The sequence below is a fragment of the Streptomyces sp. NPDC101132 genome (assembly GCF_044759225.1).
Taxonomy (GTDB): Bacteria; Actinomycetota; Actinomycetes; order Streptomycetales; family Streptomycetaceae; genus Streptomyces.
This window is the reverse complement of record NZ_JBIVYX010000002.1, coordinates 1-54,820: the sequence shown is the minus strand read 5'-3', so window position 1 is coordinate 54,820 and position 54,820 is coordinate 1. Positions and strand designations below refer to the sequence as shown.

At 72.8% G+C, this 54,820-nt stretch carries 57 protein-coding genes and 1 rRNA gene (1 of these 58 cut by a window edge); 28 read left to right on the top strand and 30 right to left on the bottom strand.

What is annotated here, in order from left to right:
• Nucleotides 1–88, top strand: the 3' portion of a protein-coding gene (locus tag ACIQUR_RS04545; RefSeq protein ID WP_403658193.1) for a hypothetical protein. The gene continues 563 nt to the left of window position 1, outside the view; only the last 88 of its 651 coding nucleotides appear in the window; the start codon falls outside the window, past its left edge; its stop codon occupies nt 86–88.
• Nucleotides 89–111: 23 nt separating this feature from the next.
• On the opposite strand, the gene ACIQUR_RS04540 is transcribed toward ACIQUR_RS04545, so the two are convergent.
• The 3 genes from ACIQUR_RS04540 to ACIQUR_RS04530 all read right to left on the bottom strand — a co-directional run bounded on the left by ACIQUR_RS04540 (nt 112) and on the right by ACIQUR_RS04530 (nt 3,097).
• Nucleotides 112–909, bottom strand: a complete 798-nt coding sequence (locus tag ACIQUR_RS04540; protein ID WP_403658190.1) for a putative protein N(5)-glutamine methyltransferase — start codon at nt 907–909, stop codon at nt 112–114.
• Nucleotides 910–962: 53 nt separating this feature from the next.
• Nucleotides 963–2,213, bottom strand: coding sequence for a GNAT family N-acetyltransferase (locus tag ACIQUR_RS04535; protein WP_403658187.1), 1,251 nt, complete (start codon nt 2,211–2,213; stop codon nt 963–965).
• Nucleotides 2,214–2,491: 278 nt separating this feature from the next.
• Entirely contained in the window at nt 2,492–3,097 is a 606-nt protein-coding gene (locus tag ACIQUR_RS04530) for an ABC transporter substrate-binding protein (RefSeq protein WP_399939035.1), read from the bottom strand.
• Between the two features lie 124 nt (nt 3,098–3,221).
• Here ACIQUR_RS04530 and dtd point away from each other — a divergent pair, with 124 nt between their 5' ends.
• Nucleotides 3,222–3,647: a D-aminoacyl-tRNA deacylase gene (gene dtd / locus ACIQUR_RS04525; RefSeq protein WP_399939033.1), complete on the top strand. Its 426-nt coding sequence runs from the start codon at nt 3,222–3,224 to the stop codon at nt 3,645–3,647.
• A gap of 50 nt (nt 3,648–3,697) precedes the next feature.
• On the opposite strand, the gene ACIQUR_RS04520 is transcribed toward dtd, so the two are convergent.
• The 14 genes from ACIQUR_RS04520 to ACIQUR_RS04455 form a co-directional block, all read right to left on the bottom strand.
• Entirely contained in the window at nt 3,698–4,666 is a 969-nt protein-coding gene (locus ACIQUR_RS04520) for a YgfZ/GcvT domain-containing protein (RefSeq protein WP_403658183.1), read from the bottom strand.
• 10 nt (nt 4,667–4,676) lie between these two features.
• A complete protein-coding gene (locus ACIQUR_RS04515; RefSeq protein WP_399939028.1) occupies nt 4,677–5,114 on the bottom strand; it encodes a Fur family transcriptional regulator in 438 nt (145 codons plus the stop codon).
• A 78-nt stretch (nt 5,115–5,192) separates the two neighbouring features.
• Complete coding sequence (locus ACIQUR_RS04510; protein ID WP_403658180.1) at nt 5,193–5,765, bottom strand: FABP family protein; 573 nt, start codon at nt 5,763–5,765, stop codon at nt 5,193–5,195.
• A 299-nt stretch (nt 5,766–6,064) separates the two neighbouring features.
• Complete coding sequence (locus ACIQUR_RS04505; protein ID WP_403658177.1) at nt 6,065–6,970, bottom strand: hypothetical protein; 906 nt, start codon at nt 6,968–6,970, stop codon at nt 6,065–6,067.
• The gene (locus ACIQUR_RS04500) at nt 6,967–7,788 is read right to left on the bottom strand and encodes a hypothetical protein (RefSeq protein ID WP_403658174.1); all 822 of its coding nucleotides are present in this window, start codon (nt 7,786–7,788) and stop codon (nt 6,967–6,969) included. The genes ACIQUR_RS04505 and ACIQUR_RS04500 overlap by 4 nt, the downstream gene beginning before the upstream one ends.
• Nucleotides 7,785–8,657, bottom strand: coding sequence for a hypothetical protein (locus ACIQUR_RS04495; protein ID WP_403658171.1), 873 nt, complete (start codon nt 8,655–8,657; stop codon nt 7,785–7,787). The genes ACIQUR_RS04500 and ACIQUR_RS04495 overlap by 4 nt, the downstream gene beginning before the upstream one ends.
• Nucleotides 8,658–8,772: 115 nt before the next feature.
• A complete protein-coding gene (locus tag ACIQUR_RS04490; RefSeq protein ID WP_403658168.1) occupies nt 8,773–9,036 on the bottom strand; it encodes a DUF3099 domain-containing protein in 264 nt (87 codons plus the stop codon).
• A gap of 149 nt (nt 9,037–9,185) precedes the next feature.
• The gene (locus tag ACIQUR_RS04485) at nt 9,186–9,476 is read right to left on the bottom strand and encodes a DUF1416 domain-containing protein (RefSeq protein WP_399939012.1); all 291 of its coding nucleotides are present in this window, start codon (nt 9,474–9,476) and stop codon (nt 9,186–9,188) included.
• A gap of 50 nt (nt 9,477–9,526) precedes the next feature.
• A complete protein-coding gene (locus ACIQUR_RS04480; RefSeq protein WP_403658165.1) occupies nt 9,527–10,372 on the bottom strand; it encodes a sulfurtransferase in 846 nt (281 codons plus the stop codon).
• 211 nt (nt 10,373–10,583) lie between these two features.
• Complete coding sequence (locus ACIQUR_RS04475) at nt 10,584–10,664, bottom strand: putative leader peptide (RefSeq protein WP_365035947.1); 81 nt, start codon at nt 10,662–10,664, stop codon at nt 10,584–10,586.
• Nucleotides 10,665–10,898: 234 nt separating this feature from the next.
• Nucleotides 10,899–11,594 carry a DUF2993 domain-containing protein gene (locus ACIQUR_RS04470; RefSeq protein ID WP_403659795.1) on the bottom strand — a complete coding sequence of 232 codons (696 nt, stop codon included), beginning with the start codon at nt 11,592–11,594 and terminating at the stop codon, nt 10,899–10,901.
• 91 nt (nt 11,595–11,685) lie between these two features.
• On the bottom strand, nt 11,686–13,593 hold the full coding sequence (locus tag ACIQUR_RS04465) for a hypothetical protein (protein WP_403658162.1): 1,908 nt from the start codon (nt 13,591–13,593) through the stop codon (nt 11,686–11,688).
• A 6-nt stretch (nt 13,594–13,599) separates the two neighbouring features.
• Nucleotides 13,600–13,854 carry a MoaD/ThiS family protein gene (locus ACIQUR_RS04460; RefSeq protein WP_403658160.1) on the bottom strand — a complete coding sequence of 85 codons (255 nt, stop codon included), beginning with the start codon at nt 13,852–13,854 and terminating at the stop codon, nt 13,600–13,602.
• A gap of 46 nt (nt 13,855–13,900) precedes the next feature.
• The gene (locus tag ACIQUR_RS04455) at nt 13,901–14,731 is read right to left on the bottom strand and encodes an alpha/beta hydrolase (protein WP_403658157.1); all 831 of its coding nucleotides are present in this window, start codon (nt 14,729–14,731) and stop codon (nt 13,901–13,903) included.
• 259 nt (nt 14,732–14,990) lie between these two features.
• Between ACIQUR_RS04455 and ACIQUR_RS04450 the strand changes: the two genes are divergently transcribed.
• The 5 genes from ACIQUR_RS04450 to ACIQUR_RS04430 all read left to right on the top strand — a co-directional run bounded on the left by ACIQUR_RS04450 (nt 14,991) and on the right by ACIQUR_RS04430 (nt 20,558).
• The gene (locus tag ACIQUR_RS04450; protein WP_403658154.1) at nt 14,991–15,743 is read left to right on the top strand and encodes a winged-helix domain-containing protein; all 753 of its coding nucleotides are present in this window, start codon (nt 14,991–14,993) and stop codon (nt 15,741–15,743) included.
• 74 nt (nt 15,744–15,817) lie between these two features.
• Nucleotides 15,818–16,849, top strand: coding sequence for a LacI family DNA-binding transcriptional regulator (locus ACIQUR_RS04445; protein ID WP_403658151.1), 1,032 nt, complete (start codon nt 15,818–15,820; stop codon nt 16,847–16,849).
• 114 nt (nt 16,850–16,963) lie between these two features.
• A complete protein-coding gene (locus ACIQUR_RS04440; RefSeq protein WP_403658148.1) occupies nt 16,964–18,304 on the top strand; it encodes a S1C family serine protease in 1,341 nt (446 codons plus the stop codon).
• Between the two features lie 68 nt (nt 18,305–18,372).
• Nucleotides 18,373–19,110 (top strand): response regulator transcription factor, encoded by a 738-nt coding sequence (locus tag ACIQUR_RS04435; RefSeq protein WP_403658145.1) that lies wholly within the window; start codon nt 18,373–18,375, stop codon nt 19,108–19,110.
• Nucleotides 19,107–20,558: an ATP-binding protein gene (locus ACIQUR_RS04430; protein ID WP_403658142.1), complete on the top strand. Its 1,452-nt coding sequence runs from the start codon at nt 19,107–19,109 to the stop codon at nt 20,556–20,558. Before ACIQUR_RS04435 ends, ACIQUR_RS04430 begins: the two co-directional genes overlap by 4 nt.
• A gap of 4 nt (nt 20,559–20,562) precedes the next feature.
• Here the strand turns inward: ACIQUR_RS04430 and ACIQUR_RS04425 are convergent, their stop codons facing one another.
• Nucleotides 20,563–21,426, bottom strand: coding sequence for a phosphatidylinositol-specific phospholipase C (locus ACIQUR_RS04425; RefSeq protein WP_403658139.1), 864 nt, complete (start codon nt 21,424–21,426; stop codon nt 20,563–20,565).
• Nucleotides 21,427–21,620: 194 nt separating this feature from the next.
• On the opposite strand from ACIQUR_RS04425, the gene ACIQUR_RS04420 reads away from it, so the two are divergent.
• Nucleotides 21,621–22,412 (top strand): alpha/beta fold hydrolase, encoded by a 792-nt coding sequence (locus ACIQUR_RS04420; RefSeq protein WP_403658136.1) that lies wholly within the window; start codon nt 21,621–21,623, stop codon nt 22,410–22,412.
• 99 nt (nt 22,413–22,511) lie between these two features.
• Here ACIQUR_RS04420 and ACIQUR_RS04415 read toward each other — a convergent pair whose 3' ends face one another.
• On the bottom strand, nt 22,512–24,314 hold the full coding sequence (locus ACIQUR_RS04415; RefSeq protein ID WP_403658134.1) for a bifunctional metallophosphatase/5'-nucleotidase: 1,803 nt from the start codon (nt 24,312–24,314) through the stop codon (nt 22,512–22,514).
• Between the two features lie 206 nt (nt 24,315–24,520).
• Between ACIQUR_RS04415 and mshD the strand changes: the two genes are divergently transcribed.
• The 9 genes from mshD (at nt 24,521) to ACIQUR_RS04370 (ending at nt 35,831) form a co-directional block, all read left to right on the top strand.
• On the top strand, nt 24,521–25,447 hold the full coding sequence (gene mshD, locus ACIQUR_RS04410; protein WP_403658131.1) for a mycothiol synthase: 927 nt from the start codon (nt 24,521–24,523) through the stop codon (nt 25,445–25,447).
• Between the two features lie 430 nt (nt 25,448–25,877).
• Nucleotides 25,878–28,136, top strand: coding sequence for an RNA degradosome polyphosphate kinase (locus ACIQUR_RS04405; protein ID WP_403658128.1), 2,259 nt, complete (start codon nt 25,878–25,880; stop codon nt 28,134–28,136).
• Nucleotides 28,117–29,097 (top strand): CHAD domain-containing protein, encoded by a 981-nt coding sequence (locus ACIQUR_RS04400; protein WP_403658125.1) that lies wholly within the window; start codon nt 28,117–28,119, stop codon nt 29,095–29,097. The genes ACIQUR_RS04405 and ACIQUR_RS04400 overlap by 20 nt, the downstream gene beginning before the upstream one ends.
• A gap of 13 nt (nt 29,098–29,110) precedes the next feature.
• Entirely contained in the window at nt 29,111–29,527 is a 417-nt protein-coding gene (locus ACIQUR_RS04395) for an NUDIX hydrolase (protein ID WP_403658122.1), read from the top strand.
• 456 nt (nt 29,528–29,983) lie between these two features.
• Nucleotides 29,984–31,120, top strand: a complete 1,137-nt coding sequence (gene pstS / locus ACIQUR_RS04390; RefSeq protein WP_403658119.1) for a phosphate ABC transporter substrate-binding protein PstS — start codon at nt 29,984–29,986, stop codon at nt 31,118–31,120.
• 106 nt (nt 31,121–31,226) lie between these two features.
• Entirely contained in the window at nt 31,227–32,213 is a 987-nt protein-coding gene (pstC, locus tag ACIQUR_RS04385; protein WP_403658116.1) for a phosphate ABC transporter permease subunit PstC, read from the top strand.
• Nucleotides 32,213–33,295 carry a phosphate ABC transporter permease PstA gene (pstA, locus tag ACIQUR_RS04380; protein ID WP_403658113.1) on the top strand — a complete coding sequence of 361 codons (1,083 nt, stop codon included), beginning with the start codon at nt 32,213–32,215 and terminating at the stop codon, nt 33,293–33,295. Before pstC ends, pstA begins: the two co-directional genes overlap by 1 nt.
• 27 nt (nt 33,296–33,322) lie before the next feature.
• Nucleotides 33,323–34,099, top strand: a complete 777-nt coding sequence (gene pstB, locus ACIQUR_RS04375; protein WP_399938957.1) for a phosphate ABC transporter ATP-binding protein PstB — start codon at nt 33,323–33,325, stop codon at nt 34,097–34,099.
• Nucleotides 34,100–34,328: 229 nt separating this feature from the next.
• Nucleotides 34,329–35,831 carry an FG-GAP and VCBS repeat-containing protein gene (locus ACIQUR_RS04370; RefSeq protein ID WP_403658110.1) on the top strand — a complete coding sequence of 501 codons (1,503 nt, stop codon included), beginning with the start codon at nt 34,329–34,331 and terminating at the stop codon, nt 35,829–35,831.
• A gap of 67 nt (nt 35,832–35,898) precedes the next feature.
• Here the strand turns inward: ACIQUR_RS04370 and ACIQUR_RS04365 are convergent, their stop codons facing one another.
• Nucleotides 35,899–36,897 carry an anion permease gene (locus ACIQUR_RS04365; protein ID WP_403658107.1) on the bottom strand — a complete coding sequence of 333 codons (999 nt, stop codon included), beginning with the start codon at nt 36,895–36,897 and terminating at the stop codon, nt 35,899–35,901.
• 5 nt (nt 36,898–36,902) lie between these two features.
• Nucleotides 36,903–37,523 (bottom strand): DUF47 domain-containing protein, encoded by a 621-nt coding sequence (locus ACIQUR_RS04360; protein WP_028797706.1) that lies wholly within the window; start codon nt 37,521–37,523, stop codon nt 36,903–36,905.
• A 193-nt stretch (nt 37,524–37,716) separates the two neighbouring features.
• Here ACIQUR_RS04360 and ACIQUR_RS04355 point away from each other — a divergent pair, with 193 nt between their 5' ends.
• A complete protein-coding gene (locus ACIQUR_RS04355) occupies nt 37,717–38,088 on the top strand; it encodes a metal-sensitive transcriptional regulator (RefSeq protein WP_399938947.1) in 372 nt (123 codons plus the stop codon).
• Nucleotides 38,089–38,187: 99 nt separating this feature from the next.
• On the opposite strand, the gene ACIQUR_RS04350 is transcribed toward ACIQUR_RS04355, so the two are convergent.
• Nucleotides 38,188–38,355 (bottom strand): hypothetical protein, encoded by a 168-nt coding sequence (locus ACIQUR_RS04350; RefSeq protein ID WP_403658103.1) that lies wholly within the window; start codon nt 38,353–38,355, stop codon nt 38,188–38,190.
• 117 nt (nt 38,356–38,472) lie between these two features.
• Nucleotides 38,473–39,291: a hypothetical protein gene (locus ACIQUR_RS04345; RefSeq protein WP_403658100.1), complete on the bottom strand. Its 819-nt coding sequence runs from the start codon at nt 39,289–39,291 to the stop codon at nt 38,473–38,475.
• A gap of 131 nt (nt 39,292–39,422) precedes the next feature.
• Here ACIQUR_RS04345 and ACIQUR_RS04340 point away from each other — a divergent pair, with 131 nt between their 5' ends.
• Together ACIQUR_RS04340 and ACIQUR_RS04335 are read left to right on the top strand one after the other, a co-directional pair.
• Nucleotides 39,423–39,689 carry a hypothetical protein gene (locus ACIQUR_RS04340; RefSeq protein ID WP_403658096.1) on the top strand — a complete coding sequence of 89 codons (267 nt, stop codon included), beginning with the start codon at nt 39,423–39,425 and terminating at the stop codon, nt 39,687–39,689.
• Nucleotides 39,690–39,900: 211 nt separating this feature from the next.
• On the top strand, nt 39,901–40,176 hold the full coding sequence (locus ACIQUR_RS04335; protein ID WP_403658093.1) for a hypothetical protein: 276 nt from the start codon (nt 39,901–39,903) through the stop codon (nt 40,174–40,176).
• A gap of 139 nt (nt 40,177–40,315) precedes the next feature.
• Here ACIQUR_RS04335 and ACIQUR_RS04330 read toward each other — a convergent pair whose 3' ends face one another.
• The 4 genes from ACIQUR_RS04330 to ACIQUR_RS04315 form a co-directional block, all read right to left on the bottom strand.
• Complete coding sequence (locus tag ACIQUR_RS04330) at nt 40,316–41,020, bottom strand: phosphatase PAP2 family protein (RefSeq protein WP_403658090.1); 705 nt, start codon at nt 41,018–41,020, stop codon at nt 40,316–40,318.
• A gap of 200 nt (nt 41,021–41,220) precedes the next feature.
• Nucleotides 41,221–42,228, bottom strand: coding sequence for an NlpC/P60 family protein (locus ACIQUR_RS04325; protein WP_403658087.1), 1,008 nt, complete (start codon nt 42,226–42,228; stop codon nt 41,221–41,223).
• Between the two features lie 197 nt (nt 42,229–42,425).
• On the bottom strand, nt 42,426–43,214 hold the full coding sequence (locus tag ACIQUR_RS04320; protein WP_403658084.1) for a thioesterase family protein: 789 nt from the start codon (nt 43,212–43,214) through the stop codon (nt 42,426–42,428).
• A gap of 72 nt (nt 43,215–43,286) precedes the next feature.
• Nucleotides 43,287–43,895 (bottom strand): LysE family transporter, encoded by a 609-nt coding sequence (locus ACIQUR_RS04315; protein ID WP_403658081.1) that lies wholly within the window; start codon nt 43,893–43,895, stop codon nt 43,287–43,289.
• Nucleotides 43,896–43,954: 59 nt separating this feature from the next.
• Here ACIQUR_RS04315 and ACIQUR_RS04310 point away from each other — a divergent pair, with 59 nt between their 5' ends.
• Together ACIQUR_RS04310 and ACIQUR_RS04305 are read left to right on the top strand one after the other, a co-directional pair.
• Nucleotides 43,955–44,479 carry a GNAT family N-acetyltransferase gene (locus ACIQUR_RS04310; RefSeq protein WP_403658078.1) on the top strand — a complete coding sequence of 175 codons (525 nt, stop codon included), beginning with the start codon at nt 43,955–43,957 and terminating at the stop codon, nt 44,477–44,479.
• Between the two features lie 48 nt (nt 44,480–44,527).
• A complete protein-coding gene (locus ACIQUR_RS04305) occupies nt 44,528–45,346 on the top strand; it encodes a pentapeptide repeat-containing protein (protein WP_403658075.1) in 819 nt (272 codons plus the stop codon).
• 98 nt (nt 45,347–45,444) lie between these two features.
• On the opposite strand, the gene ACIQUR_RS04300 is transcribed toward ACIQUR_RS04305, so the two are convergent.
• Nucleotides 45,445–45,597: a hypothetical protein gene (locus ACIQUR_RS04300; RefSeq protein WP_403658072.1), complete on the bottom strand. Its 153-nt coding sequence runs from the start codon at nt 45,595–45,597 to the stop codon at nt 45,445–45,447.
• Between the two features lie 1,076 nt (nt 45,598–46,673).
• On the opposite strand from ACIQUR_RS04300, the gene ACIQUR_RS04295 reads away from it, so the two are divergent.
• From ACIQUR_RS04295 to ACIQUR_RS04270, 6 genes are all read left to right on the top strand, one after another.
• Nucleotides 46,674–46,982 (top strand): hypothetical protein, encoded by a 309-nt coding sequence (locus ACIQUR_RS04295; RefSeq protein WP_399938919.1) that lies wholly within the window; start codon nt 46,674–46,676, stop codon nt 46,980–46,982.
• A gap of 181 nt (nt 46,983–47,163) precedes the next feature.
• On the top strand, nt 47,164–48,003 hold the full coding sequence (locus tag ACIQUR_RS04290; RefSeq protein WP_403658069.1) for a hypothetical protein: 840 nt from the start codon (nt 47,164–47,166) through the stop codon (nt 48,001–48,003).
• Entirely contained in the window at nt 47,993–49,318 is a 1,326-nt protein-coding gene (locus ACIQUR_RS04285; RefSeq protein WP_403658066.1) for a hypothetical protein, read from the top strand. Before ACIQUR_RS04290 ends, ACIQUR_RS04285 begins: the two co-directional genes overlap by 11 nt.
• Complete coding sequence (locus ACIQUR_RS04280; RefSeq protein WP_403658063.1) at nt 49,315–50,877, top strand: SCO6880 family protein; 1,563 nt, start codon at nt 49,315–49,317, stop codon at nt 50,875–50,877. Before ACIQUR_RS04285 ends, ACIQUR_RS04280 begins: the two co-directional genes overlap by 4 nt.
• 18 nt (nt 50,878–50,895) lie before the next feature.
• Nucleotides 50,896–52,317: an ATP-binding protein gene (locus ACIQUR_RS04275; RefSeq protein WP_403658060.1), complete on the top strand. Its 1,422-nt coding sequence runs from the start codon at nt 50,896–50,898 to the stop codon at nt 52,315–52,317.
• Between the two features lies 1 nt (nt 52,318).
• A complete protein-coding gene (locus ACIQUR_RS04270) occupies nt 52,319–53,932 on the top strand; it encodes a type VI secretion protein (RefSeq protein ID WP_403658056.1) in 1,614 nt (537 codons plus the stop codon).
• Here ACIQUR_RS04270 and ACIQUR_RS04265 read toward each other — a convergent pair.
• Nucleotides 53,919–54,488: a GNAT family N-acetyltransferase gene (locus ACIQUR_RS04265; protein ID WP_403658053.1), complete on the bottom strand. Its 570-nt coding sequence runs from the start codon at nt 54,486–54,488 to the stop codon at nt 53,919–53,921. The genes ACIQUR_RS04270 and ACIQUR_RS04265 overlap by 14 nt on opposite strands.
• A gap of 78 nt (nt 54,489–54,566) precedes the next feature.
• Nucleotides 54,567–54,683: ribosomal RNA gene (rrf, locus tag ACIQUR_RS04260) — 5S ribosomal RNA — on the bottom strand.
• Nucleotides 54,684–54,820: the final 137 nt, after the last annotated feature.

Sequence of the window (54,820 nt, the reverse complement as noted above, 5' to 3'; positions counted from 1 at the left end):
GCTGGAGTTCGAGCACCAGGAGTGGGAGCGGGCCACCCGGGACATCGACTGGTACACGCAGGACACGCTCTTCTTCCGCCTGGTCTGAGCGCGGCGGGGGCGGTACGGAACTCAGGCGCGGCGGCCCACCACGACCGTCGCGCACCACTCCTCCGACTCCAGGACCGTGGTCTCCAGTCCGGCGCGCCGGAAGGAGTCGGCGGTGCCGGGCGCCTGGCGCGCGCTGGTCTCCACCAGCAGCCGGCCGCCGGGCGCCAGCCAGCGCGGTGCCTCCGCCGCCACCCGGCGCTGGAGTTCCATGCCGTCCGCCCCGCCGTCCAGCGCCGTCAGCGGCTCGTGGTCCCGCGCCTCCGGCGGCAACAGCCCGATCTCGTCGGTCGGTACGTACGGGGCGTTCGACACCAGGATGTCCACCCGCCCCCGCAGCTCCCGCGGCAGCGGCTCGTACAGGTCCCCCTCGAAGACCTCGCCCCCCAGCGGAGCAACGTTTCGCCGTGCGTACCTGACCGCCTCCGGCGCGATGTCCGCCGCGTACAGCTCCGCCGTCGGCTCCAGCCGAGCCACCACCGCCGCACCCACGGCGCCGACCCCGCAGCACAGGTCCAGGACCACGGCGCCGGGCGGAGCCGCCTCGCAGGCCAGCCCCACCAGGAACTCCGTGCGCCGGCGCGGCACGAACACCCCCGGCCCCACCGACCAGCGCCGGCCGCAGAACTCGGCCCAGCCCACGACGTGTTCCAGCGGTTCCCCGGCCGCCCGCCGCCCGACCATCTCGGCGAGCGCGGCGGGTGTCGGGGCGGCGGAGACCAGCATCCGGGCCTCGTCCTCGGCGAAGACGCAGCCCGCCCCCCGCAGGGCGAGGACCACGGAGCCGTAGTCGTGCGGGTGCTCCGGCATTGCGTCTGACATGTGCTTTCTTTCGATCACGTGGTTCCGGCACGCTGCCCGTCGGTGCCGCGGCCTCAGAAGATGTCCGGGCTCCACGGCCGGCGGGCCGTGCGGAACACCGCCTCGGCGAGCGCCGCGGCCCCCGGCGTCCGCTCCTCGATCCGGCCGAGCGTGGCCATCCGTACGGGCGAGGCGTCGCCGAGGTAGAGGGCGCTCAGCTCGGCCACGCCGAGGGCGAGGTCGGGCGCGTCGGTGGTCGGCGCGCACACGGCCCGCTCACCGGTGGCGTCGAGCCGGAAGCGGCCCCCGGCCAGGCCCGCCGGGTCGGCCACGTCCAGGACGAGGACGCCGTGACCCTCGTACGTACGCGCCTCCAGCGCCCGTACGACGTCGAGCAGCCGCACCCACAGCCAGTCGGCGCTGGCGACGATGGACGCGGCGCGCTGGTTCGGCAGCAGGCCGGTGAGCAGGTCGTCCGGCGCGCGGTAGCCCGTACGGATCCTGCGCGCCCAGTCGACCGAGCAGAGGAAGTGCCAGAGCGCGCGCTCGGCGGCCGGGGTGGCGGCGATCAGGTCGCGCACCGTGAGCGTGTTGTCGGGGGTCTTGGCGTCGGTCCACTTGTCGTCGGCGTGGTAGACCGCGAGGCCCTCGGGCTCGCCGTCCGCGGAGCGGTAGACGGCGTAGAAGGGCTCCTTGAAGGGGTGGTAGCTGTTGCGCTCCAGGCCGGTCGCCAGGTTCCACCAGCGGTCGGAGCGGTCGGTGACGCCGGGCTGCCGGGCGCGCAGCTTCTCGTGGACCACGGGACCGGCCCGGCGCGCCCCCGCCGCGTCGGTCAGGTCGATGCGGCCGCCGGCGAGCGAGACGGTGTGCCGCGGGTCGAGACCGGCGCGCGGGACGTCGACCTCCCACTCCGCGAGGGAGGTCGCGACGCCGAAGCCGTACCGGCCGTAGATCGGGTACTCGGCGGCGATCAGGGTGGCGAGGACCTCGCCGCGCGCCTTGGCCGCCGTCAGGTCCGCCGCCATCATCCGGCTGAGCAGGCCCTGCCGGCGGTGGGTCGGGAGCACGACCACACCGGATACGGCCGTGGCCGTCACAGCGGCGCCGCCGGGCACGGTGAGCTGCTGGGCGAAGGACCGGAAGGTGGCGACGCAGCGGCCGGTGTCGGTGTCGAAGGCGCCCTGGCAGCGGGAGAGGTCGGTGTACTTGACCTTCTGCGCGATGTCCTCGGCGGTGACGGCCGGCGGGGTGAGGAAGCCCGTCAGCGTCGTCTGCGTCCACTCCTCGACCTCGGGCTCGGTGATCGTGCGGATCTCAGCGCTCATTCCGGTCACGCTAGGCCGGGCGGTCCTGAACGTCACGCGAATTTCCCCGGCACGCGGTGCGTGTTGGACCGGCCCGGCGGCGGGGCCGGCGGCACGGTCGGCGGGCGGCACGGTCGGCGGGCGGCACGGCGGCCCGGTCGCCGACCGGGCCCGGCGGACGCGCGGGCGGCACGGTCTGCGGGCGGGCGGGCGGCACGGCCCGGCGCCGCCCGCCCTCCCCGGGTCCCGGGCCCCCGGGCCCCCGCCCTCAGGCCGGCAGGCCGGCAGGCCGGCAGGCCTCAGGCCAGCAGGTCGTCCACCTGCGCCTCGCCCTCCCGGTACCGCCGGGTGATCTCGGCGCTGCAGTCGTCCGCGGTGCGCTGGAGCGCCTGGCGGCGCCGGGAGACCTGCTGCTCGTACCGGACCAGCCGGCCGAGCCCCTCGTGCAGTTCGCCGTCGGTCCTGGCGTCCAGGTCCGACAGCTCGACGTCCCCCAGCATCTCGGCCGCCAGCAGCCGGTACTCCTCGCCGTGCGGGGTGCCGAGCGTGACGTGCCGGGCGGAGGTGCCCCGGCTGGAGGGCGCGTCGGCGAGGATCTCCGAGAGCCGGTCCACGACGGGCGCCTCCGGGGCCACCGGCGCCTCGGGGTCGGTACGCCGCGCCAGCTCGGCCCGCAGGATGTCGATGCGCCCCTGGAGCAGGCGGCGCACGTAGCTCAGGTCCGCCTCGTCACGCGTCGCCTCGCGGCGCAGCGTGCGCAGTTCGGGCAGCCGCAGCCGGCCCAGGTCGTGCCGGGGCACGTCCGGCAGCGTGCCGCAGCCGGGTCGCTCGCCGGTGCGCTGCACGGGCGGGCGCGCGGCCGTCGGAACGGGTCCAGAGGGCTGCCCGGCACCGGAAGAACTCATCACCATTGTTGTCCCCTCGCTTGGGCGCACGGCCTGCGTGCATCGTGCCACTGACCGTGGCCCCGGTGCAGGCGCACTCCACCCGATCGGCCCCAGACGGGTGCACGCCTGCTACACAAGTGGTATGCGAGCAGTGGTTCAGCGGGTCGACGGCGCGAGCGTCGTGGTGGCCGGAGAGACGGTGGGCGAGATCGTCGGCGAGGGACTGTGCGTCCTGGTCGGGGTCACGCACGAGGACACCCCGGAGAAGGCGGCGCAGCTGGCGCGCAAGCTCTGGTCGGTGCGGATCCTGGAAGGGGAGAAGTCCTGCTCGGACGTGAACGCGCCGCTGCTGGTGATCTCCCAGTTCACGCTCTACGGCGACGCCCGCAAGGGCCGCCGCCCCACCTGGAACGCGGCCGCCCCCGGTGACGTGGCGGAGCCGCTGGTCGACGAGGTGGTGGCGCGGCTGCGGGAGCTGGGCGCGACGGTGGAGACGGGCCGGTTCGGCGCGGACATGCGGGTCTCGCTGACGAACCACGGCCCGTTCACCGTGCTGCTGGAGGTCTGAGCGGACAGGGGCGACGCGGCGCCCGCGCGCGGACCGGAGGCCCGGCGGCGCTACGGCGCCACGACGACCTCCTGCGCGGCGGCCGTGGTGCCGGCCAGCAGCTCGGCGTCCACCGGGACGTTCCGCTTGACCAGCGCGAGGGCGATGGGCCCCAGCTCGTGGTGGCGCACCGAGGTGGTGACGAAGCCGAGCTGGCGGCCCTCCTCGCCGTCCGACTTCAGCCGCACGGGCGTGCCGTGCGGCGGGAGCAGCACGTCGCTGCCGTCCAGGTGCAGGAAGACCAGGCGGCGCGGCGGCTTCCCCAGGTTGTGGACGCGCGCGACCGTCTCCTGGCCGCGGTAGCAGCCCTTCTGGAGGTGCACGGCCGTGCCGATCCAGCCCAGCTCGTGCGGGATGGTCCGGTGGTCGGTCTCCAGGCCCAGCCGCGGGCGGTGCGCCTCGACGCGCAGCGCCTCGTACGCCAGCAGGCCGGCGGCCGGACCGTGCTCGCGGGCGAAGGACTCCAGCTCCGCGCGCGGGAGGAACACGTCCCGCCCGTGCGGGGTCTCGCGTACGACGTGCTCCTTGCCGGCCTCGACGGCCGACCCGGCGGGCAGGTGGACCACGGCGGTGTCGGCGGTCCGGTCCGCGACCTCGACGCGGTAGAAGAACTTCATCGACTCCAGGTAGGCCGTCAGTGCCTCCTGGGTGCCCGGCTCGACGTGCGCCCAGACGGTCTCGCCGTCGTCGACCAGGTAGAGCGCGTGCTCGATGTGCCCGTTGGCGGAGAGGATCAGCGCCTCGGTGGCCTGGCCCGCGGGCAGGTCGCTGACGTGCTGGGTGAGCAGCAGGTGCAGCCAGCTCAGCCGCTCCGGCCCGGAGACGGTGATCACACCGCGGTGCGAGAGGTCCACGAATCCGCGGCCCTCGGCGAGGGCGCGCTGCTCGCGGAAGAGGTCTCCGTAGTGCGCGGCGACGCCTTCGTCGCGACCCTCGGCGGGTACGGCACCGGGCAGGCTGAGGAGCGGGCTGGTCGTCATACGGCCAAGCCTACGACCGGGCCGCCTCGCGCTTCGCGGCGCAGTCGCGGCAGAGGCCGAAGATCGCGAAGTGCTTCATGTCGGTCTCGAAGCCGAAGGTGCCGCGCAGCTTCGCGGTGAAGTCGGCGGCGACCTCCAGGTCGGCCTCGATGACCTCGGTGCAGTCCCGGCAGACCAGGTGGATGTGGTGGTGGCGGTCGGCCAGGTGGTAGGTGGGGGCGCCGTGCCCGAGGTGGGCGTGGGAGACGAGTCCCAGCTCCTCCAGGAGCTCCAGCGTGCGGTAGACGGTGGAGATGTTCACGCCGGACGCGGTCTTGCGCACCTCGACGAGGATGTCGTCCGGGGTCGCGTGCTCGAGGGTGTCGACGGCTTCGAGGACAAGCTGGCGCTGCGGGGTCAGCCGGTAGCCGCGCTGCCGCAGATCGCTCTTCCAGTCGGTGCTCACCACGGGGCCAGTGTAAGCGCGCGGAAGGGGACCGCGGCGGGCCGCGGTCCCCTTCGTTCCGGCGTGCTCGGGCCCTTCCGCTCAGCGGAAGAACGCGATGCCGTCGTCCGGCATGTCCGGGAGGTTGCGCGCCATCTCGGCGACCTCTTCCGGGGTGACGACCTTCTTCAGCTGGGCCGACATGTACGGGCGCAGCTCGACGTCGGGCGTCGCCTTCTCGCCGACCCACATCAGGTCGCCGTTGACGTAGCCGTAGAGGCGCTTGCCGCCGCTGTACGGGCCGGAGGCCGCGGTACGGGCCACCGCGTCGGTGACCAGGTCGATCTGCGGCTTGCCGTCGGCCAGCTCGCCGTACCAGACCTCGACGACGCCCTGGTCGCGGACCATGACGATCTCGACCTTGCGGTCCTTGTCGATGCGCCAGTAGCCGGATTCCGACTCCAGCGGGCGGACCTTCTTGCCCTCGGCGTCGAGGACCCAGCTGTGCGAGGTGTACTCCAGGAAGTCCCGGCCGTCGTGGCTGAAGACGACTTCCTGGCCGAAGTTGCACTTCTCGTCGCCGGGGAAGTCGAAGACGCCCGCGCCTTCCCAGGTGCCGAGGAGGAACGCGAGGGGGACGAGGTCCGGCTTGAGGTCGGACGGGATCTGGATCATGAGCGGCTCAGGCGATCTGTGGGTGCGGAGAGGGGTTCCGGGGTGGTCAGCGCTGACCCTGGTACAGCTTCTTCACGGCCAGGCCGGTGAAGGCGAGAACGCCGACGCAGACCAGGACCAGCAGGGAGGTGAAGACTGCCTCAAGCACGGGGTGCTCCTCGGACGATTCGGTTGGTTCCCCGGCCGCACGGCCGGGGGGAGGGCCGGTCCCAGACTATCGGGCCGGGACCGGACCCTCTCTGCGAGGTGCGCTCCACCGTCACATCGGGGGACGGGGGGCGCGTAGGGGGGCGGCGGGGTCAGCCGAGCAGCTGGTCCTGGAGTACGACCGTCTGGTGGAACGGGACCGCGGGGGCAGAGCCCTTCCGGGACTGGATGACGAGGGCGATCACGTCGCCCGCTTCGACGTACGCGTGCCGGACGTGCTCGTCGCCGCGCGGCTCACCCTCGTCGAAGACGGTGATGCTCGTGTTGTCCGCCTCCGCGTCCGCCGGGTAGGCCTCGTCGAGCAGCTCGAACGACTCGATGCCGAGGGGCTTGACGACGGCCTCGGAGGCCCCGCTCAGGTTCGTGCGCATGACCTCGGAAACGACCTGGCTGCTGCCGAAGCGGAGCAGGAAGACGCGGGTGGACGTGCCGTCCGGCATCGTCCAGCCGCGGGCGACGACCTGGCGCAGCCCGTGGTCCACCAGCGCCTGGCGCAGCTCTTCCCGGTCGCTCGGGTCGTACTGGGCGAGGAAGCGCTCCGTCGGAGCGACGTGCGTCTTCGCGTCCCCCAGCGTGGTGTCCGGGCGCGCCCCTGCCGGGGACGGGACGAGCAACGCGGCGAGGTCCGCGTAGTGGACCCGGCCGGGGTTCTCTGAGACGAAGGGCAGCGGCGCCCCCGGGGGCAGCGGCGGCCGGGCGACCGCCGGATACGCCCAGCGCCCGTCGTCCCGGGTGCTCAGCCCCGGCAGGTCGGTCCGCTCCTGGGTGGTGATCGCGTACGCCACACCGCTGCCGACCGCTCCGCAGACGAGCACGGCGGCGGTCCAGCGGGCGAGGGCGCGCAGCGCACCGCGGTCCTTCGACGGCTGCGGGGCGGGACCGGAAGCGGGCTCCGCCTGGGCACCGACCCCGGGAGCGGCCTCCGGGACGGCTCCGGCGACGACCTCGGGGGTGGTCCCGGAAGTCGCCTCCGGCTGGGGAATCGTCTGCTCGGTCACACGCGCTCCCCGGGGGACGTCAGGTGGTCGAGCTGCTCGCGCAGGATCGACGCGGCTTCGGTGGTCTGGAACGGCTTCGGACCGGTCGCCATCATGCTGACGAGCACGTCGCCCTCGTACGCGCTGCAGAACATGCCGTCGAGCTTCGAGCCGTCCGTCTTCGGCAGCAGGAAGCACGAGGCCTTCCCGTGGCCCTCGATCTTCGGCCCCTTGCGGAAGATGCCGAGCCAGTCGGCGAACTCCTTCTGGTACTGCGCGAGCTTGCGGCCGTCCTTCGCGTTCTTGATCTGCGCGAGCTTGATCTCCACGACCAGGTCGCCGCCCAGAGCCCGGTAACTGCGCATGGCCATGCCGCCCAGCCCCAGCTTGTCCACGGCCTTGCTCTGCTTGCTCCGCTGCGCGGCGGGCAGGTTGCGGGAGGACTCCTTGAACTGCGCGACGGCCTGCCGCTCGGAGAGCTCGACGTCGCGCCCGAACTCGTCGATGTCAGGACCGAGCTCGTAGCCGCCGGGCACGGGGAGGAGGCTGCCGGCCAGGCCCGCGGGCCGCGTCGGGGCGGGCGTCGCCGAGGCGGACGGAACCGGGGCCTCCGCGAGGACGACGGTGGGCGCGGTGCGGTCGGCTTCGGCGAGCCTGGCGTCGGCCCAGACACCGCCTGCCGCCAGGGAGGCGAGGACGAGGACGGCCGCTCCCATGGCGACCGCCTTGCGGCGGGCACCTCGCCGGGCCGCGGGGTCGGCGGGAGCGGCGGCCGGAGCCGGCGTCGCCGTGGCGGCAGCCGCGGGGGTCCCGAGAGGGCTCTCGGGCTGCTCGGTCACAGTCGCTCCCACTGTCGCTTCGCCAGGTCCATGAGGGCCTTCTCGGACACCGGGCGGGTGTTGTTCCGGTAGTAGACCCGCATCACCACGTCACCGCGGCGGGCAATGGCCTGGCCCTGGTAGACGGGCTCGTAGCCGGCCTTCCGGAAGGGCTGGTCGTGCACGAAGACGCGTCCGTTGCCACTGCCGGGCAGGGGTTTGCCGTCGTTGCCCGCGTCCTTCTCCTCGTAACCCTGCTGCTGCTCGGCGAAGTCGGCGGCGGCGAGCTGTGTCGTGTCGTTGAACTGCGCGAGTTCGACGACCACGAAGACCTCGCCGCGCTCCTGCCACTCGACCCGGGCCACCCTGCGCAGGTCCTCGTTGGCGAAGTGCCGGAAGGCGCGGTCCGGCCAGTCGAAGTCCGCGGCGTACGTGACGAGGGGCACCCAGTCCGCCTTGCCGGCGCCGAAGTCCTTCGCGCCCTTCGGCTTCTTCACCAGCAGCTCGCGGAGGTCGCCGTCGGACTTCGCCCACCGGTGGACGTTCAGGGTCCGGGTGTTGGTGCGGCCGGGCACGCCGGGGGCGGTCTTCGACGGAGCCAACCGCTGGGCCAGCGGTGGGAGCGGGGTGGGCTCGCGGTCGTACTGGACGGCGTAGCCCGTGGCGGTGCCGGCGAGGGCGCCGAGCACCGCGGCGGCGGCGATCAGGAGGGTGGTGCGGCCGGGGCGGCGCGGGCGTACGGCGGGGGCCGGTACCGCTTCCGGTACGGACTCCGGTACGGACTCCGGCTCCGCGGACGGTTCGTTCGCAACCGGGAATTCCGGACTTACCGGCTCCGGTCGGACCTCCTCCTGTTTCCGCTGCTCAGGGATGGTCTGCTCTGGTTCCAAGGGTCCCCCCACAGGACGTTGCGACACAGGTTTCGTTACCTGTGCACACAGCAGACCACGGGGTCCCGAACAGGGTTGCGCCGTTCCGGATCACGGTTTGATCTCCGGGCGGACGTTATTCGTCCCGCCGCCGCTTTCCGTCCAGTTCGTCCCACCACTCGTCGGACTGCGGGTCCCCGGAGGGGTCGTCCCACCAGCGGTCGTCGGGGCCGCGGCGGTTCGCCATCATGGCCGCCACCGGCGGGATCACCATCGCGACCACGCACATCCCCACCGCCGCCTCCACCGACCACAGCCGCACGAAGGCCCAGGCGGAGACGAAGAGGACGAGGCATCCGCCCATCATGAGGAAGTAGACGCGTCGGCGCCGGGCGTACATGTCTCCAGCGTACGGAAATCCCCCCGCACCGGAACGGCACGGGGGGAGCCGGCGACGGCGCGGAGGGCCGCACCCCGTCCAGTGGCGTCCAACCCCCTGGGGTGCGGCCCTCCGGCCTGTTCTGGTGACCGCGGGCGGTCAGCTCGCGGTCAGACCGCGATCGCGACGTCCGTCACGCCGCCCTGCTCGACCACGACGACCTTGCGGTCGGCCTGGCTGCCGGGCACCAGCGCACGCAGCGTCCACTCGCCGGTGGCGGCGTAGAAGCGGAACTGGCCGGTGGCCGAGGTGGGGACCTCCGCGGTGAACTCGCCGGTCGAGTCCAGCAGGCGGACGTAACCGCTGACGGGCTCGCCGTCCTTGGTCACCTGGCCCTGGATGGCGGTCTCACCGGGCTTCAGCGTCGCGAGGTCGGGCCCGCCGATCTGTGCTCCACACATGTTCTCTGTCCTGTCCTAGAGAGGTCGTACGAGGGCGTCGCGTGCCCGGATTACTTGTTGGCGCCGAGCTCGATCGGCACGCCGACGAGGGAGCCGTACTCGGTCCAGGAGCCGTCGTAGTTCTTGACGTTCTCCTGGCCCAGCAGCTCGTGCAGGACGAACCAGGTCAGCGCGGAGCGCTCACCGATGCGGCAGTAGGCGATGGTGTCCTTCGACAGGTCGACCTGCTCGGCCTCGTAGAGGGCCTTGAGCTCGTCGTCCGACTTGAAGGTGCCGTCGTCGTTGGCGTTCTTCGACCACGGGATGTTGCGGGCGCTCGGCACGTGGCCGGGGCGCTGCGACTGCTCCTGCGGGAGGTGGGCCGGGGCGAGCAGCTTGCCGCTGAACTCGTCGGGCGAGCGGACGTCCACCAGGTTCTGGGCGCCGATGGCGGCCACGACGTCGTCGCGGAAGGCGCGGATGGAGGTGTCCTGGGCCTGGGCCTTGTACTCGGTGGCCGGGCGGTTCGGGACCTCGGAGCCGTCGACCAGGTCGCGGGAGTCGAGCTCCCACTTCTTGCGGCCGCCGTCGAGGAGCTTGACGTCCTGGTGGCCGTACAGCTTGAAGTACCAGTAGGCGTAGGACGCGAACCAGTTGTTGTTGCCGCCGTAGAGGACGACCGTGTCGTCGTTGCCGATGCCCTTGGCGGAGAGGAGCTTCTCGAAGCCCTCCTGGTCCACGAAGTCGCGGCGGACCGGGTCCTGGAGGTCCTGCTTCCAGTCGATCCGGACGGCGTTGCGGATGTGGTTCTTGTCGTAGGCGGACGTGTCCTCGTCCACCTCGACGACGACGACCTTCGGGTCGTCCAGGTGGGCCTCGACCCAGTCGGCGTCGACGAGGACGTCGCTGCGGCTCATGGTGATCTCCTCCGGGGCAGTGTGCGGCGGGCTGTGCGGGTGCTGCGGTGTGGTGCGTGCGCGGTTCCGGGTGCGCCCGGGCGTCCGCGGTCCGGCGGCGCGGGGAGGCGGGCCGGGGCGGGGCGGGCGGCGGGGGTGCGTGTCACGCGGGACGGCCGTCGTGTGCGTACGGCCGGGAGGGAGCTGCGCGCTTACGTGAAGCGCCGGTCGCTCACATCGATCGACAGAGCATGGCGGCGACGCGGCACAGGTCTACTGCCCGCCGCTTCGTGAGGTCCGCCTGTCGCTTCATGACAAGGGATCGTAGGGACGATCCGGGCCCCCTGTCACCGGTGTGTCATATGCCGAGACGGGATCGTCCGGATTGCGGGACGGAAGACCCCTTCCGAACCCGCCGCAAGCCCTGCGCGGCCTGGGCGGGAGGGCACCATCTGCGGTTCGGACTGCGCCGTCTCACTATGCGGCCAAGGCCCGCTCGGGCGGAGCCTGGGCTGGCCTTGGGGGACGGTTTCGTGGGCGGGAGCGGTCAGCGGGCGCCGAGGTTCACCGCGGTGCCCTTCAGGACGGCCCGTACGCCCTTGCCGTCCGAGGTGACGGAGGTCAGGTCGAGGCCCTTGGGCAGGGCGTCCACCGGCCGGTCGAAGTCGGTCTTCTTGCGGATCAGCTCCTCCAGGCCCGGGAAGCCCTCGCCCGGCACGTGCTCGGCGCGCACCCGCACCACGTTGCCCTCCACCAGGCTGACCGTGGAGGTCACGCTGCGGGAGAAGGTGCGGCCGAGGATCTCGACGGAGGCGGTCACCTTCACCTTGCCCGGCGCGCCCCCGTAGGCGACCGTCACGCCGGTCTGCGAGGCCGCGGTCAGGTCGGCGTACGAGAGGAAGGCCTCGCCGTCGGCCCGGGCGGCGGTGCCGCCGTTGTAGTCGGCGCTCAGCTTCACATCGTGGAAGCTCGCGTCGATCGAGGTGATGCGCACCCGGCGGCCGGCGGTGTCCGCCTCGATGCCGCGCAGGTGGGCGTCGACCTGGTCCAGCTCGTAGCCCACGACCTGGGTGAGGAAGGGGAAGCCCCTGATGTCCACGTCCGTGCTGCCCGCCAGGCCCTGGCTGAAGTGGACCCTGGCGGCCAGCTTGTCCTCCGCGTACCCGACGGCGAACCGGTCGACGGCGACCAGCAGGCCCGTCAGGACCACTCCGATGATCAGCAGTATCCGCAGTGCTCGCACGGTGTCGTAGCCCCCCATGTGTGTCCGTGCCGGATCGTGTGGGCGGCGCGGTCGGTGGTCCCGCCGCGCCGCCTTCGCGCCTACCCCGTCCTCAGCCGACGACCCGCCCCACCAGGTAGACCGCCGGCGCGGCGGCGGCCAGCGGCAGCGCGACGCCCGCGGTCATGTGGACGAACTTCGACGGGTAGTCGTACGCGGCCACGCGCAGCCCGACCAGGGTGCACACGCCCGCCGCGAGGCCCACGAGCGCGCCGCCCGCGCCCACGGAGGTGAGCCCGCCGACGGCCAGGCCCGCGCCCGCCGCGGACAGCAGCGAGGCGGCCACGGAGGGGGCGGGGGGCAGCGGCAGGGCCCGCACCACGGCGGCCACGCCCACGGCGGCGGCGCCGGTGGTGACGGCGGCCGGGTCGGCGGCGAGGTAGCCGGCGCAGACGATCGCGAGGGCGGCCGAGGCCACGCTCGCCATCAGCCCGTACACCCGCTCGTCCGGGTCGGCGTGGCTGCGGAGCTGGAGCACCAGGGTCAGCAGCACCCACGCGCCGAGGGTGCCGATGATCGCGCCGGGCGCGTGGAGCTCGGCCACCGCCAGCACGGCGGCGTCGGCGACGAGGGCACCGGCGAAGGCCAGGGCGATGCCCTGGCGGGCGGGCCACATGCCGTTGAGCCGGAACCAGCCGGCCGCGGTCAGGCCCTGGAGGGCCACCAGCGGGAGCAGCAGGGCGTACGCGCCGAAGGCGGCGGCGAGCGCCATGAGGGCGCCGAGGCCCGCCGTGAGCAGCGCGGACTGCGGGCCCGGGTCGATGATCGGCGACCGGCCCTCGGCCCGCGCCTGCCTCGGGTCCCGGATCCGGGTGTTCCCGAGGGTCACGGGAGAGGAGTACGCGGGCCCCCCGGCCCCGCCCTCGTCCCCGGCCACGCTGCCGGTGCCGGTGCCGGTGCCGGTGCCGTGCGGCGCCGGGGCGTCGTCCCGGACCGGCGGCAGGTACGCGGTCGCCGCGGCGTCGGTGCCGTAGGGGGCGGGAGCGTCGTCCCGGACCGGCGGGAGATAGGCGGTGGCGGCGGCGTCGGTGCCCTGCGGGACGGCGGCGTACGAGCCGTCCGCACCCTGCGGGGCCCGGCCGTACGACGGGTCCGCGCCCTGCGGGGACGGGGTGTACGAGTCATCCGCACCCTGCCGGCCGCCCGCGTACGGGTCGTCCGCACCCTGCCGGGAAGGGGTGTACGAGTCCTCCGCACCGTGCCGGCCGACCGCATGAGAGCCGTCCGCGCCGTGAGACACCGGGCCGTACGACGGGTCCGCGACCTGCGGGGACGGGGTGTACGGGGCGTCCGCGCCCTGCTGGGCAGGGGTGTGGCCGGTGTCGGCCGGGGGGTGGGCGTACGGGGTGGCGGACTCGGGGGACGGGGCGGGGACCGCTCCGGTGCCGGCCTCGGGCCACACGGGTGCGGAGCCGGTGCCGGGCTCCTGCCACGCCCCCGAGGCGGAGGCGGAGGCATCCGGCCACCGGTCGTCGGCGGCGGCCCAGGACGGGGTGCCGGTACCGGGCGCCGGGGTGTCGTACCGGCGGGCCCACGACGGGGCCGCGGGCTCCGACGGGACGCCGGGCGCGCCCGTACCCGTACCGGCCCCGGGCCAGGCGGTACCGGAGGCTCCGGCGTCACCCGCTCCCGTACCGGCCCCGGGCCACGGGGAGCCCGCGCCCGCGCCCGTACCCGCCTCGGGCCAGGCCGGGGCGGAACCCGTACCGGCCGCCGGCCAGGCCGCGGCGGAGGCGTCGGCTGCCGGCCACTCCCGCCCGGCGGCGGAGGCGTCCGGCCACGCCCGCTCGGGCGAGGGCGACGACGGCGACGGCGAACCCGCAGCAGCGGGGGCACCGGCAGCCGCCTGCGGCGGCACCGTCGGCTGGTAGGTGGTGTCCCAGGTCTCGGAGGACCAGGTCTGCGTGGCGTACGGGTCGGGATCCCCCGGCGCCGGCGAGGAGGACGGGCGTTCGGTCATCTCGGCTCACCCGCCCGCGAACGGCGGGAGGACCTCGACGGTGCCGCCGTCGGTCAGCCGCACCGACTCGTGCGGACGCGTGCCCACCGGGGCCTCGTCCACCAGGAACGAGCAGCGCTTCAGCACCTGGACCAGTTCCCCGGGGTGCCGCTCGCGGGCCGCGTCCAGCGCCTCGGCCAGGGTCGCGGCCGCGTACGGCTCCTCCGCGATCCCGGCCGCGGCCTTCGCCGCCGCCCAGTAGCGGATGGTTCCCGCTGCCACAGCAGCTCCTTTCGTCGGGCCTCCATGATGCCGCCTCGTGCTGTGGCTACCTCACAGCCGTCACGGCCAGCCAGTCCGCCAGCCGCGCGAGCAGGTCGTCGTCCACCGCGTTCTCGGCGTGGCCCATGCCCCGCTCCACCCACAGCTCGGCGGGCCCGGCCGCGGCCAGCATGTGTCCGTGGTCGAGCGGGAAGTAGGGGTCCCGGTCGCCGTGCACGACCAGTACGGGCGTCGGCGCGATCAGCGGCACCGCCTCGTACGGGGCGAGCGGCACCGGCGACCACCGCGCCCCGGAGATCCGCGTGCCCAGCCCCGCCCGGGCCACCAGGCGGCCGGCCGGCGTGGTCACGACCCAGTGCAGCCGGCGCATCGGCGCGGTGCCCCGGTAGTACCAGCGCGCGGGCGCACTGACGGCGGCCACCGCATCCGTACGTGCCTCCGTGCGCCCCCCTGGTCCCGCGGCCCCGAGCGCCGCGTGCCGGAGCACCACGGAGCCGCCCATCGAGAAGCCGACGGTCGCGACGCGTGGGTATCCCAGGGCCCTCGCCCAGGCCACCGCGGCGTCCAGGTCGAGCACCTCGCGGTCGCCCACCGTGGACCGCCCGCCGGACCGCCCGTGGCCCCGGAAGGAGAACGTGATCACGCCCGCACGCTGGGCGAAGGCCGTCGCCGCACGCCGCACGGCAGGCCGGTCGGCAGAGCCCGTGAAGCCGTGCGCGACCACGATCGCGACCGGGTGCGGACCGGGCGTTCCGGAGTCCCGCGAGGGCACCGCGCAGGGCACGTGGACCGCCTCGATCGGCACCCCGTCCGCCGTGCGGAGCGTGGTGCGGACCACAGGACCGGGTTTCGCCCGGCCCTCTCCAGCGGGATTCATGTGGGCTATTCTGCTGGGCAGAGGATCCGGGCAACGTTGCCCCCGGGTCCTTTTGTGCTTTCAGCACGTTGAACACAGCACGAACACCGGGACCGGTGGAACCCTTGGTTCATACCGCTTCCGGTGGCGGGCCCCAGGGCGCGGGGGCCGCACCTCGTACGAAGCAGTGCCGCGAAAGTCCTCGACGGGACCGAGGAGGAACCGACGTGATGGGCCAGCGAACCACGCACGACCGTCCGAACCGGGCAGGTGGTCGGCGATGAGCTCCCTCCTGCTTCTGACCAACGCCCTCCAGCCCTCGACCGAGGTGCTGCCCGCCCTCGGTCTGCTCCTGCACAGCGTCCGGGTGGCGCCCGCCGAGGGCCCCGCCCTGGTGGACACCCCCGGCGCCGACGTGATCCTCATCGACGGCCGCCGGGACCTGCCGCAGGTGCGCTCCCTGTGCCAGCTGCTGCGCTCCACCGGACCCGGCTGTCCGCTGCTGCTGGTGGTGACCGAGGGCGGCCTCGCGGCCGTCACCGCCGACTGGGGCATCGACGACGTGCTCCTCGACACCGCCGGACCGGCCGAGGTCGAGGCCCGGCTGCGGCTGGCCATGGGCCGCCAGCAGATCGGCTCCGACGACTCCCCCATGGAGATCCGCAACGGCGACCTGTCGGTCGACGAGGCGACGTACTCCGCCAAGCTCAAGGGCCGGGTGCTGGACCTGACCTTCAAGGAGTTCGAGCTGCTCAAGTACCTCGCGCAGCACCCGGGGCGGGTCTTCACCCGGGCCCAGCTGCTCCAGGAGGTGTGGGGGTACGACTACTTCGGCGGCACCCGGACGGTGGACGTGCACGTACGGCGGCTGCGCGCGAAGCTCGGCCCGGAGCACGAGTCGCTGATCGGCACCGTGCGCAACGTCGGCTACCGCTTCGTCGCCCCGGAGAAGGTGGAACGGGCGGCCGAGGAGGCCCGCAGCAAGGCCGCGGCGGACACCGCGTCCGAGGCCGGGGCCCCCGTCGCCCGTTAGGAGTACGGGATCGTGATCGTCCAGTGGGCAGACTCCCTGCCCACGGGACGGTCACCCCGCGTAGAATTCCGCCCGTGGCCAAGGTGACGCGGGATGACGTAGCGCGACTGGCGGGTACTTCGACCGCGGTCGTGAGTTACGTCATCAACAACGGACCCAGGCCGGTCGCCCCGGCCACGCGCGAGCGTGTACTCGCCGCGATCAAGGAACTGGGGTACCGGCCGGACCGGGTGGCCCAGGCGATGGCCTCGCGGCGCACGGACCTCATAGGCATGATCGTCCCGGACGCCCGGCAGCCCTTCTTCGCCGAGATGGCACACGCGGTCGAGCAGGCCGCCGCCGAGCGCGGGAAGATGGTGCTCGTCGGCAACTCCGACTACCGCACCGAGCGCGAGGTCCACTACCTGCGGGCCTTCCTCGGGATGCGGGTCTCCGGCCTGATCCTGGTCAGCCAGGGCATGAGCGAGCAGGCCGCCAGCGAGATCGAGGCCTGGGACGCCCGGGTCGTGCTGCTGCACGAGCGGCCCGAGGCGATCGACGACGTGGCCGTGGTCACCGACGACATCGGCGGCGCCCAGCTCGCCACCCGCCACCTGCTGGAGCACGGGCACGAGTACGTGGCGTGCATCGGCGGCATCGAGAACACCCCCTCCGTCGGCGACCCGGTCGCCGACCACGTCGAGGGCTGGCGGCGGGCCATGCTGGAGTCCGGCCGCTCGGTCGAGGGCCGGCTCATCGAGGCCCCGTACAACCGCTACGACGCCTACCGCGTGGCACTGGAGGTGCTGGCGCGCCCGGACCGGCCGACGGCCATCTTCTGCGCCACCGACGACCAGGCGATCGGCGTGCTGCGCGCGGCCCGCGAGCTGCGCATCGACGTCCCGGGCGAGCTCGCGGTCGCCGGCTTCGACGACGTCAAGGAGGCGGCGCTCACCGACCCGCCGCTGACCACCATCGCCTCCGACCGGCCGGCGATGGCCCGGGCCGCCGTCGACCTGGTGCTGGACGACGCGCTGCGGGTCGCCGGATCGCGGCGCGAGCGGCTGAAGCAGTTCCCGTCGGCCCTGGTCGTCCGCCGCTCCTGCGGCTGCGACCCGGTGGGCTGACCCTGCCCCCGCGGGACGTCCGCCGGGCGTCTTTACATCGGGCATACAGCCTTCTGTCGGGCTTCTCAGCGCGCACTCAGGAAGCTCTCATGATCCGCGGCGAGAGTCGTTGCCATGACCGAGAGCCACCGCCGCGAAGGCGAGTACCCGCAGCAGGAGAACCCGACCCAGCAGCAGCCGGTCTTCGGCGACGAGTTCCAGCGCGGCCGTGAGCGGCTGGCCCACGAGACCCAGGCCGGCTCCGGCCACCCGGCGCCGCCGGCGTACCCGCCGCCCGCGCCGGGGTGGTTCGAGGCCCACGCGCCGCAGGTGATCCGCGGTGAGACGGTCCCGCCGGCCACCGCGCACGGGAGCGGCGCCGCCCCGGCCCACGGTGGCGACGGGCAGGGTGGCGACGGACAGGGTGGCGGCGGGCACGCCGGCGGCGGCCACGGCGGTTCCGGCTGGGGCACCGGCTGGGCCACTCCTGCGGCCGCGCCCGGCGAGGGTCCGGCGCACGCCGCCCGCGCCAAGCGCCCGGTCGCGCTCCTGGCCGCGGTGGCCATGGCGGCCGCGCTGATCGGCGGCGGCACCTCGGTGGCGATCCAGCAGTTCCTCACCCACGGCGGGACCTCCGGCCCCGGCGTCCTGGGCACGAACGTCTCCCGGTCGAGCGACGGCACGGTCAGCGGCGTCGCCCGGCAGGTGATGCCCTCCATCGTGGAGATCGGCGCCACCACCGGCTCGGGCAAGGCCACCGGCTCCGGCGTGATCGTCACCTCCGACGGCGAGATCGTCACCAACAACCACGTGGTCGCGGGGGCGAGCGAGATCACCGTACGGACCTCGGACGGCAAGACCTACAAGGCCAGGGTGCTCGGCACCGACCCCGACAAGGACCTCGCCCTGATCAAGCTCGAAGGGGCGAGCGGACTGAAGGCCGCCAAGCTCGGCGACTCCTCCCAGGTGAACGTCGGCGACCAGGTCGTGGCCATCGGCTCCCCCGAAGGCCTGACCGGCACGGTCACCAGCGGCATCGTCTCGGCCCTGGACCGCGACGTCACGGTCGCCAAGTCCGAGGGGCAGAACGAACAGCAGCAGCAGTGGCAGCAGGGCGGCGGCTGGCCCTTCGAGTTCGGCGGGCGTCAGTTCAACGGCGACACCGGCTCGTCGAAGACCACGTACAAGGCCATCCAGACCGACGCCTCGCTCAACCCCGGCAACTCCGGCGGGGCGCTGATCAACATGAACGGCGAGATCATCGGCATCAATTCCGCGATCTACTCGCCCTCCACCGGCCAGTCCAGCGCGGGCAGCGTCGGCCTCGGCTTCGCCATCCCGGTGAACACCGTCAAGAAGGACCTCGGCTCCCTGCGCGACGGCGGCAGCGGCGGCACCGGCGGATCCGGCAACCAGGACTCCGGCCGCGGCTCCGGCGACGGCTCCGGCGGCGGCCTGTTCGGCACCGGCTTCTGATCCCGCCGTGTCAGTCTGGAGGCCCGGGATCCCCCGGGCCTCCACCCTCTTGAGAAGGACCGGACCCGATGAACCCCGCCGACGGCGACCAACAGCGCATTCTGATCGTCGACGACGAGCCCGCCGTCCGCGAGGCCCTGCGCCGCAGCCTCGCCTTCGAGGGGTACGGCACGGAGACCGCCGTCGACGGGCTCGACGCCCTGGAGAAGGCGGCCGCGTACGAGCCCGACCTGATCGTGCTCGACATCCAGATGCCCCGCATGGACGGGCTGACCGCGGCCAGGCGGCTGCGCGCCGCCGGGTCCACCACGCCCGTGCTGATGCTCACCGCCCGCGACACGGTCGGCGACCGGGTCACCGGTCTCGACGCGGGCGCGGACGACTACCTGGTCAAGCCCTTCGAGCTGGACGAGCTGTTCGCCCGGATCCGGGCGCTGCTGCGGCGCAGCGCGTACGCCGCCCCGGCGGCCGGCGACGGGCAGCCGGAGGACGTGCTGTCCTTCGGCGACCTGCGGATGGACCTGGCCACGCGCGAGGTCACCAGGTCGGGGCGGCCGGTGGAGCTGACCCGCACCGAGTTCACGCTGCTGGAGATGTTCCTGGCCCACCCGCGGCAGGTGCTGACCCGGGAGCAGATCCTGAAGACCGTGTGGGGCTTCGACTTCGAGCCCAGCTCCAACTCCCTGGACGTGTACGTGATGTACCTGCGCCGCAAGACCGAGGCGGGCGGCGAGCCGCGCCTGGTCCACACCGTGCGGGGCGTCGGGTACGTGCTGCGCGCGGGTGACGGCGGGGGCGCCGAGTGAGCCCGCTGCGCCGGCTCCGGAGCTTCCGCGCGCTCCCGCTGCGCTCCCGGCTGGCCATCCTGGTGGCCGCCGCGGTGGCCTTCGCGGTGGCGGCGGTGGCGGCCGCGTGCTGGTTCATGGTGCGCGGCCAGCTCAGGACGCAGCTGGACGAGTCGCTGAAGGCGATAGACCCCGACGCCGCGGCGCGGGCGGCCAACCAGGTCCTGTCCAGCCCGATCGGCTGCCGGCCGACCGCCCCCGCGGAGAGCGTCGGGGTGGGCGGCAACCTCAACGCGAGCGTCCAGCTGGTGCTGGCCGGCGGCTCGCACTGCTGGGTGGCCGGCCCGCAGACGCTGCCCGTCACCGCCGACGACCTCGCCGTGGCGCGGGGCGACCTGGCCTCCTCCCTGCACGACGTGACCACCGAGGCCGGCACGAAGCTGCGGGTCTACACCCAGCCGGCCACCACCACGCAGCCGAACGGCGCCCGCCAGCTGCTGGCCCTCTCGATCGCCAAGCCGCTTGCCGACATCGACAAGCCGCTCGGCACGCTGGCCTGGGTCCTGCTCGGCCTCGGCGGCATCGGCGTGGTCGGCGCCGGGGCGGCCGGCCTGTGGGTGGCGCGGACCGGGCTGCGCCCGGTGGACGAACTCACCGGTGCGGTCGAGCACATCGCCCGTACCGAGGACCTCACCGTCCGGATCCCCGACGAGGGCGAGGACGAGATCGCGCGGCTCTCGCGCTCCTTCAATTCCATGACGGCCGCCCTGGCCTCCTCCCGGGACCGGCAGGCGCAGCTGATCGCGGACGCCGGGCACGAGCTGCGCACCCCGCTGACCTCGCTGCGCACCAACGTCGAGCTGCTCGCGCGCAGCGAGGAGACCGGCCGGGCCATCCCGCCGGAGGACCGCAGGGAGCTGCTGGCCTCGGTGAAGGCGCAGATGACGGAGCTGGCCGCGCTGATCGGCGACCTCCAGGAGCTGTCCCGCCCCGACGCGGCGGCGCCCGGGCCGCTCCGGGTGGTGGGCCTGCATGACATCGCGGAGAGCGCCCTGTCGCGGGCCCGGCTTCGCGGCCCGGAGCTGGCGTACATGGCCGCGCTGGAGCCCTGGTACGTACGGGCCGAGCCGGCCGCGCTGGAGCGGGCGGTGGTCAACGTGCTGGACAACGCGGTGAAGTTCAGCCCGTCCGGCGGTGCCGTGGAGGTGGAGCTGCACGGCGGCGAGCTGACCGTACGGGACCACGGTCCCGGCATCCCGGCGGACGAACTGCCGCACGTCTTCGACCGCTTCTGGCGCTCCCCGTCCGCCCGCGCCCTGCCGGGCAGCGGGCTGGGGCTGTCGATCGTGGCCCGTACGGTGCAGCAGGCGGGCGGCACGGTGGAGCTGCGGCCGGCGGAACCGGGGACGGTGGCGGTGCTCCGGCTGCCGGGCGCGCCGACCCCGCCGCCGGAGGTGCCGGGGGCCTGAGCGGTCAGCCGTTGTGGCGGAGGAGCGCGTCGACGAGGCCGGACCGGGTGTTGGGGAAGTCCATGGGGACGATGCCGAGCCCGGTCCTGCCCGCCATCTCCGCGCCGTCGACGAAGGCGTGGACCTGCGGGTTGAGGCGGTCGGAGTTCCAGCGGGGCGGGAGCAGGGCGGCGGTGCTCGTGTAGTTCACGAAGAGCTTGCCGGGCTCCCGGACGGCCTTGCGGAAGTGGTCCTCGATGCGGGTGCGCTTGGCGAAGGGCTCCGCCATGTAGTCGTCCTGGATGTCGAAGACGTCGGCGGAGCCGTACCGGACGCCCGGCAGCCCGGCGTTGTCGGCGAGCAGGACGACCTTGCCGCGGGCGCCGCCGAGGTCCGGCAGCGCGGGGTCGATGCGGAAGAGCGGGCGCCAGCCCCGCCGGTCGAGGTAGTCGTCGAAGACCGCCCGGAAGGTGGCGTCGCTCTCCTCGCTGTACTCCTGCTTCAGCCGCATCAGGACGGTCTCGCGGGGGTGCGCGGCGAGGAAGTCCCGGCAGGCGACGAGGACGTCGCCGAACATCAGGTTCTGGTAGTACGCGCCGTGGTGGATGGCGAAGGAGCCGCCGGTGACGCGGCAGCGCACGTCGAGGAAGCGGATCCCGTACGACAGCTGCTCGGCGATCGTGGTGTTCTGGCAGGCCACGTAGAGGCCGCCGTACCGGGCCCCGGAGTCGTGGGTGCCGGGGATGGTCATCCGCCGCAGGGGCGTCGCGTCCGCGAGGGCGCCCATCCAGTCCTGGGTCCCGGCGGCCGCCGCCGTACCGGTGCCCAGTGCCACGGAGGCGCCGGCCGCCACCGCTCCGACGAGAAACGCACGCCGATCCAGGCTCATGGCCCGTCCCCCCTGGGTTCGCTGGCCCCGCAGTCGCAGGGATTATGACGTGTTCACGTCACGTAGGGAACAGGTACCGCATGCCCGGTCGGGCGCTCGATCTATACAACCGTATTGCACAATCGTCCTATACGCTCGTATAGTCAGGGTCGCCGGCAGTCGCCCGGCCCCGGAAGCGCATCGAGGAGACCGTCATGAGCAGCGAGTTCACGCGTTCCAGCCTGTCCGTCGGCGGCCGCGCCCTGTCCTTCCTGGACAGCGGCGGCGCCGGCCGGCCGCTCCTCGCCCTGCACGGCCACCTCTCCGAGGGCGCCTCCTTCACCGCGCTCGCCGCCGCCCTGGGCCCCGGATGGCGGGTCATCGCCCCGGACCAGCGCGGCCACGGCGACTCCGACCGCGCCCCCGACTACACGCGCGCCGGCTACCTGGCCGACCTCCTGGCCCTGCTCGACCACCTGGGCCTCGACCGGGTCGTCGCCCTCGGGCACTCCCTCGGCGGCATCAACGCCTACCACCTCGCCGCCGCCCACCCCGGCCGCGTGGAGGCACTGGTCAACGTGGACGCGCCGGCCGACCTCCCCGACCACGGCACCAGCCCGCTGGCCTTCGTCCTGGGCTTCCCGTACACCGCCCCCACCCGGGAGGAACTCGTCGCCGCCTGCGGCCCGCTGGGTTCCGCGATCGCCCCGGCCCTGCGCCCGCTGCCCGACGGGAGCGGCTGGCGGCTGCCCTTCCACCCGCAGGACACGGTCGACTCCGAGAACCTGGTGCACGGCGACCACTGGGCGCGGTGGCTCGCGAGCGACTGCCCCGCCCTCCTCGTCCACGGCCTCAAGAGCCAGGCCCTGCCCACCGAGCAGGCCCTCGACATGGCCGCGCGGCGCCCGGGAACCGCGTACACCGCCCTGGAGACGGACCACTTCGTGCAGCTCCAGGACCCGGAGGGGTTCGCGGCGGCGGTGCGGGCGTTCCTCGACACCCTCTGAGGCGCCGGCACCGCGGCCACCGCGCCCGGGAACGCCGGAGGGGGCGGCCGGCCGGTGTGGCCCGCCGCCCCCTCCGGGACGCGCTGTGCTGCGTACGCCTTACTTGACGACCGTGATCCGGTCCGCCGCCGGCGGGGCCAGCGGGGCGGCCGCCGAGGAGTGGGCGCCCAGGTAGGCGTTGAAGACGTCCAGGTCGGACGCGCCCACCAGCTTGTTCTTGTGCTCCTTCAGGACGGTGAAGCCGTCACCGCCGCCCGCGAGGAACTCGTTCATCGCGACGCGGTAGGTGCGCGCCGGGTCGATGGCCTGGCCGTTCAGCCGGACCGAGTCGACGACGATGCGGTCGGCACCGGCCTTGGTCAGGTCCAGGGTGTACGTGAAGCCCTTGGAGACCTGGAGGATCTTCGGGTTCGCGCCGTTGACCGGGCCGGTGACCTGCTGCTGGAGCATGGTGATCAGCTGGGCGCCGGTCAGGTCCACGACGTTCATCATGTTGGTGAAGGGCTGGACCGTGAAGGCCTCGCCGAAGGTCACCACGCCGTCGCCCTCGGCCCCGGAGGCCTTGTACGCGAGGTCCGAGCGGATGCCGCCCGGGTTCATGACGGCCAGCTCCGCACCGCCCTTGGCGGCCGGGGACAGGGCCTCCAGCTGCGCGTCCGCGATCAGGTCGCCGAGCGGCTTCTCCGGCGCGCTGGAACCGCGGCCGTTGATGTCGCCCGAGATGTAGCCGACCGGGCGGTTGGCGACCGGGGCGGCCAGCGCGTTCCAGCGCTGGATCAGCTCGGTCATGTCCGAGGCCTTGGGCTGGTCGCGGTTGACCACGTGGTTGGCCGACTTGACCGCGGTGCGGACGATGTCCTTGGTCGCGCGGTCGTAGGTGAGCGTGGTCTCGGTGAACAGACGGCCCAGCGAGGCGGCCGAGGTGACCGTGCGCGGCTGGCCGGCCGGGTCCGGGATGGAGCAGGCGTAGGCCTGGTGCGTGTGGCCGGTGACCAGCGCGTCGACCTTCGGGTCGAGGTTCTTGGCGATGTCCACGATCGCGCCCGAGATGCCGGCGCCGGCGCCCGGGGTGTTGCAGTCGTAGTTGTACGCGCCGGAGGCGGGCAGGCCGCCCTCGTGGATGAGCGCGACGATCGACTTCACGCCCTGCGCGTTGAGCTGCGCGGCGTACTTGTTGATCGTCTCGACCTCGTCGCCGAACTTCAGGCCCTTGACGCCCTCGGCGGTGACGACGTCCGGGGTGCCCTCCAGGGTCACGCCGATGAAGCCGATCTTGACGCCGTCCTTCTTCCACACCCAGGTGGGGGAGAGCAGCGGGCGCTTGGTCTTCTCGTCGGTCACGTTGGCGGCGAGGTACGGGAACTTCGCGCCCTCGAAGGTCTTGCCGTACTCGAAGCAGCCCTCGACCGCGTGACAGCCGCCGTACTGCATGCGGCGCAGCTCGTTGCGGCCCTCGTCGAACTCGTGGTTGCCCACGCTGGTGACGTCGAGGCCGAACTTGTTCATCGCCTCGATAGTCGGCTCGTCGTGGAACAGGCCGGACAGCATCGGGCTGCCGCCGATCATGTCGCCGGCGGCCGCGGTGATGGTGTGGGACTTGCCCTCGCGCGCCTTGCGCAGGGAGGTCGCCAGGTACTCGACACCACCGGCCGGTATCGCCTTGGTCGTGCCGTCGGCCTGCAGCTCGGAGACGTTGCCGGAGGAGCCCTGCGGGGGCTCCAGGGTGCCGTGCAGGTCGTTGATGGACAGCAGCTGTACGTCGACCAGCCGGTCGGACGCCGCGCTCGGCGCCGCCCCGGCGGGCAGCGCGGCCACGATGAGGGCGCCGGCCCCTGCCGTGACGGCGAGGGCGGCGGCGGTCAACCGGCGTGCCCGGCGGTGTCGTTGGGTGGTCGCTGTCATCAGTTCCCCTTCGAGGCAGCGTGCGATCTGGAGGTCGGGTGCGGAAATCGCGTCCGCAGCCTACGGTCAACGCGCGTAGCGCGACAGGGGGTGGCAGGTTACCGTTCAGTTGCGCTGTGGCGTAGGGGGACGAAACGGACCGGTACGGGCGGACGCCTGGCCGGGGTTGCCCCGGGGGCGCGGGCCGGGCGCCGTACGCTCGACGTATGACTGACGCAGCAGCGGCGCTGGAGCCCGGACGGCAGATCCAGGAACTCGACGAACTGACGCAGGAACAGGCCGGAGCGGTCCTCGGCCTGATCGAGGAGGCCAGGCTCACCGACGGCACCACCGCCGTGTCGGAACAGGGCCGCCTCCAGCTCACCGGGGGCCGCCGCGAGGGCATCCGCCACTTCCTGCTCACCGAGCACGGCCGCCTCGCCGGGTACGCCCAACTGGAAGACACCGACCCGGTGGAGGCGCCCGCCGCCGAGCTGGTCGTCCACCCCGCGCTGCGCGGCCGCGGCCACGGACGCGCCCTCGGCACCGCCCTCCTGGCCGCGTCCGGCAAGCGCATCCGGGTCTGGGCACACGGGGGCAAATCGGCCGCCCGGCACCTCGCCCAGGTCCTCGGCCTCACCCTCTTCCGCGAACTCCGCCAGCTGCGCCGCCCCTTGAACGACGGCGCACCCGTCCCGGAGCCGGTGCTCCCCGAGGGCGTCACCGTCCGCACCTTCGTCCCGGGCCGGGACGACGAGGCGTGGCTCGCGGCGAACGCCGCCGCCTTCGCCCACCACCCCGAGCAGGGCGCGCTGACCCAGCGGGACCTGGACGACCGCAAGGCGCAGCCCTGGTTCGACCCGAAGGGCTTCTTCCTCGCCGAGCGCGACGGGCACCTCGTCGGCTTTCACTGGACCAAGGTCCACGCGGCGGAGCGGCTGGGCGAGGTCTACGTGGTCGGCGTGCTCCCCGGAGAGCAGGGCGGCGGCCTGGGCAAGGCCCTCACCGCCATCGGCCTGCACCACCTGGAGGACGCCGGCCTGCCGACGGCGATGCTCTACGTGGACGCGGACAACCCCGCCGCCCTCGCCGTGTACGAGCGCCTCGGCTTCCTCACCCACGAGGTGGACCTGATGTACCGCTCCGAGTCCTAGGACCTTCGGGAAGCGGCCGGGCCGGCCGCACGGCCCCGGCCGGCCCGGAGCGGGTGCGGGGAGCGGGTGCCCGGTGCGGGTGCGGGGAGCGGGTGCCCGGTGCGGGTGCCCGGCCGCCCGGCCGGGAGCGGGTGCGCGCGCCGGGAGCGGGTGCCGGGTGCCCGCGCCGGGAGCTTCCCGTGACGCCGGCGAGCGGCCCGTACACCCGTTCAGGTGACGGCAGGGTCACGGGCTTGCCCCGCGGGTCCCCTGCAGGCCACACGCCATTAACCAGGCATTCAGACGCCCTTGCGACGCTCGCGCAATGAAGCCCGTCGCCGACCCGTCCCAGCGCAACGGACTCCGTCAACCGGCCGACCCCGTCGCCCTGCGCCTCACCGCGCCCCCTTCCGACGCGCCTGTACTGCCGCGTGCGCGGAAGAATGGACGCATGAGCCAGCAGAGCAGCACAGAGGTCCCCGGCCAGCAGAGCCCCCAGGGGTCGGGTGCCAGGCACCCGCAGCCCTCCGTCGGGTCCATAGCCGCGCACCGGCCGCACACCGTCGCCGCGGTCGTGTCCGACCTGGAGCCGGATCTGGACGCGGATCTGGACGCCTACGACGAGGACGGCTCGGCCACCGAGCTGCCCACCGGCCGGTTCCTCGACCGCGAACGCAGCTGGCTCGCGTTCAACGAGCGCGTGCTGGAGCTGGCCGAGGACCCGGCGACCCCGCTCCTCGAACGGGCCAACTTCCTGGCCATCTTCGCCAGCAACCTGGACGAGTTCTTCATGGTCCGGGTGGCCGGCCTGAAGCGGCGCATCGCGACCGGGGTCGCCACCCGCTCCGCCTCCGGCCTCCAGCCCCGCGAGGTGCTGGAACTGATCTGGACCCGCTCCCGCGAGCTCATGGCCCGGCACGCCGCCTGCTACCAGCAGGACGTCGCCCCGGCGCTCGCCGAGGAGGGCATCCACCTGATCCGCTGGCCGGAGCTGACGGAGAAGGAACAGGCCCGCCTGTTCACCCTCTTCCGCAACCAGATCTTCCCGGTGCTCACCCCGCTGGCCGTCGACCCCGCGCACCCCTTCCCGTACATCTCCGGCCTCTCCCTGAACCTGGCCGTGGTCGTGCGGAACCCCGTCAGCGGCCACCGCCACTTCGCCCGCGTCAAGGTGCCGCCGCTGCTCTCGCGCTTCCTGGAGGCCTCCCCGCAGCGCTACGTCCCGCTGGAGGACGTCATCGCCGCGCACCTGGAGGAGCTCTTCCCCGGCATGGAGGTGCTCGCGCACCACATGTTCCGGGTGACCCGGAACGAGGACCTGGAGGTCGAGGAGGACGACGCCGAGAACCTCCTCCAGGCCCTGGAGAAGGAGCTCATGCGGCGCCGCTTCGGCCCGCCCGTCCGCCTGGAGGTCGAGGAGTCCATCGACCCCGGCGTACTGGACCTGCTCGTCCAGGAGCTCAAGGTCAGCCCCGCGGAGGTCTACCCGCTGCCCGGCCCGCTCGACCTGACCGGCCTGTTCGGCATCGCCTCCCTCGACCGGCCCGAGCTGAAGTACCCGAAGTTCATCGCCGGCACCCACCGCGACCTGGCCGAGGTCGAGTCCGCCTCCGCGCCCGACATCTTCGCCGCGCTCCGCGAGCGGGACGTGCTGCTGCACCACCCGTACGACAGCTTCTCCACCTCCGTGCAGGCCTTCCTGGAGCAGGCCGCCGCGGACCCGGACGTGCTCGCCATCAAGCAGACGCTGTACCGCACCTCCGGCGACTCCCCGATAGTCGACGCCCTGATCGACGCGGCCGAGTCCGGCAAGCAGGTGCTCGTACTCGTCGAGATCAAGGCCCGCTTCGACGAGCAGGCCAACATCAAGTGGGCGCGCAAGCTGGAGGAGGCCGGCTGCCACGTCGTGTACGGCCTGGTCGGCCTGAAGACCCACTGCAAGCTGTCGCTCGTGGTCCGCCAGGAGGGCGAGCTGCTGCGCCGCTACTCGCACGTCGGCACCGGCAACTACCACCCCAAGACGGCCCGCCTCTACGAGGACCTCGGCCTGCTCACCGCCGACCCGCAGGTCGGCGCGGACCTCTCCGACCTCTTCAACCGGCTGTCCGGCTACTCGCGCCGCGAGACCTACCGCCGCCTGCTGGTCGCACCGAAGTCGCTGCGCGACGGACTGATCTCCCGGATCAACAAGGAGGCGGCGCACCACCGCGCCGGCCGCCCCGCCTACGTCCGCATCAAGGTCAACTCGATCGTCGACGAGGCCCTGATCGACGCCCTCTACCGGGCCTCCCAGGCGGGCGTCCCGGTCGACATCTGGGTCCGCGGCATCTGCGCCGTGCGCCCGGGCGTCGCCGGACTCTCGGAGAACATCCGGGTGCGCTCCGTACTCGGCCGCTTCCTGGAGCACTCCCGGGTCTTCGCCTTCGGCAACGGCGGCGAGCCCGAGGTCTGGCTCGGCAGCGCCGACATGATGCACCGCAACCTCGACCGCCGCATCGAGGCACTGGTCCGGGTCACCGACCCGGCACACCGAGCGGCACTGGACCGGCTGTTGGAGACCGGCATGTCGGACGCCAGCTCCTCCTGGCACCTGGGCCCGGACGGGGACTGGACCCGGCACAGCACCGACGCGGACGGCATGCCGCTGCGGCACGTACAGGAGATGCTCATAGACGCCCGGAGGCGCCGGCGTGGCTCTGCAACACCATGACTCCAGCGCGGGGGACGTGCTCGGTTCCTACCTCCGCTCGCAGGCGACCGCCTTCCTGCGCGGACTGAGACTGCACGAGGAGAGCGGTGCCGACGCGGCCGAGGGGGTGGAGGCGGCCCGCGCGCTGCGGGCCGCGGCGCGCCGGATCAGCGGTTCGCTGGCCACCTTCCGGCCGGTCACGGACTCCGCCTGGGCCGACGCCCTGCGCACGGAGCTGACCTGGCTGTCGGCGACGCTGGCCGACGAGCACGCGTACGCCGCCCGGCTGACCCGGCTGCTGGACGCGCTGCACCGGCTCTCGGGGGCCCCGGACGCGCCCGGCGTGCCCGGCCCGCGGGGAGCGGCGCGGGGGTCGCTCACCGTGGGGTCGGCGCGCGCCGCCGCGCTGCTGGAGCGGCAGCTGACCCTGGCCAGGACGCGGGCCCACTCGGCGACCCTGCACGCCCTGGGGTCCTCGCGGTTCCACGCCGTGGCCGACGCGGTGGCCGTGCTGGCCTCCGAGGTGCCGCTCGACGGCATCGCCGCGGCCGGCCGCACCGACGAGGTGCTGGTGCCGCTGTCCGCCCAGGTGGCGGACCGGCTGCACCTGGCCGCCGCCGAGCTGCCGCTCGTACGGGCCGCGCACCCGTACAACGCGGAGGCGCTGGTCGACGACGAGACCCAGGACGCGCCCTGGCACCGGGTGCGCGGCCTGCTGCGGGTGCACCGGTACGCGCAGGAGGCGCTCGGGGCGGACGTCACGCTGCTGACGGCCGCCTGCACGGCACTGGACCGGCACCGGGAGGCGGCGGAGGCGGCCGCGGCCTCGGCGCAGGCGGCGCGCACGCCCCGGATCGCCCCGGCGACGGCGTACGCGCTGGGCGTGCTGCACGCCGACCAGCGGCACGAGGTGGAGGCGGCGCGCTTCGACTTCCAGCGGGTCTGGCAGCCGGCCGGCGCGGCGTCCGCGGTGGTCACGTGAGGACGGGTACGCCGTGACGGACTGGCCGAAACCGCTGGTCGCCGCCGGGTGCGTGCTCTGGCGCCGATCGGCCGCGGACGGCCGGCCCGAGCTGTGCCTGGTGCACCGGCCGAAGTACGACGACTGGTCCTTCCCCAAGGGCAAGCTGAAGCGGGACGAGACCCCGCAGCAGGCGGCCCGGCGCGAGGTGCTGGAGGAGACCGGGTACGCGTGTGAGCTCGGCGCCCCGCTGCCGACCTCCCGGTACCTGGTCGAGGGACGGCTGAAGACCGTGCACTACTGGGCCGCCGAGGCGCTGGAGGGCGGCTTCGTGCCCTCCCTGGAGGTGGACCGGCTGCTCTGGCTGCCGCCGTACGGGGCGCGGCTGCGCCCCTCGCACCTGCGCGACCGGCCCCTGGTGGACGCGTTCCTCGCGGTGCTGGAGCGCTGAGCGGGGACGGGCGGGGGGGCGGGCCGGGACCGGCGCGGGCGGTCGGCCGGGACCGGTACGGGCGGTCGGCCGGGACCGGTACGGGCGGTCGGCCGGACGGGTGGGCGCGCTGGTCCGTACGGGCGACGGGCGCCCCGTAGCGGCACGGCGCACATGGCCGGAAACTGGCCCTTGGGGGTGTGCGGCCCACCACCGGTCCCGCCCCGCGTACACGTGCCGGGCGCATCCGCGCACCCCGGCGCGCCGGGAGGCGGGGTCGCACCGGGCCGTCCGCCATGGTTCACCGTCCGTTCACCCACCCCCGTTGGCCGCTTCACCTGTTCTGCCTAATTTCGGCAGTGCACGGTGCGGGTCGCAGGCGAAGAGCCGGTGGCTACCGGGCAACCAGACGTAGTCCTCTTCGCACGCCGCCCCGTAACGAGACCGGCAGGCGGCTCCTGGAAGGAACACCCGAAAGTGAAGCTTCAGCGCAAGAACCGGCTTCGTGCCTCTGCCCTCGGGGCCCTCGTCGTGTCCGGCGCCCTGGCCCTCACGGCGTGCGGCTCCGACAACAACACCCCGAAGGACGGCGGCAGCAGCAAGGCCGCGGCCCCGACCGGCGACGCCTCGCAGTGCGCGGGCGCCAAGGGTCAGCTGCTGGCCTCCGGCTCCTCCGCGCAGAAGAACGCCATGGACCTGTGGGTGAACGGCTACATGGCCACCTGCGCCGGCGTCGAGGTCAACTACAAGTCCTCCTCCTCCGGTGAGGGCATCGTCGCCTTCAACCAGGGCACCGTCGGCTTCGCGGGCTCCGACTCGCCGCTGAAGCCCAAGGAGGTCGAGGAGTCCAAGAAGGTCTGCACCGGCGGCCAGGGCGTCAACCTCCCGATGGTCGGCGGCCCGATCGCCATCGGCTACAACGTCTCCGGCGTGGACAACCTGGTCCTCGACGCCCCCACCCTCGCGAAGATCTTCAACGACAAGATCAAGAAGTGGGACGACGAGGCGATCAAGAAGCTCAACCCGAACGCCAAGCTCCCCTCCACCGCCATCCAGGCCTTCCACCGCTCCGAGGACTCGGGCACCACCCAGAACCTCGGCAAGTACCTGTCGAAGACCGCCACCGCCGACTGGCCGTACGAGCCCGAGAAGAAGTGGCCGGCCCCGGGTGGCCAGGCCGCCTCCGGCTCCGCCGGTGTCGCCGCGCAGGTCAAGCAGGTCGACGGCGCGATCGGCTACTTCGAGCTCTCGTACGCCGCCTCGCAGGGCATCAAGACGGTCGACATCAACACCGGTGCCGCCGCCCCGGTGAAGGCCACCTCCGAGAACGCCTCGAAGGCCATCGCCGCCGCCAAGATCGAGGGCACGGGCAAGGACCTCGCCCTGAAGCTCGACTACGCCACCAAGGCCGAGGGCGCGTACCCGATCGTCCTGGTCACCTACGAGATCGTCTGCGACAAGGGCAACAAGGCCGAGACGCTCCCGACCGTCAAGTCCTTCCTGAACTACACGGCCAGCGACGCGGGCCAGAAGCTCCTCTCCGAGAAGGGCTACGCGCCGATCCCGGCCGAGATCAACGCGAAGGTCCGCGAGGTCATCTCCTCGCTCTCCTGAGCACGACTCCGGGGACCGGGTCCGTCCCCGTCCGGACGGACCCGCCCCCGGAACCTCCGGTGCACCGCCGCCAGGGGGCCCCGCCCCCATCCAGACCGGAAAGATCATGGCTACTTTCACACCCACCCAGACAGACCAGGCTCCGCCGGTCTCCTCGAGCGGGTCCACCGGCCGGGCCGGTGACAAGATATTCGCGGGGCTCTCCAAGGGCTCCGGGATCCTGCTCCTGGTGATCATGGCGTCGATCGCCGTCTTCCTCACCTACCGCGCCGTCCTGGCCCTGTCGAAGAACGAGGGCAACTTCCTCACCACCTTCGACTGGAACGCCACGGGCGAGCCCCCCGTCTTCGGCATCGCGGTGCTGCTCTACGGCACCGTGGTCAGCTCCGTCATCGCGATGGTCATCGCGGTCCCGATCGCCGTCGGCATCGCGCTCTTCATCTCCCACTACGCGCCGCGCAAGCTGGCCGGTCCCCTCGCCTACGTCGTGGACCTGCTGGCCGCCGTGCCGTCGATCATCTACGGCATCTGGGGCGCCCTCTTCCTCGTCCCGTACCTGAGCGGACTCACGTCCTGGATGGACGAGTTCCTCAGCTGGACCTACGTCTTCGACAAGACCCAGGCGGGCGTCGACCGCTCCCTGTTCACCGTCGGCATCCTGCTCGCGATCATGATCCTGCCGATCGTGACCAGCGTCAGCCGCGAGGTCTTCCTCCAGGTCCCGCGCATGAACGAGGAGGCCGCCCTGGCCCTCGGCGCCACGCGCTGGGAGGTCATCCGGATGTCGGTGCTGCCCTTCGGCCGCTCCGGCGTCATCTCCGCCTCGATGCTCGGCCTCGGCCGCGCCCTCGGCGAGACCATGGCCGTCGCCACCGTCCTCTCCCCGAGCTTCCTGATCTCCGGCCACCTGCTGGACCCGGGCGGCGGCACGTTCGCCCAGAACATCGCCGCGAAGTTCGACGAGGCCAACGAGTACGGCCGTGACGCGCTGATCGCCTCCGGTCTCGTCCTCTTCCTCCTCACCCTGCTGGTCAACGGCGCCGCTCGCATGATCATCGCGCGCCGCAAGGAGTACTCGGGGGCGAACGCCTGATGAGCCACGCACTGCAGGACCAGCGGCCCGTACGCAGCCGCAAGTCCGCCGCCCCCAGCACCCTCACCCGAGGCGGCCTGCCCCGCTGGGCCCCCGCCGCCATCGCCGCCGTGTCCCTCGCGCTCGGCACCGGTATCGGCGCGGTCGCCGGCCTCGACAGCAAGATGCAGTGGGGCCTGATCGCCGCCGCGCTGTTCGTCGTGATCACCTACACGACCAGCACGATCGTCGAGAACGCCCGCCAGGCCAAGGACCGCGTCGCGACCTCCGTCGTGTGGGTCTGCTTCGTCCTCGCCGTCGTCCCGCTGCTCTCCCTGATCTGGGTGACCATCGTCCGCGGCATCAAGGTGCTGGACGCCTACTTCCTGAGCCACTCGATGGCCGGCGTCGCCGGCATCGAGCCCGGCGGCGGCGTCTACCACGCCCTGCTCGGCACCATCGAGCAGGTGCTGCTGGCCACCGTGATCGCCGCCCCCATCGGCCTGCTGACCGCCGTCTACCTGGTCGAGTACGGCCGCGGCGCGCTCGCCCGGGCCGTGACCTTCTTCGTTGACGTCATGACCGGCATCCCCTCCATCGTCGCGGGTCTCTTCATCCTCACGACGTGGACGCTGATGCTGGAGCAGGGCCCCTCCGGCTTCGCCGGCTCGCTGGCCCTCTCGATCCTGATGATGCCCGTCGTCGTCCGGTCCACCGAGGAGATGCTCAAGCTCGTCCCGAACGAGCTGCGCGAAGCCTCCCTCGCCCTCGGCGTGCCGAAGTGGCGCACGATCCTCAAGGTCGTGCTGCCCACCGCCATCGGCGGCATCGCGACCGGCGTGATGCTGGCCGTCGCCCGCATCACCGGTGAGACCGCGCCGATCATGCTGCTGGTCTTCGGCTCGCAGCTGATCAACGGCAACCCCTTCGAAGGCGCCCAGTCCTCGCTCCCCCTCTACATCTGGGAGCAGTACAAGGTCGGCAGCGCCGACTCCTTCGACCGGGCCTGGGCCGCGGCGCTCGTCCTGATCGCCTTCGTCATGATCCTCAACCTGGTGGCCCGCGGCATCGCCCGCTGGAAGGCCCCGAAGACCGGCCGCTGACCGGCCACGAAAGAAGCTCTGAATCCCATGGCCAAGCGCATCGACGTCTCCGGTCTCTCCGCCTTCTACGGCAACCACAAGGCCATCGACGACATCTCGATGACCGTCGAGCCCCGCTCCGTCACGGCCTTCATCGGCCCCTCCGGCTGCGGCAAGTCCACCTTCCTGCGCACCCTGAACCGCATGCACGAGGTCACCCCCGGCGGCCGCGTCGAGGGCAAGGTGCTGCTGGACGACGAGAACCTGTACGGCGCGGGCGTCGACCCGGTCGCCGTCCGCCGCACCGTCGGCATGGTCTTCCAGCGCCCGAACCCCTTCCCCACCATGTCGATCTTCGACAACGTGGCGGCGGGCCTGCGCCTGAACGGCAAGTTCAAGAAGAGCGAGCTCCAGGACATCGTGGAGCGCTCCCTCAAGGGCGCCAACCTCTGGAACGAGGTCAAGGACCGCCTGAACAAGCCCGGTTCCGGCCTCTCCGGCGGCCAGCAGCAGCGCCTGTGCATCGCCCGCGCCATCGCGGTCGAGCCGCAGGTCCTGCTGATGGACGAGCCCTGCTCCGCCCTCGACCCGATCTCCACCCTCGCCATCGAGGACCTGATCGGGGAGCTGAAGGAGCAGTTCACCATCGTCATCGTCACGCACAACATGCAGCAGGCCGCCCGCGTCTCCGACCGCACCGCGTTCTTCAACCTCGCGGCCGTCGGCCAGCCCGGCAAGCTCATCGAGATCGACGACACGGACCGGATCTTCTCCAACCCCTCCGTCCAGGCCACCGAGGACTACATCTCGGGCCGCTTCGGCTAGGAGGACCCGCGGCGCCGCCGCCGCGCGAGCCGAACGGCTCCCCCACACGTCCTGCGGTGCTGCATGGCGGTGCCACCGCAAGGCGAATCCGGGCCCGCCCCCTCACGAGGGGGCGGGCCCACCCACGTTCCGGGCACTCCAGGACCTGTGACCCGGGTCACCACAACCATCCGGCGGGCACACCGGTCAACTCTCTGTCAGGAGCATGATCCACGGGGGGGGGGTTGTCTTGCACAGGAACACCTACGTCGTCCTGGCCGCGCTGGCCGCGGCGACCGCACTCGGCACGACGGCGACGGCGGGCGCGGCGACCGGGGGCGCGGCGACGGCACCCACGCCCGCGGCGCCCACCGCCGCGACCGCCACCGCCGCGACCGCTGCCGCCGCGGCTCCGCAGCGCGGGGCGGACTTCAACGGCGACGGCTACGGCGACATCGCCGTCTGGGCCCCCGACACCCCCGGCCCGCGCTCGGCGAACGGCGGATACCTCGCACCCGACGCCGGCGGCGTCTCCGTCGTGTACGGCTCCCCCGCCGGCCTCCGCCGGGACGGCGCCACCCTGCTGACCCAGGACACCCCCGGCATCCCCGGCGACCTCACGGCCAACGCCCGCTGGGGCAACCCGGCCGGCCGCGGCGAACTCGACGGCGACGGCCACACCGACCTGGTCGTCCGCACACCCGAGGGCTACCTCGTCCTGTGGGGCTCACCCCAGGGCATCACCGGGGCCTCCACCCTGGTCGCCGCCCCGACCGCGCTGCCCGCCCCCGGCACCCCGAGCACCGGCGTGGCCGTGGCCGACGTGACCGGCGACGGCACCGCCGACATCGTGGCCGCCGGGTCCACCACCCGGGACGGCGTACGGACCTACGGCGTGCGCCTGCTGGCGGGCCCGGTCAGCCGCACCACCGGCAAGCCGGCCTCCACCACGTTCACCGGCACCGGCCTGCTGCACCCCACCGTGGTCCACGCCGGCGACATGACCGGCGACGGCGTCGCCGAGGTCGTCGCGGCCACCAAGGACCCCGCGAAGCCGGCCGGCCTCGTCCTGCGCCACACCGGCGCCGGCCTCTTCCCCGTCGGCACCGCCACGGCCGGCCCCGGCGGCGCCTTCGGCGACCTGAACAAGGACGGCTACCCCGACTTCGTCGGCGGCGACGGCGGCGCGCTGAACGGCTCGGCGCCCCGCTCCGGCGGCCGGATCTCCGTCACGTACGGCGGCCCCCATGGCGTCGGCACCACACTGCCCGCCCGCGAGTTCTCCCAGGACAGCCCCGGCGTACCGGGCAAGGACGAGCCGTACGACCGGTTCGGCCAGTCCCTCGCCGTGACCGACACCGACCGCGACGGGTACGCCGACATCGTGATCGGCGCCGCGGGCGAGGACCCCTCCGGGCAGCCCGGCGCCGGATCCGTCACCGTGCTGCGCGGCGGCCCCAAGGGCGTCACCACCACCGGAGCGCGCGTCGTCACCCAGGGCACCGCCGGCGTCCCCAGCACCTCCGAGGCCACGGACCTGTTCGGCTGGTCCGTGCTGGCCGCCGACACCGACGGCGACGGCGCGGCCGAGGTGCTGGTCGGCGGGCCCGGCGAGGACACGTACTCGGGCCGCGTCTGGATCCTGCGCACCGGCCCCGCGGGCCTCACCGGCACCGGCGCGACGAGCCTGTACTCCCGCGCCCTCGGCGGCCCGACCGCCCACCTCCACTTCGGCCACCAGCTCACCGGCTGACCGCGTACGACGACGCCCCCGCCGGAACGGTCCGGCGGGGGCGCTGTCGCAGGGGTGGAACGGGCCGTCACCCGAAGGCGAGGTTGACCACCCAGAAGCACAGCGCGGCGACGACGGCCGCGGCGGGCATGGTGATGAACCAGCCCAGGATGATGTTCTTGGCGACGCCCCAGCGGACCGCGTTGACCCGCTTGGTCGCGCCCACGCCCATGATCGCCGAGGTGATCACGTGGGTCGTGGAGATCGGCGCGTGGAAGAGGAACGCCGAGCCGAACATGATCGAGGCGCCGGTGGTCTCGGCCGCGAAGCCCTGCGGCGGGTCCAGCTCGATGATCTTCCGGCCCAGGGTCCGCATGATGCGCCAGCCGCCCGCGTACGTACCGAGGGACAGCATCACGGCACAGGCGATCTTGACCCAGACCGGGATCGGGTCGCCCGCCTGCTCGACGTCGGCGATGACCAGGGCCATCACCACGATGCCCATCGTCTTCTGGGCGTCCTGGAGGCCGTGGCCGAGCGCCATGCCGGCCGCCGAGACGGTCTGCGCGATGCGGAAGCCGCGCTTGGCCTTGTGCGGGTTGGTCCGGCGGAACATCCACATGATCGCGACCATCACCAGGTAACCGACGATCAGGCCGACGAACGGCGAGACGAACATCGGGATGATGACCTTGTCGACCACGCCGGACCAGATGACCTCCGTGCCGCCCGCCAGCGCCGCGCCGACCATGCCGCCGAAGAGCGCGTGGGACGAGGACGAGGGCAGCCCGAAGTACCAGGTGATCAGGTTCCACACGATCGCGCCGACCAGCGCCGCGAAGAGGATCCACATGCCGGTGCTGCCGTGGGGCGTCTCGATGAGGCCCTCACTGACGGTCTTGGCGACCCCGCTGCCCAGGAAGGCGCCCGCGAGGTTCATCACGGCGGCCATGGCCAGGGCCGCGCGCGGGGTCAGCGCCCGCGTGGAGACCGAGGTGGCGATGGCGTTCGCGGAGTCGTGGAAGCCGTTGGTGTACGTGAAGCCGAGCGCGACGCCGATGGTCACGACCAGCGCAAAGGTGTCCACGACGGTCAGGACTCCTTGACGGCGATGGTCTCCACCGTGTTCGCCACGTGCTCGAAGGCGTCGGCCGCCTCTTCAAGCACATCGACGATCTGCTTGAGCTTGAGGACCTCGATGGCGTCGTACTTGCCGTTGAAGAGGTGGGCGAGCAGCTTGCGGTGGATCTGGTCGGCCTGGTTCTCGAGGCGGTTGACCTCGATCCAGTACTCGGTGAGGTTGTCCATCGTCCGCAGGTGCGGCATGGCCTCGGCGGTCAGCTCCGCCGCCCGCGCCAGGACCTCGATCTGCTGCTCGACCCCCTTGGGGAGCTCCTCGACGTTGTAGAGGACGACGAGGTCGACGGCCTCCTCCATGAAGTCCATGATGTCGTCGAGCGACGAGGCGAGGGAGTAGATGTCCTCGCGGTCGAACGGCGTGATGAAGGAGGAGTTGAGCTGGTGGAAGATCGCGTGGGTCGCGTCGTCGCCCGCGTGCTCCGCTGCCCGCATCCGCTCCGCGATCTCGGCCCGGGCGGACGAGTCCGCTCCGAGCAGTTCCATCAGGAGCTTGGAGCCCGTGACGATGTTGTCCGCGGATGCGGCGAACATGTCGTAGAAGCTCGTCTCCCTGGGGGTCAGACGAAATCGCACGTGAGGTCCTCGGGGTGCATCGGATTCGGTCAGGCTGATGCTAGGCGCATCCTCCGGCCACGGCTAACCGGCGGTTCCCCAGTGTCCTCCATCAGGCAGAGTGAGGAGCAGGAGCCCCTGCCCCTTCGGGCAGAGCCGAGTAACCTATACCCACGAGGGGTATGCAGCCCCTTACCGGACACCGGGAGACACGATGACGACCACCGAGGCGGCGGGCACCACCGAGGCGGCCGGTCACGCGGCTGACCAGACGGCCGGCCAGGCCGCCGATCACGCACACGGGGTCCACGGCTACCACCACCAGAAGGCCGAGCACCTCAAGCGGTTGCGGCGCATCGAGGGCCAGATCCGGGGGCTCCAGCGGCTCGTCGACGAGGACGTCTACTGCATCGACATACTCACGCAGGTCTCGGCCAGCACGAAGGCCCTGCAGTCCTTCGCGCTCCAGCTGCTGGAGGAGCACCTGCGGCACTGCGTCGCGGACGCCGCGGTCAAGGGCGGGGACGAGATCGACGCCAAGGTGGAGGAGGCCACGAAGGCCATCGCCCGCCTGCTGCGCACCTGACGCCTTCCCCCGGCGCGCCGCGGCCGGTCCCCTCCGTACGCGGTCCCGGGCCCGGCTTCAGACTTCAGGCTTCAAGACTCAGCCCTCAGGCCTCAGGCCTCAGGCCGCCGGCCCGGATCCCGCCAGCAGCACCTCGTCGATGCGGTCCTGGCTCAGCCGGTCCTCGTCGGCGGCCGAGGCGGCGATGATCAGCTCGCCGCACAGCTCGATCTCGGCGAGGGCCACGTAGTCCTGGACAGTCGCACCGCCTGCCGGTGTCACGCGCATCACCCTCTCCCTGCCGTCGTCGGCTCCTCAGCGTAGGGAGGCCGCCACACGCCGCGCATGACACGGATGGACCATTTCCGGATACCCCGCGATGGCCAGCCCGTGTCGCCCCGACGCCTACTCCGCGATCTTGCCCGCGAAAATGTCCCGGCTTGCAGGCAATTGCACGGTCACCGGTGTCCCGAACCCGTAGAGCAGGGTGGTCGAGGAGACATCGATCACGCCATTGTTCACGTAGCTGAACCGGTGCCGGACCTTCCGCAGCCGGCCCTCCTCGTCGAGGTACGCGTCGAACGGCACCAGGTCCGTGCTGAACCCTTTCGCCGCGGCCTCCAGTGCCCCGCGCGCGTGCGGCGACGCACTGCGCGCCGCCCGGCCGATGTCCGTGGTCCCGCGGTAGTGCCGCACCTTGGTGCCGGCCAGCTCGGTCTCGCCCACGTACGTCACGTCGCGGGCCCCGCGCAGCAGCTCGGCCGCGGCCACCGGGTCGGTGGCGCCGCCGGTGACGAGGTTGCCGTCGGAGAGGGTGGTCGTGTCCACCCGTACCCACTTGTCGGCGGGCACGCCCGCGCCGCGGTTCTTCATGTAGAGCGCGCCCGGCGTGAGCAGTTCGGTGATCGGCCGGTGCTCCGACTTCCCCGCCGCGTCGGCCGGCAGCATGACCAGCAGCTGCCCCATCCGGTTGCGGAAGTCGACCCCGCCCTCGCCGCGGATCGTCACCCGCGTCCCGCCGGTGGCCATCTCCATGGCCGTCCGCGCGCGGGCACTGCCGGACCGCGCGAGCACGTCGGCGGCGCCGCGTACCGCCTCGGCGCCGTCGGGAGCCGCGCCGGGGCCCTCCGCACCGCACCCGGAGAGCAGTCCCGCCATCACCCCCGACACGACCGCGGCGGCGGCCACCGCCCCGCCCCTGCGCCTGTGCTCGTGCACCACCATCGCCTGCCAACCCCCAACGCGTCACCGCTGCTTGCCCGAGGCCCCCACCCGCTCCGCATAACGACGTCCGGGGTTCACCGTCACGGTCGGGAACCGGCCGGTGCCGCGCCGGTGGCGGGTACCGTTGTGGCGTGGACACGCACTCCGAAGCCCGGCCGTCCCTTCCGCTTGTCGCCCCTTCCGGTGCCGCGTACGGCGCGGCCGTCCCGGCGCCGCGTACCGCCGGTGAGGACGAGGGCCGGTCCACCGGCACCCCGGGCTCCGGCCACGTCACCGAGACCTCCGAGCGCGGTTCCTTCTGCACCGCCCGGTGCAGCTGCGGCTGGCGCGGACCGGCCCGCCGCTCGCGGGACCTCGCCCGCAAGGACGCCGCGGCCCACGCGGGGCGGCCGCTGTAGGGCCCGCCCGGCACGAGCCCCTGGGTGGACCTGCGGTCGCGCCCGCGGCGGCGCCCGCAGGGCCGGAGCGTCCCGCGCCGGGGCCCGTACGACACCTGCCGGGCGCCCGGTCACCCGTAAGGAGTGCGCCGGCTGGCGTACCCGGTGCCGGGCGGTTGCCCTGGTCGGAGGAGGGGGGACCACCTCCACAGGGCGGAGTCACATGCGACCCATGCGTCCCAGCTTCACCGTCGTCGTGTACGCGATCGTGCTCGGCTTCGCACTGGCCCCCGGCCTCGCCCAGGCGGCGGGCACGGCGAGGGGCGCCTCGGGCGGCACGTCGGGCGGGGACCCGGACCACAAGCCCGTCGGTACGGCGGACGGCCCGGCGGACGTCGCCCTGGCCCTGGGCACCACGGGCGCGGCGGCGACGGCCACCGGCCTCTGGCTCCGCTCGCGCCACCGGCGCGACGGCGGGCCGGACCACGGCGAGGAGCGCGAGCCCTGAGCGGGGGCCGGTCGCGTACCGCGGTACGGGCCTGCTTCGGCGCGGCGGCGCTGTGCCTGCTGGCCGCGGGACTCCTCGCCGTGCTCCGCCTGCTGACGGGGTGACACCGCTCCGGCGGCCTGACAGCCGGGCACCCCGCTCAGGCGGCGAGGTCGCTCTCCTGCGTGAACTCCTCGGCGGCCTGGGCCTGGGCCAGTTCGACGGGCCGAGGCGCGCACGCCCGGCGCGAACGGACGATCCACCCGGTACGCGGGGAGCGCGCGACGGCGCGTACCACCGGCGTGAGCAGCGCCATGGCGAGGGGGGCGAGCAGCAGCACGACGGCGGTGCCCAGGGCGAACCCGCCGACCACGTCGGTGGGGTAGTGGACGCCCATGTAGACGCGGGTGAGGCCCTCGACGAGCGCGAGGCCGATGCCGACGAGCCCGAGCCGGCGGTTCGCGACGAACAGGCCCACGCCCAGGGCCATCGCGAGGGTCGCGTGGTCGCTGACGAAGGAGAAGTCCGTCTTGCCGGCGGCCAGCACCTCCAGCCCCTCGTGCTGTTCGAAGGGGCGGGGACGGCCGACGAACCCGCGCAGCGGGACGTTCACGAGCAGCGCGATGCCGGCGGCCAACGGCGCCCAGACCAGGGCGGCGAAGGACTCGACGGACTCGGTGTCACCGCGGCGCCTGGCACCCCGCCAGCACCACAGGACGAGCAGGACGAGCGCGAGGACCAGGCCGTACTCGCCGACCAGGCCCACGGCGCGGTCGAACCAGTCGGGGGCGTCCTGCGCGATCCCGTTGACGCGGTACAGCAGGCTTACATCGGGGTTCGGCCCACCCGTCGCGAGTTCAGCCATCGTGCTGCGGCCCCTTGCCCTTGCCTCGTCCCCTGCGGGCGCACGCCGTCGTGCGCCCCTTCGCCCCCGCGATCAGCCCCCGATGACCATGGAACGCCCGTTCTGGCGCGTACGTTCCACTCTCCACCGAATGATCACCCCAACGTTATCGAAAGGTGACTCATCGTCGCAGCTCAGGGCCTTGGCTTAACGGAGCGTCGCTAGACCTGGGGCCGGGTCGGCAGGGCTTCCGCACCGTCCTCGGTGACCCGGGTGGCACCGAAGTAGTCCGGAGTGTCGATCTTGTCGAAGCGGATCACCGCTCCGGTGAACGGGGCGTTGATCATATAGCCGCCCCCGACGTACAGACCGACGTGCCGGATCGCCCGTGAGTCCGTCAGATCGTCGGAGAAGAAGACCAGATCGCCCGGCAGCAGCTCCTCGCGCGAGGGGTGCGGCCCGGCGTTGTACTGGTCGTTCGCCACGCGCGGCAGGTCGATCCCCACGGTGCGGTACGCGGCCTGCGTGAGCCCGGAGCAGTCGAACCGCCCCCGGTGCTCGGGCGTGCCCTCGCCGCCCCACAGGTACGGCGTCCCGAGCTTGCGCTGCGCGAAGTCGATGGCCGTCGCGGCCTGCCGGGAGGGCGCGACGCGCCCCACGGGCGCGGCGAAGCTCTGCTGGAGGGTGGTGATGACCTTCACGTAGTTCTGCGTCTCGCGGTACGGGGGCACGCCGCCGTACTTGATGACCGCGTACGCGCCCGCGTTGTAGGCGGCGAGCATGTTGGCGGTCGGGTTGCCGGGCACCTTCCTGACGTACCGGGCGAGTTCGCAGTCGTACGTGGCCGCCGAGGGGATCGCGTCGGCGGGGTCCCAGACGTCGCGGTCGCCGTCGCCGTCGCCGTCGATGCCGTGGCCCGACCAGGTGCCGGGCATGAACTGGCCGATGCCCTGGGCTCCCACGGGGCTGCGGGCCTGCGGGTTCCAGCCGCTCTCCTGGTAGAGCTGAGCGGCCAGCAGGGCGGGGTTGAGCGCCTCGCAGAGGTTTCCCCACTTCTGCACGAGCGACTGGTACCGCGCCGGGACCGCGCCCTTGGCCAGTCCGACCGCCCGCCCGCCGCCGCTGCCGATCAGGCCGGCGGCGGCCGAGTACGTCCCTATCACGAGCAGCCCGAGGAAGCTCAGGCACAGCCCGATGCCGATACCGCCCGCGACCCAGAATCTGCGCACCCGTCAACCCTCCCCCAGACCCACCGGGTTCAGTGGGCTTTTGCGTGTGCCCCCATGACTATTCCACCCGGAAGCCCGGCCACGCGACGCCCCCGCACGACCCCGCGGGCGCACACACCCCCACGACCGGGCGCACGGAACCCGGACCGGGGGCGCACGCCAGGGAAGGGGGCCGGCCCGGCAACGGCCGACGGGGACTACCTGGAGGCGACGAACAGACTCTGCGCACCCCGCCCGATGGGCCCCTTCTCGTCGTGCAGCACCGAGTCGGCGAGCCCGATCCCGGCCGCGTCGACGCTCGTACGCGCCTCCACGCACACCCACTCGCCGACGGGATGCCGGTGCAGGTGCACCGTCAGATCGGGATTGACGAACACGAACTTGCCGAAGTCCAGCACATTGCCGACCCCGTTGCCGGAGTCGGCGGCGACCAGCACCCGGTCCAGCGGCCGCGGAGCGTCGCCGGCCACCAGCGGCACCCGCATCCGCATCCAGCAGGTCCCCGGACCGGTCTCGGTGAACGCCCCCACGGCGAACCGCGTCTCCATCGCGGTGTGGTACCCGACGTCCCACGGCACCGGGAAGAACGGCGTCTCCGCCACCTCCCCCGGCGGCGGCACCCCCGGCCCCGGCACCACGGCCGGCACCGGCTCCGCCGCGGCCCTGATCCGCAGCGCCCGCGCCAGCATCACCGGCGCGTCCGCGCCCTCGGGCACCAGCGCCGCCTGCACGATCTCGGTACCGCGACCGGCCCGCAGCACCTCGGTGGTCACCCGCAGCGCACCGATCGGCACCGGCCGCAGGATCTCGTACGTCACCCGGGCCAGCTGCATGTCCTCGCGCGCCCCGGGCCGCTCCTCGACGGCCCGCCCCAGCAGCGCCGCCGGCGGCCCGGCATGCTGCGCCCCGGCATCCCACGGCCCGCGCGTGAACTCGCTCGCGACGTACCGCCCCCGGCCGACCCGCTCGTAGAACGCCTCACCCATCCCAGCAGGCTACCCACCAGTAGCCCACCCCACCAGGCCCCACCGTGACCGGCAGCCGCACCGCCCCCGGCGTCAGCGGGCGACGGCCAGGGTGGCGCCCAGGCCGACCAGGACCGAGCCGATGGCGCGGTTCAGGGCCTTCTGGGCGCGGAGCATGCGGGTGCGGAGGGCCGGGGTGGAGAAGAAGAGGGCCACCGCCGAGAACCAGGCCACGTGCGCCAGGGACATGAAGAGGCCGTACGCGGACTGCTGCCACAGCGGCGTGTCCGGCCCGACGACCTGGGTGAAGGTCGAGACGACGAAGAGGGTGGTCTTGGGGTTCAGGACGTTCGTCAGGAAGCCCCCGCGCAGCGCCCCGAGCCGCGTCAGGCCCGGCCCGGCGGCCAGGTCGACGGTGAGGTCGGCGCGGGCCCGGAAGGTGCGGACGCCGATGTAGACGAGGTACGCGGCGCCCGCGAGCTTGATCGCCGTGAAGAGGGCGGTCGAGGAGGCGATCAGCAGGCCCACGCCCAGCATCGTGTACGTGACGTGCACGAGGACGCCCGCGCCGACGCCGGCGGCCGCGAAGAGGCCGGTGGGGCGCCCGTACAGGTAGCTGTTGCGGACCACCATCGCGAAGTCGGCGCCCGGGCTGATGACGGCGAGCACGGTGATGACGGCCACGGCGATCAGTTCTGTCATGCCCCCGATCCTTGTCCGAAGCCTTCTGCCGATCAACGGAGATCCGGATACTGGGAGTTGTGATCACACTCCGGGACTTCGACCTGGCGCGGGACGGCGCGGCGCTCAGGGCATGGGTCGGCGCCTCGCGGGCCGGGCTGGTGACCTGGGCCGGCACCACCTTCGACTGGCCCCTGGACGACGCCCAGCTCGGCGGGTACGCCGCCGACGCCCGGCTGCGGAAGTTCGCCGCCGTCGAGACCGCGACCGGCACGACCGTGGGGCACTTCTCCCTCGGCGTACCGCCCGGCGGCGGCGAGACCCGGCTCGGCCGCGTGATGATCGCCCCGGAGGCACGCGGCCGGGGCCTGGCCCGGGCCATGCTGACCGAACTCGTCCGGTACGCCTTCCAGGACCTGCGCGTCCCCTCCCTCACGCTCGGCGTCTTCACCCACAACACCCGCGCCCGACACCTCTACGAGAGCCTCGGCTTCCGCACCCACCAGGTGCTGGCCGACTGCGTGGAGGTCGACGGCACCCCCTGGACCGCACTGGAGATGCGGCTCACCGCTCCCGGACCGGCGGCACCCGCGCCCGCCGGATGACGGTCGGGGGACAATGAGGGGTCCCGCACCGCACCCAGGAGCCCCACCGTGCCCCACCCGACCGCCCCCGCCGACCTCCAGGCGGACTGCGCCAGCTGCTTCGGGCTCTGCTGCGTGGCCCTGCCCTTCGCCGCCTCCGCGGACTTCGCCCGCAACAAGCCGGCGGGCACGCCCTGCACCAACCTCCGGGACGACTTCCGGTGCGGCATCCACACCCGGCTGCGGGACGAGGGCTGGCGCGGCTGCACCGTCTTCGACTGCTTCGGCGCCGGCCAGAAGGTCTCCCAGGTCACCTTCGGCGGCCGGGACTGGCGCGCCCACCCCGGCACCTCGCGCGAGATGTTCGAGGTCTTCCCGGTCATGCGGCAGCTCCACGAGCTGCTCTGGTACGTGACCGAGGCCCTCACCCTGCCCGCCGCCCGCCCCGCGTACGACGGACTGCGCGGCGCGCGGGAGAAGGTCGAGGCCCTGACCCGTGCCGACGCCGCGACGCTTGCCGCCCTGGACGTGGGTGCGCTGCGCCAGGAGGTCAACGTCCTGCTGCTGGAGACCAGCGAACTCGTACGCGCCGGGGCGCCGGGCCGCAAGAAGAAGAACCACCGCGGCGCCGACCTCATGGGCGCCCGGCTCGCCGGGGCCGACCTGCGCGGCGCGAACCTCCGCGGCGCCTACCTGATCGCCGCCGACCTGAAGGGTGCCGACCTGCGCGGCGCGGACCTGATCGGCGCCGACCTGCGGGACACCGACCTCGCCGGCGCGGACCTCACCGGCGTCATCTTCCTCACCCAGGCACAGCTCAACGCCGCCCGCGGCGACGCCGCCACCCGCATCCCGCCGGCCCTGACCCGGCCGGCGCACTGGGCCTAGACACGGGAGCCGCCGGTGGCACGGGCCCGCCGCGAACGCCACGAGGCGCTGCGGCCGGCTCGTGCTCCGGCCGCAGCGCCCTCATGACGCCCCGCGGATCAGGGCTGCTGCGCGATCTGCTCCCAGGGTGCGACACACACGGGGAACGCGACACCGTTCGTTGCGCAGGTGGTCTGGTAGACCGTGCCGCCCGTCGTCATGACCTTCAGGTAGAGGTCGTTACCCTGCGAGGCGAGCGTGCCGGTGCACACGTTGGCCGGGTATGACGCAGCGTGGACACCGTTGTTCAGCGCGTCCCAGGTGTAGGGGCCCCACTGACCCATGACCCCGCCGGGACGAGTCCGGTGACCGAGCGACGCGACGCCGTTCTTGACTACGAAGGCGAACTCCTCCGCGTTGGACGGCAGGTACGAGTCGATGCTCTGGCACGGACCGGCCGGTCCAGGAGAGCCGGACGGTCCGGGCGGGCCAGACGGTCCGGGAGGCCCGGAAGGTCCGGGCCTCCCGGAAGGCCCGGGCGGCCCGGGCGGACCAGGAGGTCCGGGCGGGCCGGGACATCCCTTGGTGCCGGTCGGCAGCGCCTGCCCGACCAGTCCGGGCGCCTCGCCTGCCGAACGCGGCCGCGGCGGCTTCGGGCACTCGTCCCCGCCCCCACCGCCCGCCTTCGCGACCTGGGCCGCCGTGCCGGTGCTGTTGTCCGCGAACACCGGACTGCTGAGGCCCGCCAGGCCCAGCGCGATCGGCAGTACGAGACCACCGACGAGCGCAGCCTTGCGTCTAGTCCTGGATTCAGGACCCATACGTCTGCTCCTTCGTCGTACCGAACCTCGGACGCTCCGGCCGGAAGCAGCGTGAGCATCCCCCGGAACACGGCACGGCGATGGAACGAAAGCCGGAATGTCGGACGTATGTCAGCGCATTGGCCGTACGCCGGCCCCCCGGCCTGCGCCGAACGGGGACCACCGAACCGGCGCAAACCCCCGTACAACGGAATCCACCAGCCCGTGGACACGTGTGAGCCCGAACGGCTCCCCCACACGGGCGACACCCTTGGCCCACTCGCCGGTCATTGCCCGGCGTCACCCCCCGTGATACACAGAGTGACCATACGGGCTTTCGCATACAAACGGTCCGGGCCCCCGCCCGGAGCGGCTCCGCGCGAGGTCAGAGCGCCGGAAGCGGACGTGAGCGGACCTGCGTGCCGAGAGATCGGGCAAAGATAGCCGCCAAGTCGACATACGGCGGCGGTTTCATCAGGGAAGATAGTGCGTGACCCCTGCCGGAGGGCACGGGCTGACGGAACTACCCAACAGGGGCGGTGAGTTACATGATCCTGGCAGCCGAAAAGGGCGACATCACCACCATCATCGGCGGAATCGCCCCGAACTGGGGCCCGTTCGGGAGTCTCGGCAACGAAGCGAAGGTCATGATCGAGGTGGTCATGGCCGTCGCGATCCTCCTCTGCCTCGCCATCGCCATCTGGGGCGCGGCCAAACAGCGGATCGGCGCGACCGCCCTGCGCGACACGTTCAGCGCGGAACAGGGCAAGGGGCTCATCGTCGCCGGACTGACCGGGGTGTTCATCATCGGATCACTCGGCACCCTCTTCACCATCGTGTACGGGATGGCCGTCTAGCCCCCGCAGGACGCCACCCGACCGCACGCCGGCCCCGCCGCCCCCGTCCCCGACCCCTCTGCACGTCCACCGCCCACCGGCTGAGGTTGCGTTTCCTGATGACGACTCACCACACCGCGCCCACGCGGGAACCGGCACAGCTACCGTCGTACCACGACACTGCTGAGGGGGCGGGCGCGGCATGAGCCACGACGAGGGGTACGGCTACGACGACGGCGAACGGGTCGGCGGCACGGGCCAGACCCGCACCCGCCTCCCGGACGCCCCCGGCGGCGACCCGTACGGCGGCGCCCGCCGCCCCGCCCGCGCCTCCCGCGGACTGGTGACGGTCGTCGGCGTCGTGGTGCTGCTCATCGCCGCCATCGCGTTCGCGAACCAGGGCGGCGGCGGGGACGGGGCGGGCACCGGCGACGCCAAGTCCCCCACCACCGGCGCCACCGCCCCCACGGGCACCCGCCCCGTCGCAGGCCGGCACAACGACGTGCCGGCGGGCTTCGGCCACACGGAACAGGGGGCGGAGTCGGCTGCCGCCAATTACGCGGTGGCGCTGGGTTCTGACGGAATGTTCGACAAGGAACGGCGCCGGCGGATCGTGAACGCGGTCTACCTGCCCGACGTCGCAGCCGCCCGCCTGACGGACCTGGACCGCGCCTACTCCGAGAAGGGCTTCCTCTCCGGAATCGGGCTCGACGCGGACGGCAGAGCACCCAAGGGGATGACCTTCATCTCCCGCACGAACCCCGTGGGGACCAAGCTGGAGCGGTACGAGGGGGACGCCGCGAGCGTCTCGGTCTGGTACTCCACCCTCTTCGGCATCGCGGGCGAGGGGTCCAAGAACCCCGTGACCGAGAGCTGGTACACGAACACCTTCGAGCTGCGCTGGATCAACGGCGACTGGCGGGTCTCGACGTTCGCGCAGAAGGACGGACCGGTGCCGGTCGCGCGCGACCAGGCGGCGTCGACGGCCCAGGAAATGACGGACGCGGTGTCGGAGTTCGGAGGGTTCACGTATGCGCGCTAGCCGACGTATCACCTCGCTGGCCGCGGTCCTCGCGGCCGCCCCGTCAGCGGTCGTCGTCCTCGCCGGACGGGCCGCGGCCGCGCCCAGCCCCGGCCCGACCGCCCCCCAGCCGTCCAAGAACCCGTGCGACCTGATCCGCGGACCCGCCCGCGAGTACTGCCAGAGCGGCGGGCAGGGCGGGGCGCCGCGCAACGGAGGGCTGACACCGAACAACCCGTCGGACGCCCTCGACCCCCTGTCATCCCTGGCGAAAGGCTGCGCCGACGCCGGCGCCTGGATCGTCGGGAAGCTCAGCGAAGCGGTCAAGGGCACGGCCAACGTCGACTTCACCAACGCCGCCTTCCTCCGCCAGTACGCCGTCGTCTTCGCCGCCTCCACGGTGCTGACGCTCGTCCTCTGGCTGCTCGCCGTCGCCAAGCGCGCCATCCGCGGCGTCCCCCTGACCACCGCCCTCTCCGAGGCCATCGGCTTCCTCTGGCTGACCGTCCTCGCCTCCGCCTTCACCCCCCTGATCCTCTACACCGTCGTCTCCGCCACCGACGGCGTCACCGAGGTGATCGCCACCGGCACCGGCAGCCAGACCGACGTGTTCTTCGGCTCCTTCGCCGAAGCGCTCAAGAAGGGCGAGGACATCGGCGGCGGACCGATCATGCTGATCGTCGTCGCGCTCGTCACCGTGCTCGCCGCCGGCGTGCTCTGGCTCGAACTGGTCATCAGGGCCGCCCTGCTCTACGTCGGCGCCCTGCTGGGAACCGCGGTGTACGCCGGACTCGTCGACCGCAACATGTGGGGGCACGTCAGGCGCTGGGCCGGGATCATGATCGCGGTGATCCTCGTGAAGCCCGTCATCGTCATCGTCCTCGGCCTCGCCGGGGCCCTCGCGGGCGACGACGGGCCGGACGCGTTCTCCGCCGTCGTCTCAGGACTCGCCATCATCCTCCTGGCGATCTTCGCCTCCGCGATGATCTACCGTTTCGTACCCGGCTTCGGTGACGAGATCGCCTCCGCACGCACGAACCGCAAGCAGGCCACCGACGGCGCCCAAGCGGCCGCCGTCATCAGCTCCCCGGCCTCCCTCGTGTCGCAGGGCATCAAGACCCACAGCAGCCGCGGCGCCCACCGCGCCGGCGGCGGCGAAACCAGGCCCGCCAACCCGCTCGCGGGCGGAGTGGCGGCCCACAGCAGCCGGGGCTCCTCCGGCGGGACCGGGGTCGGCGGCGGAACTGTCCCCTCCGCCGCACCCCCGCCCCGCGGCTCCGGAGTGAGCACGCCGCACACCAGCAGGTCCACAGGCACAGGAGGTGACGGGCGTTGACGACCCAGTCCCATCAGATCCACCCGGTCGCGCCCCGCCGTACGTATCTCATCGGCCGGGCCCGGCCGAACGCGATCATCGGCAAGAACCGCGAGACCGGCGAGATCGCGCTGATCATCTTCGGCGCGTTCCTCGGGATGATGAGCGGACTGCTCGTCCCCCACCTGATGCTGCGGATCATCACGCTGGCCGGCTTCCCCATGCTGGCGCTGATGGCGGTGTACGTCCCGTACAAGCACCGCACCTTCTACAAGTGGTTCGAGATCAACCGCAGTTACAAGCGGACCCTGCGCCGGGGCACCACCTACCGCTCCGGCGCCATGGAGGCCGGCACCCGTGCCGCCGACGGCCGCGAGGTCGAGGTCGGACCGCCCCCGGGCATCGGCCGCATCAGCTGGCTCGCCGCGCCCTTCGGGCCGGACGAGATCGCCGTACTCCTCCACGCGGACCGCCGTACCGTCACCGCCGCCATCGAGATCGAGGGCCCCGGCGTCGGCCTGCGCGACAGCGAGGACCAGGAGGCCCTCGTCGACCGCTTCGGCACCCTGCTCAAGCACGTGGCCAACGGCGACGGCTTCGTCACCCGCCTCCAGATGCTCGCCCGCACCCTGCCCGCCGACCCCGACGCCCACGCCAAGGACGTCGCCCAGCGCGGCGACCAGCACGCCCCCGGCTGGCTCAAGGACTCGTACGACCAGCTCCAGTCGATGGTCTCCACCTCCAGCGAGCAGCACCGCGCCTACCTCGTCGCCTGCATGCACTACACCCGCGAGCTGGCCGCCGAGGCCCACGCCATGGCCCGCGCCGCCGCCCCCCAGAAGGGCCGCCGGCTCGACAAGGACGCCGGCCTCGCCGTCGTGATGGCCCGCGAGCTGACCGACATCTGCGCCCGCCTCGCCGAGGCCGACATCCGCGTCCGCCAGCCCCTCGGCCAGGGCCGCCTCGCCTCCCTCGTGCACTCCATGTACGACCCGGACCACCCCATCGACCACATCCAGGCGATGACCAAGCGCAACGCCTGGCCGGCCGAACTCGACGCCGTCGAGCCCACGTACCTCCAGGCCAAGACCCGCGAGTCCCAGACCCGCGCCCCCTGGTGCCACGCCACCGCCTGGGTGAAGGAGTGGCCGATGACCCCCGTCGGCGTCAACTTCCTCGCCCCGCTGCTGGTCCACACCCCGGACGTGATCCGCACCGTCGCCGTCACCATGGACCTCGAACCCACCGAGATCGCCATCGAGCGGATGCTCACGGAGAAGACCAACGACGAGGCCGAGGCCTCCCGCGCCGCCAAGATGAACCGCACCGTCGACCCCCGGGACATCGCCGCCCACGGACGGCTCGACCAGAGGGGTGAAGATCTCGCCAGCGGTGCGGCGGGGGTCAACCTGGTCGGGTACATCACCGTGTCATCGCGATCACCGGAAGCCCTCGCCCGCGACAAGCGGACCATAAGGGCCTCAGCCGGCAAGTCGTACCTCAAGCTCGAATGGTGCGACCGCGAGCACCACCGCGCCTTCGTCAACACCCTGCCGTTCGCCACCGGCATCCGACGCTAGCTGGAGGGCAGACCCGCCATGCGAGATCCGCTGTCCGCGCTGACGGACGCCTTCACCAGCTTCCTCTTCGGGAAGGTCGAGACCACCCGGCTGCCCGTCCGCACCTCCACCGGCCAGGCCCAGGCCGTCTACCTCCCCACCGCGGCCCCCGGCCTCGGCGACTCCGGCGTGATCATCGGCCGTGAGGTGTACAGCGGCAAGGGCTACATCTACGACCCCTTCCAGCTGTACGGCCAGCAGCTCCCGGCACCCCACTGGCTCGTCCTCGGCGAGTCCGGCAACGGCAAGTCCGCGCTGGAGAAGACCTACGTCCTGCGCCAGCTCCGCTTCCGCGACCGCCAGGTCGTGGTCCTGGACGCCCAGGGCGAGGACGGCGTCGGCGAGTGGAACCTCATCGCCCAGCAGCTGGGGATAACTCCCATCCGCCTCGACCCCGTCGCCGCCGCCGACGGCGGGATCCGGCTCAACCCGCTCGACCCGGCCATCACCACCACCGGCCAGCTCGCGCTGCTGCGCACCATCATCGAGGTCGCGATGGGGCACGGCCTCGACGAGCGCGCCGGCTTCGCCCTCAAGGTCGCGCACGCCTACGTCAACGAGACGATCCTCGACCGCCAGCCGGTCCTCACCGACATCGTCGAGCAGCTCCGCCACCCCGAGGCGGAATCGGCCGAGGCGATGAACGTCGACATAGACGACGTACGCGCCTGGGGCCTGGACGTGGCCCTGGTGCTGGACCGCCTCGTCGACGGCGACCTGCGCGGCATGTTCGACGGCCCGACCACGGTCGGCATCGACCTCGACGCGCCCCTGATCGTCTTCGACCTGTCCCACATCGACCGCAACTCCATCGCCATGCCCATCCTCATGGCGATCGTCGGCGTCTGGCTGGAACACACCTGGATCCGCCCAGACCGGAAGAAACGCATCTTCCTGGTCGAAGAGGCCTGGCACATCATCAATTCGCCCTTCGTCGCACAGCTGTTCCAGCGGCTGCTGAAGTTCGGGCGCCGCCTCGGCCTGTCCTTCGTCGCCGTCGTCCACCACCTGTCCGACGTCGTGGACGGCGCCGCCGCCCGCGAGGCCGCGGCCATCCTCAAGATGGCGTCCACCCGCACCATCTACGCCCAGAAGGCGGACGAGGCACGGGCCACCGGACGCGTCCTCGGCCTGCCCCGCTGGGCGGTCGAGATCATCCCCACCCTCACCCCGGGCATCGCGGTGTGGGACGTCAACGGCAACGTACAGGTCGTCAAACACCTGATCACAGAAGCCGAGCGCCCCCTCGTCTACACCGACCGGGCCATGACCGAGTCCTCGGCCGCCGCCGGACACCAGCTCCCCGACGACCTGCTGGCGGCCGAACTGGAGGCGGAGGAACGCGCCATGCTGATCGAACAGCAACTCCACGGCGACTCCGCGGAATCCACGGTGGCCTGAGATGCCGCGGGACGGAGCACGGGGGCACGCCGGCGGGGGAACGCACGGAGGGCGGGAACACCAGCCGCGGGGCGTCCCCGACGCCCTGCTGGTGGGCCTCCTGGCCTTCCTGCTCGGCCTGACCGTCCTGGTCTGGACGTCCACCGGCCTCGCCGCGCTCTTCGCGCGCGGCGCCTGGCCGGACACCGTCACGTTCTCCCGTACGCCCGTGGCCCTGCGGCAGCTGGTGGCCCAGCCGCACGACCTGGCCGGTGCCTGGCCCGACACCCCGCCCGCCGCACTCTCCGGCTGGGGTCTCTTCTGGGGCATCCTCATCAGCCAACTGCTGGTGCTCTTCGTGCTGGTGGTCTTCGCCATGGGCGTGCTGGCCCGCCTCAAGGCCCGCCGCGCCCTGGCCCGTACGTCGCCGCCCGGGACGTACGCGCCTGCCCCCGCGGATCCGTACGCGCCCCGGCACCCGTACGAGTCCCCGGAACCGTACGAGCCCCGGCACCCGGCAGCGTCCAAGGCCCCCGCACCGCCGGCACACACCCCCGCCCCGGCACCCGAGTCCCCGACGGCACCCGCCGCCCGGGAACCCGCACCCGAGCCCGTACCCGCCCCGCGCCCCGCGGAGGCCCCCACGGCCGCACCCGCCCGCCCCGCGTGGTGGGAGGAGGACACCAAGGGCCCCCGGGTCCGCTACGGCGGCCCCGAGGACCGCTACCGCGCCGCGGTCCGCCGCATCGCGGAGGCGGAGGGCGCCGCCCTGGTCGTGACGTCCTCACCCGCCCTCTGGGCCGCGACGAAGGACGCCCGGGCCAAGCTCGGTCCCGTCCTCCTGTACGACCCCACGCACCAGTGCGACACGCCCGCCCGGCTCCACTGGCACCCCGGCACCGGCTGCGCCGACCGGGACACCGCGGCCGCCCGGGCGGTCGCCCTGCTGGCCCCCGTCCGCCCCCAGGCCCGCATCGACGCGGCCGTGGCCGACACCGCCGAAACGCTCCTGCGGAGCTGGCTGCACGCCGCCGCCCTGGACGACCGGCCCTTCAAGCAGCTCCACCGCTGGGCCCAGGGCGCCGGCACGCAGGAACCCGTACGCATCCTCCGCACCCACCCCAAGGCGGCCCCCGGCACTGCGGGGGAGCTGGAGAACGCCCTCACCGCACACCCGGAGCGCCGGGAGATCGCCCGCGAGCTCACCGCACGGGCCCTGTCCTCGATGTCCTCCGTGCACATCAGGGACGCCTGCACCCCGAATCGAACGGACTCGCTGGCGCTGGCATCTTTCCCCGCCGAAGGGGGCACCCTCTACGTGGTGGGTGAGCCCATCGAGGATCCCCGGACCTCTCCCGGAGCGATGCCCCTGCTCACCGCACTCGCGTCAAGCGTGGTCGAGCACGGCCGCCGCATGGCCGCACGGTCATCCGACGGTCGGCTCGACCCACCAATGAGCCTGGTGCTGGACGACGTCGCCGCCGTGGCACCGGTGCCGCAGCTGCCCGCCCTCCTCTCCCCCGCCGTCGGAGACCCCTCGCTGCCCCTGCTGGCGCTGCTGCGCAGCCGGGAGCAGGGCCGGGCCCGCTGGCCGGACGCGGAGCTGCCCGAGGTGCCGAGCGCTACGCGCGGCTGAGCGCGTACTCGATCTCCCGGGCGCCGTCGGCGCCGGGCACGGGCACGGTCCGGCCGGTGGCCTCGAAGCCGAAGCGCCGGTAGAAGGCGGCCGCCCTGGCGTTCTCCTCGTGCACGAAGAGGCGTACGCGGGCCAGCTCGGGCTCCCGGAGCGACCAGGACCACTCGACGGCCGCGGAGAACAGGGCCTCGATCAGCCCGGTGCCGCGGTGCTCGGGCCGCACGTAGACGCCGACCAGGTGGGCCTGGTCCTGCTCGATGGGGTCCTCCAGCACGCTGTCGCTGCCGGCCCGCTCCACCAGCACGCTGACGCTGCCGCCCCAGCGGCCGGCGGCGTCCTCGGCCACGAACTGGCGGACCACGTTGCCCGAGGCGGCTCCCTCGGTCCGTTCCTGCCAGAAGCTGTCGGGCCGCGCGGAGGCGGCTTCGTGGGTGTCGAGGAACGCGATGGGGGCGACGGGATCGGCGAGGGAGGCCAGGCGGATCTCCTTGACCTTCTCCCACTCGCCGGCGCGGACGGGACGTATGACGTGCTGCTGGGCTTCCTTCTGGATCATGGCCGGATCCTACGCAAACGCAGAAAAGCCCCGCACCAGGATTCTTTCGAATCGGTGCGGGGCTTTCCCACAATGATTGTTCGGCGGCGTCCTACTCTCCCACAGGGTCCCCCCTGCAGTACCATCGGCGCTGAAAGGCTTAGCTTCCGGGTTCGGAATGTAACCGGGCGTTTCCCTAACGCTATGACCACCGAAACACTATGAAGTTGACCAACCGGACGATGACACGGTTCGTTACTTCAGAACTAACACAGTGGACGCGAGCAACTGAGGACAAGCCCTCGGCCTATTAGTACCAGTCAGCTCCACCCGTTACCGGGCTTCCACATCTG

Excerpts from the sequence above, each read along its gene's own strand:
- ACIQUR_RS04540 (WP_403658190.1), bottom strand. The coding sequence starts at position 909 with ATGTCAGACGCAATGCCGGAGCACCCGCACGACTACGGCTCCGTGGTC.
- ACIQUR_RS04535 (WP_403658187.1), bottom strand. The coding sequence starts at position 2,213 with ATGAGCGCTGAGATCCGCACGATCACCGAGCCCGAGGTCGAGGAGTGG.
- ACIQUR_RS04530 (WP_399939035.1), bottom strand. The coding sequence starts at position 3,097 with ATGAGTTCTTCCGGTGCCGGGCAGCCCTCTGGACCCGTTCCGACGGCC.
- dtd (WP_399939033.1), top strand. The coding sequence starts at position 3,222 with ATGCGAGCAGTGGTTCAGCGGGTCGACGGCGCGAGCGTCGTGGTGGCC.
- ACIQUR_RS04520 (WP_403658183.1), bottom strand. The coding sequence starts at position 4,666 with ATGACGACCAGCCCGCTCCTCAGCCTGCCCGGTGCCGTACCCGCCGAG.
- ACIQUR_RS04510 (WP_403658180.1), bottom strand. The coding sequence starts at position 5,765 with ATGATCCAGATCCCGTCCGACCTCAAGCCGGACCTCGTCCCCCTCGCG.
- ACIQUR_RS04490 (WP_403658168.1), bottom strand. The coding sequence starts at position 9,036 with ATGTACGCCCGGCGCCGACGCGTCTACTTCCTCATGATGGGCGGATGC.
- ACIQUR_RS04485 (WP_399939012.1), bottom strand. The coding sequence starts at position 9,476 with ATGTGTGGAGCACAGATCGGCGGGCCCGACCTCGCGACGCTGAAGCCC.
- ACIQUR_RS04480 (WP_403658165.1), bottom strand. The coding sequence starts at position 10,372 with ATGAGCCGCAGCGACGTCCTCGTCGACGCCGACTGGGTCGAGGCCCAC.
- ACIQUR_RS04475 (WP_365035947.1), bottom strand. The coding sequence starts at position 10,664 with ATGAAGCGACAGGCGGACCTCACGAAGCGGCGGGCAGTAGACCTGTGC.
- ACIQUR_RS04465 (WP_403658162.1), bottom strand. The coding sequence starts at position 13,593 with ATGACCGAACGCCCGTCCTCCTCGCCGGCGCCGGGGGATCCCGACCCG.
- ACIQUR_RS04455 (WP_403658157.1), bottom strand. The coding sequence starts at position 14,731 with ATGAATCCCGCTGGAGAGGGCCGGGCGAAACCCGGTCCTGTGGTCCGC.
- ACIQUR_RS04450 (WP_403658154.1), top strand. The coding sequence starts at position 14,991 with ATGAGCTCCCTCCTGCTTCTGACCAACGCCCTCCAGCCCTCGACCGAG.
- ACIQUR_RS04440 (WP_403658148.1), top strand. The coding sequence starts at position 16,964 with ATGACCGAGAGCCACCGCCGCGAAGGCGAGTACCCGCAGCAGGAGAAC.
- ACIQUR_RS04435 (WP_403658145.1), top strand. The coding sequence starts at position 18,373 with ATGAACCCCGCCGACGGCGACCAACAGCGCATTCTGATCGTCGACGAC.
- ACIQUR_RS04425 (WP_403658139.1), bottom strand. The coding sequence starts at position 21,426 with ATGAGCCTGGATCGGCGTGCGTTTCTCGTCGGAGCGGTGGCGGCCGGC.
- ACIQUR_RS04420 (WP_403658136.1), top strand. The coding sequence starts at position 21,621 with ATGAGCAGCGAGTTCACGCGTTCCAGCCTGTCCGTCGGCGGCCGCGCC.
- ACIQUR_RS04415 (WP_403658134.1), bottom strand. The coding sequence starts at position 24,314 with ATGACAGCGACCACCCAACGACACCGCCGGGCACGCCGGTTGACCGCC.
- mshD (WP_403658131.1), top strand. The coding sequence starts at position 24,521 with ATGACTGACGCAGCAGCGGCGCTGGAGCCCGGACGGCAGATCCAGGAA.
- ACIQUR_RS04405 (WP_403658128.1), top strand. The coding sequence starts at position 25,878 with ATGAGCCAGCAGAGCAGCACAGAGGTCCCCGGCCAGCAGAGCCCCCAG.
- pstC (WP_403658116.1), top strand. The coding sequence starts at position 31,227 with ATGGCTACTTTCACACCCACCCAGACAGACCAGGCTCCGCCGGTCTCC.
- pstA (WP_403658113.1), top strand. The coding sequence starts at position 32,213 with ATGAGCCACGCACTGCAGGACCAGCGGCCCGTACGCAGCCGCAAGTCC.
- pstB (WP_399938957.1), top strand. The coding sequence starts at position 33,323 with ATGGCCAAGCGCATCGACGTCTCCGGTCTCTCCGCCTTCTACGGCAAC.
- ACIQUR_RS04355 (WP_399938947.1), top strand. The coding sequence starts at position 37,717 with ATGACGACCACCGAGGCGGCGGGCACCACCGAGGCGGCCGGTCACGCG.
- ACIQUR_RS04350 (WP_403658103.1), bottom strand. The coding sequence starts at position 38,355 with ATGCGCGTGACACCGGCAGGCGGTGCGACTGTCCAGGACTACGTGGCC.
- ACIQUR_RS04345 (WP_403658100.1), bottom strand. The coding sequence starts at position 39,291 with ATGGTGGTGCACGAGCACAGGCGCAGGGGCGGGGCGGTGGCCGCCGCC.
- ACIQUR_RS04335 (WP_403658093.1), top strand. The coding sequence starts at position 39,901 with ATGCGTCCCAGCTTCACCGTCGTCGTGTACGCGATCGTGCTCGGCTTC.
- ACIQUR_RS04330 (WP_403658090.1), bottom strand. The coding sequence starts at position 41,020 with ATGGCTGAACTCGCGACGGGTGGGCCGAACCCCGATGTAAGCCTGCTG.
- ACIQUR_RS04320 (WP_403658084.1), bottom strand. The coding sequence starts at position 43,214 with ATGGGTGAGGCGTTCTACGAGCGGGTCGGCCGGGGGCGGTACGTCGCG.
- ACIQUR_RS04315 (WP_403658081.1), bottom strand. The coding sequence starts at position 43,895 with ATGACAGAACTGATCGCCGTGGCCGTCATCACCGTGCTCGCCGTCATC.
- ACIQUR_RS04295 (WP_399938919.1), top strand. The coding sequence starts at position 46,674 with ATGATCCTGGCAGCCGAAAAGGGCGACATCACCACCATCATCGGCGGA.
- ACIQUR_RS04290 (WP_403658069.1), top strand. The coding sequence starts at position 47,164 with ATGAGCCACGACGAGGGGTACGGCTACGACGACGGCGAACGGGTCGGC.
- ACIQUR_RS04285 (WP_403658066.1), top strand. The coding sequence starts at position 47,993 with ATGCGCGCTAGCCGACGTATCACCTCGCTGGCCGCGGTCCTCGCGGCC.
- ACIQUR_RS04275 (WP_403658060.1), top strand. The coding sequence starts at position 50,896 with ATGCGAGATCCGCTGTCCGCGCTGACGGACGCCTTCACCAGCTTCCTC.
- ACIQUR_RS04270 (WP_403658056.1), top strand. The coding sequence starts at position 52,319 with ATGCCGCGGGACGGAGCACGGGGGCACGCCGGCGGGGGAACGCACGGA.
- ACIQUR_RS04265 (WP_403658053.1), bottom strand. The coding sequence starts at position 54,488 with ATGATCCAGAAGGAAGCCCAGCAGCACGTCATACGTCCCGTCCGCGCC.